Annotated in this window: 41 protein-coding genes (1 of these 41 only partly in view); 19 read left to right on the forward strand and 22 right to left on the reverse strand. The window is 62.4% G+C overall.

The annotated features are described in order from the left end of the window. On the reverse strand, window positions 1–1,258 hold the 5' portion of the coding sequence (locus ACI2JX_RS06850; RefSeq protein WP_404689711.1) for an EAL domain-containing protein. 323 nt of this gene lie to the left of the window's left edge; only the first 1,258 of its 1,581 coding nucleotides appear in the window; it begins with the start codon at window positions 1,256–1,258; the stop codon falls past the left edge of the window. Between the two features lie 305 nt (window positions 1,259–1,563). Here ACI2JX_RS06850 and hppD point away from each other — a divergent pair, with 305 nt between their 5' ends. Continuing rightward, a complete protein-coding gene (gene hppD / locus ACI2JX_RS06855) occupies window positions 1,564–2,640 on the forward strand; it encodes a 4-hydroxyphenylpyruvate dioxygenase (protein ID WP_186553439.1) in 1,077 nt (358 codons plus the stop codon). Here the strand turns inward: hppD and ACI2JX_RS06860 are convergent. Continuing rightward, complete coding sequence (locus tag ACI2JX_RS06860; protein WP_404689712.1) at window positions 2,637–3,464, reverse strand: CSS-motif domain-containing protein; 828 nt, start codon at window positions 3,462–3,464, stop codon at window positions 2,637–2,639. The genes hppD and ACI2JX_RS06860 overlap by 4 nt on opposite strands. A gap of 128 nt (window positions 3,465–3,592) precedes the next feature. Further along, on the reverse strand, window positions 3,593–4,282 hold the full coding sequence (locus ACI2JX_RS06865) for a type 1 glutamine amidotransferase domain-containing protein (protein ID WP_264234454.1): 690 nt from the start codon (window positions 4,280–4,282) through the stop codon (window positions 3,593–3,595). A 197-nt stretch (window positions 4,283–4,479) separates the two neighbouring features. On the opposite strand from ACI2JX_RS06865, the gene ACI2JX_RS06870 reads away from it, so the two are divergent. Then, the gene (locus ACI2JX_RS06870) at window positions 4,480–6,594 is read left to right on the forward strand and encodes an ATP-binding protein (protein ID WP_404689817.1); all 2,115 of its coding nucleotides are present in this window, start codon (window positions 4,480–4,482) and stop codon (window positions 6,592–6,594) included. Here the strand turns inward: ACI2JX_RS06870 and ACI2JX_RS06875 are convergent. The 3 genes from ACI2JX_RS06875 to ACI2JX_RS06885 form a co-directional block, all read right to left on the reverse strand. Beyond that, window positions 6,584–8,209 (reverse strand): ATP-binding protein, encoded by a 1,626-nt coding sequence (locus ACI2JX_RS06875; RefSeq protein WP_404689713.1) that lies wholly within the window; start codon window positions 8,207–8,209, stop codon window positions 6,584–6,586. The genes ACI2JX_RS06870 and ACI2JX_RS06875 overlap by 11 nt on opposite strands. Window positions 8,210–8,308: 99 nt before the next feature. After that, on the reverse strand, window positions 8,309–9,364 hold the full coding sequence (locus tag ACI2JX_RS06880; protein ID WP_264234456.1) for a tetratricopeptide repeat protein: 1,056 nt from the start codon (window positions 9,362–9,364) through the stop codon (window positions 8,309–8,311). A gap of 190 nt (window positions 9,365–9,554) precedes the next feature. After that, the gene (locus ACI2JX_RS06885; protein WP_404689714.1) at window positions 9,555–9,863 is read right to left on the reverse strand and encodes a hypothetical protein; all 309 of its coding nucleotides are present in this window, start codon (window positions 9,861–9,863) and stop codon (window positions 9,555–9,557) included. A gap of 108 nt (window positions 9,864–9,971) precedes the next feature. On the opposite strand from ACI2JX_RS06885, the gene ACI2JX_RS06890 reads away from it, so the two are divergent. Both ACI2JX_RS06890 and ACI2JX_RS06895 read left to right on the forward strand, forming a co-directional pair. Next, window positions 9,972–11,348 (forward strand): hypothetical protein, encoded by a 1,377-nt coding sequence (locus ACI2JX_RS06890; protein ID WP_404689715.1) that lies wholly within the window; start codon window positions 9,972–9,974, stop codon window positions 11,346–11,348. Continuing rightward, window positions 11,348–12,721: a PLP-dependent aminotransferase family protein gene (locus ACI2JX_RS06895; RefSeq protein WP_404689716.1), complete on the forward strand. Its 1,374-nt coding sequence runs from the start codon at window positions 11,348–11,350 to the stop codon at window positions 12,719–12,721. Before ACI2JX_RS06890 ends, ACI2JX_RS06895 begins: the two co-directional genes overlap by 1 nt. A gap of 96 nt (window positions 12,722–12,817) precedes the next feature. On the opposite strand, the gene ACI2JX_RS06900 is transcribed toward ACI2JX_RS06895, so the two are convergent. Genes ACI2JX_RS06900 through ACI2JX_RS06920 form a run of 5 tightly spaced genes read right to left on the reverse strand, consistent with a single transcriptional unit; the run spans window position 12,818 to window position 18,981 of the window. Continuing rightward, entirely contained in the window at window positions 12,818–14,557 is a 1,740-nt protein-coding gene (locus ACI2JX_RS06900; RefSeq protein WP_404689717.1) for an acetyl/propionyl/methylcrotonyl-CoA carboxylase subunit alpha, read from the reverse strand. Further along, entirely contained in the window at window positions 14,554–16,158 is a 1,605-nt protein-coding gene (locus ACI2JX_RS06905) for a 5-oxoprolinase/urea amidolyase family protein (RefSeq protein WP_404689718.1), read from the reverse strand. The genes ACI2JX_RS06900 and ACI2JX_RS06905 overlap by 4 nt, the downstream gene beginning before the upstream one ends. 9 nt (window positions 16,159–16,167) lie before the next feature. Beyond that, window positions 16,168–16,962: a putative hydro-lyase gene (locus ACI2JX_RS06910; RefSeq protein WP_264234462.1), complete on the reverse strand. Its 795-nt coding sequence runs from the start codon at window positions 16,960–16,962 to the stop codon at window positions 16,168–16,170. An 8-nt stretch (window positions 16,963–16,970) separates the two neighbouring features. Next, window positions 16,971–17,729, reverse strand: coding sequence for a LamB/YcsF family protein (locus tag ACI2JX_RS06915; RefSeq protein WP_264234463.1), 759 nt, complete (start codon window positions 17,727–17,729; stop codon window positions 16,971–16,973). Window positions 17,730–17,748: 19 nt separating this feature from the next. Next, entirely contained in the window at window positions 17,749–18,981 is a 1,233-nt protein-coding gene (locus ACI2JX_RS06920; RefSeq protein WP_264234464.1) for an NRAMP family divalent metal transporter, read from the reverse strand. A gap of 250 nt (window positions 18,982–19,231) precedes the next feature. On the opposite strand from ACI2JX_RS06920, the gene ACI2JX_RS06925 reads away from it, so the two are divergent. The 4 genes from ACI2JX_RS06925 to pgm all read left to right on the forward strand — a co-directional run bounded on the left by ACI2JX_RS06925 (window position 19,232) and on the right by pgm (window position 25,725). Beyond that, a complete protein-coding gene (locus ACI2JX_RS06925) occupies window positions 19,232–19,897 on the forward strand; it encodes a GntR family transcriptional regulator (RefSeq protein ID WP_264234465.1) in 666 nt (221 codons plus the stop codon). 193 nt (window positions 19,898–20,090) lie between these two features. Next, the gene (locus tag ACI2JX_RS06930; protein WP_404689719.1) at window positions 20,091–21,743 is read left to right on the forward strand and encodes a VRR-NUC domain-containing protein; all 1,653 of its coding nucleotides are present in this window, start codon (window positions 20,091–20,093) and stop codon (window positions 21,741–21,743) included. After that, window positions 21,740–23,998, forward strand: a complete 2,259-nt coding sequence (locus ACI2JX_RS06935) for an ATP-dependent DNA helicase (RefSeq protein WP_404689720.1) — start codon at window positions 21,740–21,742, stop codon at window positions 23,996–23,998. Before ACI2JX_RS06930 ends, ACI2JX_RS06935 begins: the two co-directional genes overlap by 4 nt. Window positions 23,999–24,087: 89 nt before the next feature. Then, complete coding sequence (pgm, locus tag ACI2JX_RS06940) at window positions 24,088–25,725, forward strand: phosphoglucomutase (alpha-D-glucose-1,6-bisphosphate-dependent) (RefSeq protein WP_404689721.1); 1,638 nt, start codon at window positions 24,088–24,090, stop codon at window positions 25,723–25,725. 67 nt (window positions 25,726–25,792) lie between these two features. On the opposite strand, the gene ACI2JX_RS06945 is transcribed toward pgm, so the two are convergent. Further along, window positions 25,793–27,562 (reverse strand): acyl-CoA dehydrogenase C-terminal domain-containing protein, encoded by a 1,770-nt coding sequence (locus tag ACI2JX_RS06945; protein ID WP_404689722.1) that lies wholly within the window; start codon window positions 27,560–27,562, stop codon window positions 25,793–25,795. Window positions 27,563–27,578: 16 nt separating this feature from the next. After that, on the reverse strand, window positions 27,579–29,201 hold the full coding sequence (locus ACI2JX_RS06950; protein ID WP_404689723.1) for an acyl-CoA synthetase: 1,623 nt from the start codon (window positions 29,199–29,201) through the stop codon (window positions 27,579–27,581). Window positions 29,202–29,394: 193 nt separating this feature from the next. Between ACI2JX_RS06950 and ACI2JX_RS06955 the strand changes: the two genes are divergently transcribed. The 6 genes from ACI2JX_RS06955 to ACI2JX_RS06980 all read left to right on the forward strand — a co-directional run bounded on the left by ACI2JX_RS06955 (window position 29,395) and on the right by ACI2JX_RS06980 (window position 35,590). After that, window positions 29,395–30,801 (forward strand): sensor histidine kinase, encoded by a 1,407-nt coding sequence (locus ACI2JX_RS06955; protein WP_404689724.1) that lies wholly within the window; start codon window positions 29,395–29,397, stop codon window positions 30,799–30,801. Between the two features lie 14 nt (window positions 30,802–30,815). After that, complete coding sequence (locus ACI2JX_RS06960; protein ID WP_404689725.1) at window positions 30,816–31,454, forward strand: response regulator transcription factor; 639 nt, start codon at window positions 30,816–30,818, stop codon at window positions 31,452–31,454. Between the two features lie 101 nt (window positions 31,455–31,555). Further along, the gene (locus ACI2JX_RS06965; RefSeq protein ID WP_368971218.1) at window positions 31,556–32,029 is read left to right on the forward strand and encodes a MarR family winged helix-turn-helix transcriptional regulator; all 474 of its coding nucleotides are present in this window, start codon (window positions 31,556–31,558) and stop codon (window positions 32,027–32,029) included. Window positions 32,030–32,059: 30 nt separating this feature from the next. Then, a complete protein-coding gene (locus ACI2JX_RS06970; protein WP_264234474.1) occupies window positions 32,060–33,253 on the forward strand; it encodes an HlyD family efflux transporter periplasmic adaptor subunit in 1,194 nt (397 codons plus the stop codon). Then, a complete protein-coding gene (locus ACI2JX_RS06975) occupies window positions 33,250–34,785 on the forward strand; it encodes a DHA2 family efflux MFS transporter permease subunit (RefSeq protein WP_404689726.1) in 1,536 nt (511 codons plus the stop codon). Before ACI2JX_RS06970 ends, ACI2JX_RS06975 begins: the two co-directional genes overlap by 4 nt. A gap of 58 nt (window positions 34,786–34,843) precedes the next feature. Beyond that, entirely contained in the window at window positions 34,844–35,590 is a 747-nt protein-coding gene (locus ACI2JX_RS06980) for an SDR family oxidoreductase (protein ID WP_404689727.1), read from the forward strand. Window positions 35,591–35,601: 11 nt separating this feature from the next. Here the strand turns inward: ACI2JX_RS06980 and ACI2JX_RS06985 are convergent, their stop codons facing one another. The 5 genes from ACI2JX_RS06985 to ACI2JX_RS07005 all read right to left on the reverse strand — a co-directional run bounded on the left by ACI2JX_RS06985 (window position 35,602) and on the right by ACI2JX_RS07005 (window position 42,698). After that, window positions 35,602–37,266 carry an ATP-binding protein gene (locus tag ACI2JX_RS06985; RefSeq protein WP_404689818.1) on the reverse strand — a complete coding sequence of 555 codons (1,665 nt, stop codon included), beginning with the start codon at window positions 37,264–37,266 and terminating at the stop codon, window positions 35,602–35,604. 91 nt (window positions 37,267–37,357) lie between these two features. Beyond that, the gene (locus tag ACI2JX_RS06990; RefSeq protein WP_404689728.1) at window positions 37,358–39,421 is read right to left on the reverse strand and encodes a PAS domain-containing protein; all 2,064 of its coding nucleotides are present in this window, start codon (window positions 39,419–39,421) and stop codon (window positions 37,358–37,360) included. A 57-nt stretch (window positions 39,422–39,478) separates the two neighbouring features. Next, window positions 39,479–40,888 (reverse strand): GntR family transcriptional regulator MpaR, encoded by a 1,410-nt coding sequence (mapR, locus tag ACI2JX_RS06995; RefSeq protein ID WP_264234479.1) that lies wholly within the window; start codon window positions 40,886–40,888, stop codon window positions 39,479–39,481. Window positions 40,889–40,928: 40 nt separating this feature from the next. Further along, window positions 40,929–42,338: a cytochrome c oxidase accessory protein CcoG gene (ccoG, locus tag ACI2JX_RS07000; protein WP_404689729.1), complete on the reverse strand. Its 1,410-nt coding sequence runs from the start codon at window positions 42,336–42,338 to the stop codon at window positions 40,929–40,931. A 120-nt stretch (window positions 42,339–42,458) separates the two neighbouring features. Beyond that, window positions 42,459–42,698 carry a DUF3203 family protein gene (locus ACI2JX_RS07005; RefSeq protein WP_264234481.1) on the reverse strand — a complete coding sequence of 80 codons (240 nt, stop codon included), beginning with the start codon at window positions 42,696–42,698 and terminating at the stop codon, window positions 42,459–42,461. Between the two features lie 141 nt (window positions 42,699–42,839). Between ACI2JX_RS07005 and ACI2JX_RS07010 the strand changes: the two genes are divergently transcribed. After that, on the forward strand, window positions 42,840–43,370 hold the full coding sequence (locus tag ACI2JX_RS07010; protein ID WP_404689730.1) for an MgtC/SapB family protein: 531 nt from the start codon (window positions 42,840–42,842) through the stop codon (window positions 43,368–43,370). 534 nt (window positions 43,371–43,904) lie between these two features. Here ACI2JX_RS07010 and ACI2JX_RS07015 read toward each other — a convergent pair. The 3 genes from ACI2JX_RS07015 to ACI2JX_RS07025 form a co-directional block, all read right to left on the reverse strand. Then, window positions 43,905–44,804 (reverse strand): hydroxymethylglutaryl-CoA lyase, encoded by a 900-nt coding sequence (locus tag ACI2JX_RS07015; RefSeq protein ID WP_404689731.1) that lies wholly within the window; start codon window positions 44,802–44,804, stop codon window positions 43,905–43,907. Between the two features lie 20 nt (window positions 44,805–44,824). Continuing rightward, window positions 44,825–45,229, reverse strand: coding sequence for a MerR family DNA-binding transcriptional regulator (locus ACI2JX_RS07020; protein ID WP_404689732.1), 405 nt, complete (start codon window positions 45,227–45,229; stop codon window positions 44,825–44,827). A 69-nt stretch (window positions 45,230–45,298) separates the two neighbouring features. Further along, window positions 45,299–46,177, reverse strand: a complete 879-nt coding sequence (locus ACI2JX_RS07025; protein ID WP_264234485.1) for a helix-turn-helix domain-containing protein — start codon at window positions 46,175–46,177, stop codon at window positions 45,299–45,301. Window positions 46,178–46,346: 169 nt separating this feature from the next. Between ACI2JX_RS07025 and pobA the strand changes: the two genes are divergently transcribed. The 4 genes from pobA to ACI2JX_RS07045 all read left to right on the forward strand — a co-directional run bounded on the left by pobA (window position 46,347) and on the right by ACI2JX_RS07045 (window position 53,415). Further along, the gene (gene pobA / locus ACI2JX_RS07030; RefSeq protein WP_404689733.1) at window positions 46,347–47,534 is read left to right on the forward strand and encodes a 4-hydroxybenzoate 3-monooxygenase; all 1,188 of its coding nucleotides are present in this window, start codon (window positions 46,347–46,349) and stop codon (window positions 47,532–47,534) included. Window positions 47,535–47,770: 236 nt separating this feature from the next. Further along, a complete protein-coding gene (locus tag ACI2JX_RS07035) occupies window positions 47,771–49,024 on the forward strand; it encodes a TolC family protein (protein WP_404689734.1) in 1,254 nt (417 codons plus the stop codon). A 29-nt stretch (window positions 49,025–49,053) separates the two neighbouring features. Next, entirely contained in the window at window positions 49,054–50,271 is a 1,218-nt protein-coding gene (locus ACI2JX_RS07040) for an efflux RND transporter periplasmic adaptor subunit (protein ID WP_404689735.1), read from the forward strand. Window positions 50,272–50,286: 15 nt separating this feature from the next. Continuing rightward, window positions 50,287–53,415 (forward strand): efflux RND transporter permease subunit, encoded by a 3,129-nt coding sequence (locus tag ACI2JX_RS07045; protein ID WP_404689736.1) that lies wholly within the window; start codon window positions 50,287–50,289, stop codon window positions 53,413–53,415. Window positions 53,416–53,502: 87 nt separating this feature from the next. Here ACI2JX_RS07045 and ACI2JX_RS07050 read toward each other — a convergent pair whose 3' ends face one another. Beyond that, window positions 53,503–54,828 carry an MFS transporter gene (locus ACI2JX_RS07050; protein WP_186553404.1) on the reverse strand — a complete coding sequence of 442 codons (1,326 nt, stop codon included), beginning with the start codon at window positions 54,826–54,828 and terminating at the stop codon, window positions 53,503–53,505. Window positions 54,829–55,080 lie beyond the last annotated feature (252 nt).

Raw genomic sequence — 55,080 nt, forward strand, 5'->3', positions numbered from 1 at the left:
GCCCGGTGCCAAAGTCATCCAGGGCAATCATCACGCCCATTTCGTGGAGTTTTTCGAATAACTCCAGGGTCACCGGTGTGGCTTCGATCAACTTGCGTTCGGTCAGCTCCAGGGTCAGCTTCACCCGACCTGGCTCGAAGTGCTGCAGGAAGGTCCGGCAGTCGTCGAGCAGGCGCAGGTCGCGGCAATGATCGGCAGTGATATTGATGCCGACATGGAAGCCGTCTTCGAGCAGCGCTGCGTAAGGCGCCAAGCCTTGGGCGGTATGCAGCATCAGTGCGCGGGTCATGGCGACGATCTGGCCGCTGTGCTCGGCATACGGGATGAACAAATCAGGGCGCACCAGGCCTTCGCGTGGGTGATTCCAGCGCATCAGCACTTCGGCGCCGGCCCAGCGATAGTCGCCTTTGCGTACCACTGGTTGGAAATAGGGCAGGAATTCATCTGCTTCCAGGGCGCGATCCAGCTCGCTGCGCGGCGACGAGGCGCGGCGGATCTGCCAGCGCACGACACTTCCGGCCACTACCCCCAGCAACAGCAACAGACTGAGCAGCGCAGGATAATGATCGCGCATCAGTTCGGCTTGTTTATGCGCGCCATAGCCGCCATGCACACTGAACGGATAGCGCGCTGAAGCTTGTACCACTGCTGCGGTCGCTGCCGTCGGCGGGGCACCGTGACGAACCACGCCGTCCTTGCCCATCCAACTATTGCCCACCTGGATCTGCAGGTCCTCGTCCCTACCGAGCATGCGTAGGACCGTGAGCAGGTGATCGCCGTCCACTGTGGTGATGGCGCCGCGAGCGCCTTCGCTGGCGCGATAGACCAGCAGCGGGTGGCCAGGTGTCACCGAATTGCCATCCATCAGCCACAACCGGCCTTCGGTGTAGTCAGCCGCGTTTACCGGCTCGTCAAATTCGCCAAACAGCGAGTTGCAATAGAGCGTGTTGCGTTTGAACAGATTGGTCGAACGTACGAACGCGTTGCGCGTCACTTGGCTGCGCAAGGCTACCTCGACTTCAGCGCAGGGCTTGCCGACCAAGGGAAACAGTGACCTGGCAGAATCCGACAAACTGTCCAGGATCTGCTCGATGTGCTGCAGCACCTGCTCGGTGATGGCCTGGCTGCTCTCGCGCAACTCTCGCTGCGCCTGCCAGTTCATCACCGCCGCCCCACACACTAGCGGCAGGGCGCCGACCACCCAGGGCAGCAGGGCGCGCCAGCTCCAGCGGGCGGGACGTTTAACTGAAAGGGGCATGCTGACCTAATCTTGAAGAAGGAGTACGCACAGGATAGCCGTTTGTCGGTTAGCTTGACGCACTTAAAACGCGACAAACCGATTTACGCCAGATAGAATCGGTTTACGAATACAACAATAAGGTTCTCCCTCCTGGAGGATCAAGCCCGCCGAGAATGGGTCCATATGACATATCATGGGTTCACGTTGATCATAGGTGGCTTCCTCGCCCGCAGCGTGCGGGGCATCCCCTGCTCACCACCACGTCTGTCCGACATCCCAAGCACCTGACCCACCGTTAATGCGCTGTAGATGAGGACACGAACATGGCTGATATCTTTGACAATCCAATGGGCCTGATGGGCTTTGAGTTCATCGAGCTCGCCTCGCCGACCCCGGGTGTGCTGGAACCTGTATTCCAGATCATGGGCTTCACCAAGGTGGCGTCGCACCGTTCCAAGGACGTGCACCTGTACCGCCAGGGCGGTATCAACCTGATTCTTAACAACGAACCCAAGAGCATCGCGTCCTACTTTGCCGCCGAGCATGGCCCGTCGGTGTGCGGCATGGCATTTCGCGTGCGCAATGCCCATGAAGCCTATGCCCGCGCGCTGGAACTGGGCGCCCAGCCGGTCGAGATCGAAACCGGCCCGATGGAGCTTCGCCTGCCTGCGATCAAGGGGATTGGCGGCGCGCCGCTGTACCTGATCGACCGCCATGAAGAAGGCAGCTCGATCTATGACATCGACTTCAAGTTCATCGACGGGGTCGATCGTAATCCGGTCGGCGCAGGTCTCAAGCTCATCGATCACCTGACTCATAATGTCTATCGCGGCCGGATGGCCTACTGGGCAGGCTTCTACGAGAAACTGTTCAACTTCCGCGAAATCCGCTATTTCGACATCAAGGGCGAATACACCGGCCTGACCTCCAAGGCCATGACCGCTCCCGACGGCATGATTCGCATCCCGCTCAATGAGGAGTCGTCCAAGGGGGCGGGGCAGATCGAAGAGTTCCTGATGCAGTTCAACGGCGAGGGCATCCAGCATGTCGCCTTCCTCACCGATGACTTGATCAAGACCTGGGACGCCCTCAAAGGCTTAGGCATGCGCTTCATGACCGCTCCGCCGCAAACCTACTACGAGATGCTTGAAGAGCGTCTGCCTGGTCATGGTGAGCCGGTCGATCAGCTGCAGGCCCGCGGTATCCTGCTCGATGGTGCTTCAGAGGCCGATGACAAGCGACTGCTGCTGCAGATCTTCTCGGAAACCTTGCTGGGGCCCGTGTTCTTCGAGTTCATCCAGCGCAAGGGCGATGATGGCTTTGGCGAGGGTAACTTCAAAGCCCTGTTCGAATCGATCGAGCGTGATCAGGTGCGTCGCGGTGTGCTTAGCACCGATTAACTGCTCGCACGCCCCCGTCTGGTGTTAAGGGCGGGGGTTGCCGTGGTTTTATGCCTTTTTCTGTGAATTCCCCAATAGGCCATGGCAGCGGTCAGCACGCCCACTAGCGACAGTGACGGGAGAGTTCCGAGTAGGGAATGGTGTATCTCCTGAGCAGTGTGACCGGTTGGATAGCCTGCTTTAAGCGTGTAGCCATGTTTGGCTGATCGCTCACTCTGGAAGAACTCCGATTGCGATGGCCGCGTCGGCTCCCGACTGTCGCCTCGGGCCCAGATGTACTTGTCATCGAACTCCAGCAGCATCACCAAGTCACCCTGGAAACCATACAATGCGTTGCGCAGCTCAAGGCCATAGGCGGTGGCGACAACGCCTGAGTTGCGGGCTGCTAACCGATACTCAACGACCACCCCATTGGGGGTGCTAGGAGAGGTTAAATTAAGCCTGACATTCGGGCCTTGGCTGTCAGAGTGGTGCAGCCTTGGATAGGGAGGCGGTAAAGTGCTGCAATAACCTTTGTTGTTGCGCGTCAACATCAGTGAACTAATTCGTGAGTCCTTGGCTGTGCGGGCTTTCAACGCACCGATCACGCGGTCGCACGGTCTACCGGCATATACCAAGGACTCGCTGGCGGCGCTAAGCAAGTTGTCCAGCACCTGATCGATGACTAGCACAGCTTCGCTGGCCGACACGCGAGCGTGCTCGTCTAGTTTGCGCTCCAGCTGATAGACCATCACTGTCAGTCCCGCAGCCACAGGCACCAACCCAACCCCTATAATCAGCAAAAGCTGCAACAGGCTTCGTGCTGCATACTTGAGTTTCGACATCGGCTTACCCTCCTTGTCAGAGCTGTCCATGGTTGGACAGATGCTGGGGAGGGTACGGGGGACATCCTCACTGAGCTGTAGGCTTGAGCCGGTTTAACTCTGGTAAATGTGGTCGCGCGCTGTGGGAGTCAGCTCTTCTTGCCGAGCGTTTCTACAACTTTTTCCGCCACCGACGCGCTAGAGGCTGGGTTTTGGCCGGTAATCAAGCGCCCATCGCACACAACGAACGGCTTCCACGGATCTTCATGTTTTTTGTATTTACCACCTCGAGCGCCTAGTTCGTTTTCAGTCAGATAGGGCACGACCTTATCCAGCTCAACCAGCTGTTCTTCGATATTGGAAAACCCGGTGACTTCACGGTCTTTGACCAACAGCGTGTTGTCGCTAAGTTTGATGTTCAACAAGCCTACCGCCCCATGGCAGACTGACGCGACCACGCCCCCTTTTTCATAGATGCGCCGCGCCAGCTCTTGCAGCGCCGTGTTATCCGGGAAATCCCAGATAACCCCATGGCCACCGGTGTAGTAAATCGCGCTGTAATCATCAGGTTTGACCTGGCCTGGGCTGAGGGTAGTGCCCAGACGGTTCATGAACTGCTTGTCGTCATACCACTGCCAATCCAGATCCTGCGCCATCTGCAGGCTGTGCGGGTCAATGGGAATGTACCCGCCGTTGGGGCTGACATAGTCAACGGCGTAGCCACTTTTTTCGACCACCTCGACAAAGTGGACCGCCTCGCCCAGCCACAGGCCGGTTGCGCGTTTAAGGGTTGGATATTTGGCGGTGTTGGTCAGTACGACTAGAATTTTCTTGCTCATGACCTCGCTCCATCGACAGGAAAGGGCCCGGTGACTCCGGGAACGCATGGCAAAGCCTAATCAGCATAGCTGGCACTGAGCGCGATGCCATCAGCGCAGTGATGGCAATGTGCTAGCCTTGCGGCATGCGCGATGAGCCGAGTTTTTCGGCTGAGTCAGTGGTTAACCAAATATTGCAGTACGCCTTGTCCGGGCAGATGATGCTGGGCAGCCAACCACGTCAAGGAATGAACAAATTGGTCGCGAAAGGTAGGTCATCCGAGCCTGGACTCCAGGTAATTAGCCTTACGCCAGCCGCCCCCCTTGCTGACAGCATGGACAAGTCGATCAGCCAGTTCGACTGGAGCACAACATCCTTGGGGGCTTTACCCCAATGGCCGCCAGCCCTGCGCATTGCCGTTGACATGATGCAGCATTCGCCGTTCCCCAGCGCACTGGCATGGGGTGCGGAGCTCACGGTGATCCATAACCAGGGGTACCGAGGCCTATTTCCGGCAAACCTGCAGACCTTGGGCTGTTCTTTCGATTCGTTGTGGAGCGACGAACACTGGCAAGTGATCGGCCCGTGTGTGTTCAAGGCGCTGCAAGGGCAGGCCAGTTTCGTTGAAGACACCCCTATTCGGATAGGCCCTGGCAACAGCATTGGCCAAGCCTGGTATGCCTTCAGCTACACCCCCATCAGGGATGACCAGGGTGCAGTGGCGGGCGTTCTGCACACGGTCATCGATACCACCTCGAGCATGGAAACCATAGGCCTGTGGCGAGAATTGGCGACAACCTTCGAAAAACAGATCGCTCGCTACATGGCTGACCGAGACCACATCTGGCAGCTTTCGCGCGATGCCATGGTCATGCTTAAGCGCGACATGCGCTTGCAGGCGGCCAATCCTGCGTGGCTGCAGATCTTGGGTTGGAGTGAGGATGAAGTGGCGGGCATGCCGATCCTTGAACTGGTGCATCCAGCCGATCGACCGCAAATCCGTAGTGCAGTCCTGGATGTTCTGCATGGCAACGGGGTTGAGCAGATCGAAACCCGGCTACGTCACAAAGAGGGGCATTACCGCTGGTTCAGCTGGAGCGGCAGGCTTGAGGGTAATGTGCTGACGGCGGTGGGGCGCGATATCAGCCAAGAGCGCGAAGACGCCATTCGCCAGAGCGAGATGCTCCTGCGCAACAGCCAGCGGATGCAAGCTGTAGGGCAGTTGGCGGGTGGTATGGCCCATGAGATGAATAACCTGTTGTCGGGTATCAGCGGCAGCCTCGAGCTGCTGCAACGGCGCTTGGCGCAAGGGCGATTAGAACGAATCGACAACTATGTGCTATTGGCCCGTGATTCAGTCCAGCGGGCCATGACCCTCACTCATCGATTGTTGGCATTTTCCAGAAGCCAGCCACTGTCACCGCGCAACTTGGATATCAACCGTTTGCTGGAAGCGGCTGAGCCGATCCTGTTGCAAGCACTGGGGCCGGAGATGCGTTTGCAGTGGCAATTGGATACGGCGTCATGGCCGGTCTATCTGGATGCCGCGCAATTGGAAAATGCATTGATCAACCTGTGCGCCAACTCCCGTGATGCCTGCCGGGACCGCGGCCAGCTGACGATTCGCAGCGTCAACCAGCGTCTGACGGGCTCGGAGGTAAATGATAGCGGTTTGCCCAACGGCGATTACGTGGCCATTCATGTCGAGGACAATGGCCATGGCATGTCGAGCGAAGACGTGACACGTGCGTTCGAACCGTTTTTCACCACCAAACCGGCTGGTCGAGGGGCGGGGCTTGGGTTGCCGATGGTCTACGGTTTTGTCAGGCAGTCTGGTGGCCACGCTTGGGTTGAATCGACCTTGGGTAAGGGCACCCGGGTGTCAATGATGTTTCCGCGTGGTGAGGCGTTGCCGGAACCAGAACAGACCCCTGCAGCGTTACCAGCAAGCACCGCACGTGGACGCGGCGAGCGCGTGCTGTTGATCGACGATGAGGCCAATCTACGCAATTTGATGAAAGAGGCATTGGCGGACTTTGGTTTTGATGTCAGCGTTGCTACCGATGCCAATTCTGCTTTGGGGCAGTACCGGCTCGCTGGCACATTTGATTTGGTCATCACCGACATTGGGCTTCCTGGAGGATTCAGTGGACGTCAGGTAGCCAAGGCCATGCGTCTGCTCAACCCCGAACAGAAAATTCTATTCATTACCGGATTTACCGAACAACCCATAGAACAGCAATTGCTCAGCCAGCCAGGAACTGCGCTGATGCTCAAGCCCTTCACCCTGGAGAGCTTGGTAGAGCAGGCCCAACGCATGATTAGTTGTTAGCGCCGCTTGAGCGTTTGCCCAGCATCCCGGCAACCCTCTGTTGCAGGTGGTTGAGTTCAAACGGCTTGCAGATCAATTGCATGCCTGGCCCAAGAAAGTCTTCCCTGGCCATCGCCGTTTCAGCGTAACCGGTGATGAACAGCACAGGCAGGTCCGGGCGCAACTGCTGGGCAATTTCGGCCAATTGCCTGCCGTTCATTCCGGGGAGCCCGACATCACTGATCAGCAAGGCCAAGGGGCGACGGGAGTGCAGCACGCGCAGCGCCTCGTTGGCGTTGCTCGCTACCTGACAATCCAAGCCATCTTCGGCAAGTGCCTGGCACACCAGCAGGCGCACATGTTCGTCGTCTTCGACTATCAGAACATGCTGATCGGCCTGGGCAGTGGGGGCGGGGGGGTGATTGGCCTTGGCTTGAGGCTGCACATTGCCTGGATCGCGTGGTAGATAGAGGTCAACTCTGCTGCCTCGGCCGATTTCACTGTGCAGCGCTACATGGCCATGCGACTGCTTACTGAAGCCATAGACCATCGACAAACCCATGCCGATGCCCTGGCCAACCGGTTTGGTGCTGAAAAACGGCTCAAAAGCCCGCTCCAGGGTGCTTTGCGACATCCCTTGGCCGTTGTCGCTGATGCTGATGCGCAGATAATCACCGCTGGCCAAGCCTTCATGGGCCAAGCGTGCCTTGTCAACGCGCAGGTTGCTCGCCTCGATGGTCATTTCGCCGCCGCTGGGCATCGCCTCCGAGGCGTTGGTCAGCAGGTTGTCCAGCGCTTCGCGTAGCTGCTGATCATCCGCCTGTACTCGCCAGAGGTTCTCCGGCAGGCGTAAGTGCACGCGGATTGCGCCGCCCAAGTCAGTCAATGGCATCGACTCGAGCAAGGCGCTCAGGTCGACACTGCGGTTGTCCAGTGATTGCCGGGAGGAAAACGCCAATAACCGATGGGTCAGGCGGGCGGCACGCGTAACGGCTTCCTGGCCCATGCGCAACACCCCGCCAAGCTTGTCGGTGCGGCCCTGTTGCAGGTACCGGTCAATTAACTCGAAGCTTCCGCCGATGCTGGTCAACAGATTATTGAAGTCGTGGGCAACGCCGCCGGCCAATTGACCTACGGCTTCCATCTTGCGCGTTTGGTGCAGTGCCTGGACTTCTTTTTGCCGCTGCTGCGCCTGATCGTGCAATTGCTGCTGCAACTCAAGCAGCTGGTCGCGAGCAAGGTACTGACGGCGTCGGGCCCGAAGGGCCGATTGGCTAAGATTCAGTAGCTGGCAATCATCGAAAGGAAGCTGCAGCAACAGCAGGTTACCCAAGCGTTCTCGCGGTGGGCCGGTGGTTGGCGAGTGGATATCTGCCAGCAACACAATGGGCAGGTCGGACCATTCAGGTTGGCCATCTATAAATTGCTGCAACGGTGATTTCTGATCGTCGGATAGGCTCTCTTCAGCGACGATCGCCAGGCCAACGCCCTCGGATAACCAGCCACACAAGCGCGCCAGATCGGTTGTACGTTGGCAGCCGATTCCTGCGGCCGCAAGCATTCTGCTGGTCTTCGCCCCCAGACGTGCTGGAGCCAGGATCAGTGCACGCTCGTCCAGCGACAACGAAGCGGCCAAGGCTGCTCTCCCTAAACAGTTGGCGGGTCGCAAGTGACCCTGCCGATATCCACTGGACCATGGCGTCGGGAGCGGGGTTCAAACTGTTTAAGGATTTCTCTAAAGGCCTTGCTGGAGTATTGGATCATCCGGGTTTAGCCGCTCAAGTTCGGCCAATAGCACCTGAACGTTTTGCAACTGCCCGGTCTCTTTCCAGTATTGGATTAGCAATACCCGCGCCTTGCGATTGGCCGGCTGTCGATTCAATACCGTCTCCAACTGTTTTTGCGCGGCCTCAACCTGCTCCAACTGGTGCAGAGTCAGCGCCAGCGCGTAGCGATAGTCGGGATCGTCAGGTTGCAGTTCCACTGCGCGGGAGAACGCCAATAGCGCGTATTCGTGCTGATCGTGGCGCGTCAGCCAGAGGCCTAGTTGGTGCTGCAAAAAAGCAGAGTCTGGCTGCAAGGCCAGGGCCTTGCCCAGCACCTGCCGAGATGCATCGTGCTGACCCTGGCGCTCCAACAAACGAACTTGGATAGCTAATGCCTCGAGACTCTCCGGTGACGCTTTCAGGCTGCGTTGCAGGGCTGCATTAGCGCGCTGGTAGTCGTGTTCGTGCAAATACAGGCGTGCCAGGTGGATTTGCGCGGCGGGATCTTGCGGTTGCGCTTCAAGTGCTTGCTGGAATTGGTCAAGGGCCTGTTGCAGTGGACCGAAGTACAGGCCAATCGCATCGGGATCCAGGCCCAGCAACGCGTCCACTGCGGCAAAGCGAACACTCTGGTCATCGTCATCAAGCAGTGGCCCTAGCACCAGGCTGCGCTGCGTCGCGGGCAATAGCTGGCGAATGCTGGCAATGGCGGCGCGGCGCACCAACGGTTCGTCGTGCTGCAGATCAAGCTTGGCCAGCTCCAGCGCTTTAGGTGAAGGGTAGTTGGCCAGTTCGGCATACAACGCCGCGCGACGAATCGGCGCCAGGTCGTTGCGCTGCAATTGCTGATAGAGCACGCGGGCGGCGCCTGGTTGGCCGTTATGGGCCATGCGCAGGGCTTTGGCGTAGCTATGTGGCGGCAGGGCGGGCGCGGTGGGCGCTTCGCTGCGCGACAAATAGCCGATCACCACCGATACCAAAATCAGCAACAGCACAGCGATCAGGTAGTGACGGTGTCGGGGCATCGGCGAGTCCGTTGAGGCAGAGGGGGTGAGCTTGGGCGAGCTTGAAGTGAATTGCAATCTTGGGGGGGGTGTGTTGCGTGAAGGGCTGTAGCGCGAATGGCTATCTGCAGCGGCTGGGTCGCTTAACCGACCCCGACACGAACGCTAAGTGATCAAGTATCCGCAGATGCATGTTTTTTTCGGATGTTTCCTACAGGTTTTGAAGTAACAGATGACGGTGGTTTATGTTTTCGTAAGTTGCAAGTCCACTTTTTCTATTTGTTCTTTTGTTTTGTTTGGTCAATTTTATGGGCAGATCCTGGGTGGTTCCTTGCTGAATGGTTTTTTTACCGAGATCTGTATCTTTTATTCGTTGGGCAAGGATTGATAATGGCCCGATGATAGTCAGCTCCGGGAGCGCTGAATGAATATGCACGTTGATATGCAGCAGGGTAGAGCGCAGTCGGGGGCGATGGTGGTGCGATTTTCTTTCAATGGTTTGGCGGCAGTAAGTTGTCACTTGGCTGGTTCCTAAATAGATGTAAGAAACGTCCGATAAGCGAGAAGCTAACTTGATTTTGCGCACTATTTAGTGGTGAGCAGAAGTCCTCGAGAGGAAGGGGTGCCCATGAGTGATATTCATGACCAAGCCATGCAGTACATTTATCAGCAAGTGCTGGAGCGCTTGTTGAAACATATGTCCCAAGCCCAGCGCGCATCTATGCAGTTATTGATCCAGCGACTGCTGGTGGCGGCTGGGGGCGTTGAGTACATTGGCCAGTTTCAGTTGCTAGTGGTGCATGGGGAAGACCGACGAAGCGCACATTTGCTAGCCTGCTTGCGTGCTGCGCAGTTGACCATCGCCTTGCGTGCCCCTGCCACCTTCCGACTGCGCGTGGTGGTCGCCGCGCTGCCGGCCATCAGTCACAAGACCCTGGTCAACCATGAGCGCAGCTTCGGCAAACTGTTTATGCAGGATGATGCGCGGGTGGAGTTGCTGATGATCGAAGGGCAATCGGTGGTGCCCTTTGGCGTGCGGCCAACGATGTCGATCGAGCCTTGGGCGCAATCGCGCCAAGCGTTGTTGCTTTTTGGCCACCTGACCGCGGGCCAGCCTGAAGCCATGTTCGGTAGCCGTCTGCACCTGCAACTGGCCAATGCTTTTTGCCTGGTACTGGACAATAGCCATGGTGCGAGCGCCCTGATCACGCTCATCCCTGAGCGCCAGCGCCTGCTCTATCTGGCGTGGAGTCGGCGCTGCCTGCGTTTGACGGGCGAGTTGGGTCTGCAGGGTACCTACCTGAATTTGGCGACGCTGGCCGAGGCGCTTGGCTGGCTGCAAGCATTGGCGGACGCACCTTTGGATGCTCCCAAGAATCCAGCGGCCGCGGCAAATCCAGACAGCCCACTGCGGGTGATCGCGGTGGACGACTTGCTGCAGGACAGGCTCGACGACAGCCAGTTGCAGCAGATGCTCGGCGTGCACCTCGAACCTACCAGGTCCCAGGCACCCCTGATGGCTTATTTTGATCTTGACGCGTTGCTGCACTTGCGCCAGTTGCGCGGCCGTCAGCAGCGCAAGGGGCACAAAGAAGGGCGCTTGGGGCTGGCGGTGCGCGATCGAGCTCATTCCACGCAGGCGTGTGACTCGGCCCAGGCGCGCTTTCTGAACCTGGCGGGGTTGACCGAGCAGCAGTTGATTTGCCTGATTCATGCCCCGTTCGCCGATCATGGGCGCGGGCTTGAGGGTTTCGTTGAGTATTGCCATCCCGGTATGCGGGTCGCCTTGCCCTATCTGCATCGGGCCTTGCAGGGCAAACCCTGCCCTGAGCCGGTGCAGCAGTGGTTGATGGATGTCAGCGGTCTGAGTTTGGCGCAGCTCAAGGCGATCTATGCCCGGCGCATGGGCCAGCCGGCCAGACGCGTAGTGGCCAATCTGGCGCGGCGTGACTTGGCCCTGCGTCTGCACGTTAGCGCTAGAGCGGTGCCTCAGGTCGCGACCTGATGAGCCGGTCGGCCCGCGGCGAGTTCGCCTACCAGACGGTTTATCGCTACCTGGAGCGCTTGATTGGCGAAGCGGACCGCAACGGTGAGGGGCGTTTGCCCTCGCTACGCGATCTGGCACGTCGTCTGCGCGTGTCGCTGGCGACGGTGCAAAGTGCCTACAGCCTGCTCGAGCATGAGGGGCGGGTGCGTTCAGTGCCCAAGTCGGGTTACTTCGTGCGTGCTTGTTTGACGGACGAAGCTCAGGCCGCTAACCCACGCTCGCAGCGGTTGTCGGCATTGCATGTGCCGCTGTCTTCATCAGCCGCGCTGGAGCGCGCGTTGCTCCGGCAGGAGCGTCGCTTGTCGCGCCAGAGCGCGTGCCAGAGTGGGCCACGGCGGGCGGTGGGGGGCGCGTTACTGCGTAACGCACTGGCGGCGCGCTATACCCGCTCTTCGCGTCAATGCTGGAGCGCCGAGGATGTGCACCTGGCAACCGACGTCCAAGCACTGCTGCAAACCCTGCTCTGCGCCTTGCACCTGCGCGGCGCCACAGCGCTGGTCGCATCGCCCTGTTGCTGGCGACTGCTGCGCGGGTTGCAGTTGGCCGGCCTGCGTGTGCTGGAGGTTCCGCTGGATGCCGAGTGCGGCTTGGACCTGGATGTTTTTGCGCGGCTGTTGGCGCGTGAACCGGTGCGTCTGGTGGTCATGCCGGCGTGCCTGAGCTTGCCGACCGGGCGGCTGCTGACCGAGCTTGAACAACACAAGATTGCCGCGTTGCTGGCTGAGCATCCGGCCTGGTTGCTGGAGAACGACCTGGACAGTGAGCTGAGCTTCGCGGCGCCCGCGAACCGACGTCTGCGCGACTGGCTAGAGCCTAAAGGCGTGCTGGTGCTGGGTTCGTTGGAGGCTGAAGTGGGGGCCGAAGCGCCCTATGCCTTTGTCTTGTGTCGTCATGCAGGCGTCGCTGAAAAGTTTGCCCAGCGAGGTTTTTTGCTGCCGCCGCTGCGCCAACAGGCGCTGGCCCAGTTGTACGTGAAAGGCGAGGTGGATTGCCATCTGGCGCCCTTGCGCAGGGAACGCGAGGCGCGCATGCAGTTGCTCTGTCAGCAGGTCCAGCTGCATTTGGGTGAATGGGTGGTTTTTTGTATGCCGCAGGGAGGCCAGGCACTGTGGGTACGCCTGCACCAGCCGTTGGCCAGCAATCGCGCAGTCGAGGTAGTGGCGGGCAGTGACCTGCTGATTGTCCCAGGTGATCGGTTCAGTTTGCAGGGGCGCTTTCATCAGTGCCTGTTGTTGGTCTGGGAGGGCACCAACGAGCAAAACCTGCAGCATGGGTTACGTCTGCTCAGCCAGGCGTTGCAAGAGCAGGTGCCTCCAGAGGATCAACGGTGAACGTCAGGCAGGCGCGCAATGGTATTCACTTGAATGCGCGCGGTAACCGGGCGAACACCCAATTACCACGCACGTTACGCAGATTCAGCCCTGGCCTCAGTCTGGCGTTTGGATACGGCCGATCACCGACCTGGCTTCAAAGTAGGCGCCAGGCTGCTGGCCAATCTGCAACTGACCTGCACAGGGTGCGAGGATGGACGTCTCCATTTTCATCGCTTCCATCACCGCCACCACTTGCCCGGCCTGCACCGCTTCACCGTTGGCAACGACCCAAGTATGCAGGTTGCCCGCGACCGGGGTGACTATCGCTTGTGGGTCTAAGGGGTCCACCTGGGCTTGGCCGATAGTGCTCTGTGCGGCCGAGTTCAGGCTCAAACCGCCCAGAAGCGCCGCTGGCAAGCCCAGTTGGTGGCGCTTGCCGTCAATCTCGACAAAGCTGCGCAGCACGCCAGGGTCGGCAGCATTGGCACTGCGCGGGGCGATTGCTATCTGATCGGCGAAGTCGGTCTCGATCCAACGGGTGTGCACCGCGAAGGTATCGGCGGCGGTGAAATCGGCATGCGCCATCACCGCCTGATGGAACGGCAACACAGTGGCAACGCCATCGACCTGGAATTCGGCCAAGGCGCGCCGGGCACGGGCGATGGCTTGCTCGCGGGTCGCGCCAGTCACGATCAGCTTGGCGATCATTGAGTCGAAATTGGGCGAAACCCGCGAGCCCTCGACCACCCCGCTGTCCAAACGCACGCCAGGTCCGGTGGGCGGCTGGAAGCGGGTGATGGCGCCGGGCGTTGGCAAGAAGCCGTTGCCGGCATCTTCAGCGTTGATGCGAAACTCAAAGCTGTGGCCGCGCGGAACTGGCGTATCGCTGAACGACAACGCCAGCCCTTGGGCAACGCGCAGCTGCTCGATGACCAGATCGATACCACTGGTTTCTTCGCTGACCGGGTGCTCCACCTGCAAACGCGTGTTGACCTCCAGGAACGACAGCGTGCCATCGTCACTGAGCAGGAACTCCACCGTCCCGGCGCCGACATAACCGGCCTCGGCGCAGATGTCGCGTGCTGAGGCATGGATGCGCTGGCGCAGCTCATCGGTCAGATACGGCGCAGGTGCTTCTTCGATCAGCTTCTGGTTGCGCCGCTGTAGCGAGCAGTCACGGGTGCCGACCACCACCACCCGGCCGTGGCGATCGGCGATGATCTGCGCCTCGATGTGCCGAGGGCGATCGAGGAAGCGTTCGACGAAGCACTCGCCACGACCGAAGGCGGCAACCGCCTCGCGCACCGCCGACTCATACAGCTCGCTGACTTCTTCGAGCTTCCAGGCCACCTTGAGGCCACGCCCACCACCGCCGAACGCGGCCTTGATGGCAATCGGCAGGCCGTGCTGCTGGGCGAACGCGACAACTTCGCTGGCATCCTTGACCGGGTCTTCAGTGCCGGCCACCAGGGGCGCGCCTACTTTCAGGGCGATGCGCCGAGCCTGCACCTTGTCGCCCAGTGCATCGATGGTGCTGGGGTCTGGGCCGATCCAGGTCAGGCCCGCGGCGATCACCGCACGGGCGAAGTCGGCGCGTTCAGAGAGAAACCCATAACCAGGGTGCACGGCGTCAGCGCCGGCACGTGCCGCCACCGCCAGCAGCTTGTCGATGTTCAGGTAGCTGTCGGCGGGCCGTTGGCCCTCCAGCGCATAAGCCTCGTCGGCCTGACGGACATGCAGCGCATCGATATCGGCATCGGCGTACACCGCTACCGATGCCACCCCATAGTCGCGGCAAGCGCGGGCGATACGGACGGCGATTTCGCCGCGGTTGGCAATCAGAACCTTTTTCATCGCTGTTGGATCTCGTCAGAAAGGGCAGGGCACACGGGCTCGAATGCGCCCAGCGGGTTGAAGCGAATACGTGCGTTGACTGGAATTTGCCCGGCCAGGTCCAGGTGATAGGGCGCAACCACGCCGATTACCGGGTAGCCGCCGGTCAACGGATGGTCAGCCAAGAACAGCACCGGCTGGCCACTGGGCGGCACCTGGATGGCGCCGACGCAGGTGCCTTCGCTGGGCAGCTCGCCATCGACGGCGCGCGCCAAGGGCTGCGCGCCGGCCAGGCGGATACCGATCCGGTTCGATTGCGGCGTGACCTGCCACAGCTGTTCGGCCAGCAGCGTCTGCGCGTGGGGCGTGAACCAATCGCTGCGCGGGCCCATCAGCACATCCAGGGTGATTACCTGATCGGCGCGCGGCATGGCGAACGCCGCTTGCTCGCTGAGCGACACTGCGGCACCGCCACTGCGGTGCTGGAAGCCTAGGCGAGTCCCCGCCGCCAGTGGCGCGGGGCCAACCTGGGCGAGGGTGTCGGTCGACAGGCTGCCCAGCACTGGCGGGTGATCGAAACCGCCGCGAATGGCCAGGTAATTGCGCAGGCCAGCCGTAGGCGCGTCGATGCTCAGTTGATCGCCATCGTGCAAGGCAAAGGGCATGTACAGCTGCGGTTGCAGCAGTTGGCCGTCAGCTGTGCGCACTTGCAGCGCCGCTGTGGCGCCGGTAACTGCGACCACTGCCTGGCCATGGCAAATGAGCTTCAGGCCGCCCATGAGAATTTCCAGGCAGGCGCTCGCCGCAGCGTTGCCCACGGCCTGGTTGGCGGCGCGCAAGGCGCCCCTGTCCATCGCCCCCGAGGCCGATACGCCTTGTCCGGCCAGGCCTGGGCGGCCAAGGTCTTGCAACAGCGTTTGCAGCCCAGGCGAGACAATCTCCAGGGCCTGGCCCACGGTGGGCGCTGTTGCTTGAGGGTTGGCTAGGGCAACCGAGACCCGCGTCCCTGGCAGGGGGCCTGCATCGTGAAAGCGCACGCGATAGCCCGGCTGGAGCAAAGCCGGCTGCTCGCGCTGCAAATCCCACATCTTTTGCTCAGTGATGCCGATGATCTGCCAGCCACCGGGGCTGGCTTGCGGATAAACACCACTGAAGCCGCCAGCCAGGGCTACGGCTCCGGCAGGAATGCGGGTGCGAGGGGTGCTGCGCCGGGGCACGACGAATTCGGCGCCGCCGCTGAGGTAGGCAAAGCCTGGGGCGAAGCCGCAGAAGGCGACGTGGTAATCGCTGCCGGTATGACGGCGTATTACCTCCTGGACGCTGATATCCAGCGCCCGCGCCACCTCTTCGAGGTCTTCGCCATTGTAGTGCACGGCAATCTCGACCAGCTTGCCGGCCGCGCGCGCCTGGCCGTGCAGCTGGCGCGAAGCAATTCGTGCGGCCAGCGCCTCGCGGCGGAGGGTCAAGGGGCAAAAGTGCACGAGCAGGGTGCGCGCTGCCGGAATGATCTCGCTCACGCCGACGATGGGCTCATGCTGGAGCGAGTCGAACAAGACCAGGGTCTCGTCCAGGTTCGCCAATTCAACCAGGAGCGCGTCCAGGCTGACCGGATAGAAACGCATGCTCCACTCCTATACGTGGTAGTAGCTGTCGGCAATGTCGGTAATGAACATGTGCCCGGGTGCATGGGAGATGGCAAATGGCACCTTGGAGGCCATCACCACCGCCTGCGGTGTTACCCCACACGCCCAGAACACCGGGATCTCGCCGGGTTTGAGGGTGACCGCGTCGCCAAAGTCGGGACGCCCCAGATCCTCGATGCCGAGCAGAGCCGGTTCGCCCACATGCACCGGTGCGCCATGCACACCTGGGTAACGCGCGGTGATCCTGGCCGCATCCGCCACGCGCTCGGCAGCGATCGGGCGCATCGACACCACCATTTCGCCATGCAGGCGCCCGGCCGGGCGGCACAGCTTGTTGGTGCGGTACATCGGCACGTTGCAGCCTTGGCTGATGTGGCGCACGTCGATGCCGGCGTTGATCAGGTCGGCCTCGAAGGTGAAGCTGCAACCGATCAGGAAGCTGACCAGATCGTCGTGTTGCGCCCAGTGCTCGCGGACATCGCTGACTTCCTCGGTCAGCTGGCCGTCGCGCCAGACTCGGTAGGCGGGCAGGTCGGTACGCAGGTCGGCGCCCTCGGCCAGAAACGTGCTGTAGCTGCCAGGCTCGGTGACGTCTAGGACGGGACACGCCTGCGGGTTGCGTTGGGCGAACAATAAAAAGTCGTAGGCCCATTCGCGGGGCAGGGTAATCATGTTGGCCTGGGTCAACCCAGGCGCCTGGCCGGCACTCGGTGCTACCAGCCCTGCGCGATAACGGGCGCGGGCGTCGACGGCGGCTTGGCGGGCCTGCTGCAATGGTGTCATGGTCAACCTCAGGAAAATGCGCGGAGTGTGACGCCTGCCTCGAGCAGGCGGGTTTTCAGGTCGCGGGCGATGCTGACCGCATCGGGGCTGTCGCCATGCACACAGATCGACTCGGCTTGCAGGCTGATCACCTGGCCGTCCTCGGCTTCGATCACGCCTTCACGCACCAGGCGCAGCATGCGCTGGGCGATCAGCTCAGGGTCGTGCAGCACAGCGCCCGGCCGCGAGCGTGAAACCAGCGTGCCCTGGGCGGTGTAGGCGCGGTCGGCGAAAGCCTCGGCAATACACGAAAGGCCCGCCTCGCCGGCCCAGTCCAGCAGCGGCGAGTTGGCCAGGCACACCAGTTTCAGTTGCGGATCGATCCGCAGTACCGCCTGGATCACCGCGTCTGCCTGGGTGCGGTCATGGGCGATGGTGTTGTACAGCGCACCATGCGGTTTGACATAGCTGACCCGGGTGCCGGCGCTGCGCGCCAGGCCCATGAGCGCGCCGATCTGGTAGATGACATCGGCGCGCAGTTGCTCGGCAGGGATATCCATGTTGCGCCGGCCAAAACCGACCAGGTCCGGGTAGGCCACGTGGGCGCCAATGGCTACGCCTCGCGCCGCGGCGGTCTCCAGCGTGTGCAGGATGCCCAGCGGGTCGCCAGCATGAAAGCCACAGGCGACGTTGGCGCTGCTGACCACTTCGAGGATCGCCGCATCGTCGCCCATGCTCCAGGCGCCGAAGCTCTCCCCCAAGTCGCTGTTCAGATCAATGGAACGCATGTTGAAGTCTCCGCGGTAATCAGGCTGCGTTGATAAAGGCAAAGATGGCACCTGCCGACTTGAATGCCATGAACCACGACAACAGGCAGGTCACCACGCCCAGCACCAGCAGCCAGCGAGGGTAGTGATAGCCTTCCATCAGGTCGGCGCGACGCCAGCCAACGTACATGAAAATGCTCAGGCCCAGCGGCAGGATCAAGCCATTGAAGCCGCCGGCGAACACCAGCAGCGCCGCAGGTGGCTTGCCCAGCATCATGTACAGGACCAAGGCGATCAGGATGAACACCACCGTGCTCAGGTTGCGTACGCGTTCATCGATACGCTTGGAGAACACCGTGATGAACGACATCGAGGTGTACGAGGCGCCGATCACGCTGCTGATCCCGGCCGCCCACAGCACTAAGCCGAAGGCCATCATGCCGATGTCGCCGGCAGCGGCTTTGAACGCTTGCGCAGCCGGGTTGGCGCCTTGGCCGGAAACGTCGATGACCACGCCGCTGGCGACCACCCCAAGCACGGCCAAGAACAGTACGTAACGGGCAATGCCGGTGACCAGAATGCCGGTCAGCGCAGCCTTGGACACCACCTCGATGTTCTTTACCCCGACCACGCCGCGATCGAGCAGGCGGTGTGCACCGGCATAGGTGATGTAGCCACCGACGGTGCCACCAACGATGGTGGTGATCGAGGCGAAGTCGATGAAGTCAGGCCAGACCGCCTGGCGCAGGGCCTCGCCCAACGGCGGGTGGGTGGCGAAGGCGGCGAACACGATCAGGCCGACTTTCAGCGTGCCGAGCACCATCATGATGCGGTCCATGGCAACCCCTGCGCGGTGCGAGGAGAAGATCGCAATGGCCACCAGCGCGCTGAACGCGCCACCCCATTTGGGATCGAGGCCCGTCAGGGCATTCAGGCCCAGGCCGGCGCCGGCGATGTTGCCCAGGCTGAACACCAAGCCACCGAACACCACCAGTACCGTGAGCAGATAACCGCTGCCGGGAATGGCGGTATTGGCCAGTTCCGCGGCGCGCATGCGGGTCAGGGTCACGATGCGCCAGACGTTCAGCTGCACGACGAAATCGATCAGGATCGAGGCCAGGATACCAAAGGCAAACGCAGCACCCAGGGTGGCGGTAAAGGTGGTGGTCTGGGTGAGAAAGCCTGGCCCGATGGCGGAAGTCGCCATCATGAAGATCGCGGCGATCAGCGAAGACCGTCGCGCCTTGGTGAAGTCATGAGCGAGCTGTGTCACGGCATCATTCCTACAATGAGAGGTGCTTGGGTAGAGCAATGTGCATGCCAAGCTCAAATAAAACCGCTGCAATGTAGGTATATTGGTAATGGATTGTTCAACAATGTTTTGTTTTTGGATGAGCAATGTGCACCAGATTGTAACAATTGTCGGTAGCGGTATTACCTAATGGAGCAGCCGTGACGCTGCGTCTTGCCAAGCACAAGGTGCTGATGGAACATCTGCACGGTTATCTCCTTCTGGATTGCTTATGAACGACGCTGCTTGTTCCCTGCCACGCACGCTGGGCGAGTCCATCACCCAGGAAGTCCGCAGAATGCTGGTGGAAGGCGAGCTGGTACCCGGCCAGCGCCTGTCCGAAGCAGCGCTGGCCGAGAGCCTGCAGATTTCCCGCAATACCTTGCGTGAGGCCTTCCGGGTGCTGACCCGCGAGGGCCTGCTCAAGCACGAGCCCAACCGTGGCGTAACCGTGGCAGAGCCAGACATGGCGTCGATCATCGACATCTATCGGGTGCGCCGTTTCATTGAATGCAAGGCCATTGCCCAGGGCTTTCCCATGCACCCAGGCACCCTGCAGATGCGCGAGGCGGTCGAGGCCGGCATGCGTGCGCGCGAGGCCAAGGACTGGGTAGCTGTCGGCACCGCCAACATGATGTTCCACAAGGGCATCGTCGAGCTGGCTGATAGCCCGCGGATGGTGGTGTTCTATGGCCAGATCGCCGCTGAGTTGCGCCTGGCCTTTGGCGTGCTCAATGATCCGGAGTTTCTCCACCTGCCTTATGTCGATATGAATGCGTCGATCTTGCGTTGTGTCGAGGAAGGCCGGCCCGATGAGGCCACGGCAATGCTCGATGCCTACCTGGTGCAGTCGGAACGTATCGTGCTGGCGGCTTACGAGCGCAGCCGAAATCGCTAGCCCCTGGCCCGGATAATCTGCGCCACTCGTCGGCTGTTGCCAGTGCCAGTCGACGAGTAGCAAAGGCGTGCAGCACAGGCAGGGCGGGCTTTTGCCGCTGCTCGATGGCGCTAGGTGGCCGGGCGCAGCGCTTGCCAGGTGCCGATATCTGTATGTATAACCAGTGTTCGTTGCCGCTGCCCGACCTTTTGCCGTGATCGCTCATTCTGTCGATGACCCCCTCTACTATCTGCATAACTTCCGTCAGGTCCTGGCGTGGGTAGCTGTGCGCTATGCCGATCTGCTCGACGACCACGAGCAGGCGTTCATCAGTGCGTTCGAGCAGTTGCAGCAACCTGCCCAGGCGCTGTTGGTGCGCATGGTCATGCGCAAGGGCGAGCTGTTTCGCAGCGACAAACTCGACTATGTCGAGATCGGTGACAGTCACTGCGCCTTACAGCCGCTGACGGTGTTGGGCTGGGTCAGCATGCAGACCCCCTTGTCGCTGGAGCAACTGTTCAGCGTGCTGCGCAAGGAGGAGCTGGTGCAGTGCTTCGCGGCGCAACTGAGCCGCCCGCGTGCGGCCAAGCCGGACCTGCTGGCGCAGTTGCAGGCCTTGTCATTACCCCCCAGGCCTTTCGCACAGTGGTTTGCCGACAGCCCCGTGCAGATCATCCATTGGCGCCTGCAACCCTTGTGCGACCGCTTGCGCTTGTTGTTCTTCGGTAATCTCTATCAGGACTGGTCGGATTTCGTCCTGGCCGACCTGGGCATGCTGCGTTTTGAAAAGGTCCCGTTGAGCGATGACAGCCGAGCGCTGCGCCAACGCGCCGAGATCGACCTGGCCATGGCCTTGCACCAGTGTGCCGAGCGTCTGGAGCAGGGCGAGGCGCCGGCGCTGCTGCTGGCCACGCTTGAGGGCCTGCACAGCGACAACCCCTGGCTGGCGCGGCGCCGCTCGCGGGTGCTGTTCAGCATCGGTCAGCAGTGCGAACGCCTGGCCGAATGGGACTTGGCGCTGAAGGTCTATGGCCAAAGCCGCCACCCTGAGGCGCGGATTCGCCAGGTGCGGGTACTGGAGCGCAGCGAGCAGTGGGCGCAGGCCAAGACACTGGCCGAGCAGATGGCCGCGGCGCCCGGCAACGCCCACGAGGTTCAGGCATTGGCGCGCATGCTGCCGCGCCTGACGCGCAAGTTGGGCGGGCCACCCGTGGCCAGGCGCCGTGCGTCCGTGGTCACGCCGATCGAGCTGCAACTGCCCGTAGAGATGGCCGAACTTGGGGTCGAGGAGGCCGTGCGCGTGCATTTGGCGCAGCAAGGTGGACAGGTCCATTACGTGGAGAACACGCTGCTCAACAGCTTGTTCGGCCTGCTGTGCTGGGAGGCGATCTTCGCCCCGGTGCCGGGGGCATTCTTTCACCCGTTCCAAATGGCCCCTCAGGACCTGCACGACGAAGATTTTCAGCAGCGGCGCAGTGCCCTGTTCGAGGCCTGCCTGGCGCGCCTGGATGATGGCAGCCATGCCCAGGCCATCCTGGCCTGCTTTGCCGCCAAGCAGGGGCTGCAGTCACCGTTCGTGTTCTGGCAGATGCTCACCCCGCAGTTGCTGGAACAGGCGCTGGCCTGTGTGCCTGCCGCGCACCTCAAGCAGTGCTTCATGCGCTTGTTGCAGGACATCCGCAGCAACCGCGCCGGCATGCCGGATCTGATTCAGTTCTGGCCTGAGCAGGGGCGTTACCTGATGGTCGAGGTCAAGGGGCCGGGGGATCGCTTGCAGGACAACCAGCTGCGCTGGCTTGAGTTCTGTCGTGAGCACGGTCTGCCGGTCGCCGTGTGCCACGTGCGTTGGTGTGAGGCGCTGGCATGAGCTACAGCGTGGCGGTGCGTGCATTATGCGAGTTCAGCGCCAAGGTCGGTGATCTGGACTTGCGCTTCACCCCGTCGCCCACCGCCCAGGAAGGCATCGCCGGGCATCGGCGAGTGGTGGCGCGGCGTGCTGGCGATTACCAGGCCGAAGTCGCCCTTGAAGGGCACTATGAATGCTTGCGCGTGCGCGGGCGTGCCGATGGCTATGACCCGCAGCTCAATCGCCTGGAAGAGATCAAGACCCACCGCGGTGACCTGGCCCGGCAACCCGACAACCACCGCCAACTGCACTGGGCCCAGGCCAAGGTCTATGCCTGGCTGCTGTGTCAGGCGCGGCAACTCGCAGAGGTCGAGGTAGCGCTGGTCTACCTGGATGTCGACAGCGATCGGCAAACCGTGATCAGCGAGCAGCACACAGCGGCAGAGTTGCAGCGCTTCTTTGCGCTTCAGTGCCAACGTTTTCTGGCCTGGGCGCAGATGCAGGAACAGCGCCTCGCCGAGCGTGACCAGGGCTTGCAGGCGCTGAGCTTCCCCTATCCGCAGTTCCGCCAGGGCCAACGCCAATTGGCCGAGACCCTGTACAAGGCGGTGAGTACCGGCCGCTGCCTGATGGCCCAGGCCAGTACCGGCATCGGCAAGACCCTGGGCACGCTGTTCCCGCTCCTCAAGGCGATGGTGCCGCAGCGCCTCGACAAGCTGTATTTCCTGACGGCCAAGACGCCCGGCCGGGCACTGGCACTCGATGCCCTGCGCCAGATCGACCAGGCCACGCCCCAGCCAGCCTTGCGTACGCTGGAGTTGATCGCCCGCGACAAGGCCTGCGAACACCCCGGCAGCGCCTGCCATGGCGAATCCTGCCCGTTGGCCAAGGGTTTCTACGACCGCCTGCCTGCGGCGCGCGAGGCGGCCGGGGCGCGGCCACTGCTCGATCGCCAGGCGCTGCGTGAGGTGGCCCTGGAACATCACGTGTGCCCTTACTACCTGGGCCAGGAGATGGCGCGCTGGGCTGATGTACTGATCGCCGACTACAACTACTACTTCGATGCGCACGCCTTGCTGTTTGGCCTGGCCCAAGCCAACCAGTGGCGGGTATCGGTGCTGGTGGACGAGGCGCATAACCTGGTCGAGCGGGGGCGAGGCATGTACAGCGCCAGCCTGGATCAAGGGCAACTGCAGGCGTTGCGCCAGAGCAAGCCCGAAGGGTTGGTCAGTGCGCTGGATCGGCTGAACCGCCAATGGAACGCCCTGTACAAGGACCAGCATGCGCAGTACCAGGCCAGCGAGCGATTGCCCGACGGCTTGCTCAGCGCGTTGCAGCAGTGCATTGGCTTGATTCAAGAGCGCCTGAACCAGGCGCCTGCGCAAGTCGACCCGCTGCTCTTGCAGTTCTTCTATCAGGCCTTGCAGTTCAGCCGGGTGGCGGAGCTGTTCGATGAGCATTTCATCTTCGACATCAGCCTGCGCAATGGCCCGCGCAAGCGGCGCCTGGCCACCTTGTGCCTGCGCAATGTAGTGCCGGCGCGCTTGCTGGGCCCGCGCATGAGTGCCGCGCGCAGTGTCACGTTGTTTTCCGCCACCCTCAGCCCACGGCATTTCTATGCCGACCTGCTGGGCATGCCTGGCGATACTGCTTGGCTTGAGGTCGCGGCGCCGTTCAAGGCAGAGCAACTGGATGTGCGCATTGTCAGCCAGGTGTCGACCCGCTTTCAGCACAGGCAGGCTTCGCTGGCGCCGATCGTCGAACTGATTGCCGAGCAGTATCGCAACCGGCCGGGTAACTACCTGGCGTTTTTCAGCAGCTTTGAATACCTGCAGCAGGTCGCCGGACTGCTGGCCGAACGTTACCCGCAACTGCCACGCTGGGAGCAGGCTGCGGGTATGGATGAAGCGGCGCGCGAGGCGTTTCTTGCGCGCTTTGTGCCAGACGGGCAGGGCATCGGCTTTGCCGTCCTGGGCGGGGCATTCGGCGAAGGGGTGGATTTGCCGGGTACGCGCCTGATCGGCGCCTTTGTCGCTACCCTCGGCCTACCTCAGGTCAACCCGATCAATGAGCAGTTCAAACAGCGCCTGGGTCGCCAGTTTGGCGCGGGGTTCGACTATGCCTACCTGTACCCCGGCGTGCGCAAGGTAATCCAGGCCGCCGGGCGGGTTATCCGCGGTGATGACGACCGTGGCGTGCTGCTGCTGATCGACGAGCGCTTCGCCGAGCCACGGGTGCAGCAGATGTTTCCCGCTTGGTGGCAGACGGCCAGTTAATAATCCCCGCTCGCCCCATCGCACGGCATTGCAACTCCCAGTACACTGCGCGTTCCAACACCTACATTCGTTGAACTCGAGGTTCTTGCATGACGCTCAGTCCTTTGGCAGGCAAGCTGGCTCCGGCCAGCGTTCTGGTTGATATTCCCCGCCTGCTGACCGCCTACTACACCGGCCGCCCTGATGCGTCCGTGGTGGCCCAGCGGGTTGCCTTCGGCACCTCCGGGCACCGGGGGACCTCCCTTGAGCTGAGCTTCAACGAGGACCACGTGCTGGCCATCACCCAGGCGATCTGCCTGTATCGCCTGGCCCAGGGCATCGATGGCCCGCTGTTCATCGGCGCCGACACCCACGCACTGTCGGCACCGGCCGCGGCCAGCGCCCTGCAAGTGCTGGCGGCCAATGGCGTGCAGGTGATGCTGTCCAAGGATGACGAGTACACCCCGACCCCGGCGGTGTCCCACGCCATCCTCTGCTACAACCGTGGCCGCCAGACTGGCCTGGCCGATGGCATCGTCATCACCCCCTCGCACAACCCGCCACAAAGCGGCGGCTTCAAGTACAACCCACCCAACGGCGGCCCTGCGGACAGCGACGTGACCAAGTGGGTCGAGGCCAAGGCCAACGAACTGCTGGCCGCAGGTCTGGCCGGGGTCAAGCGCATGGACTACGCCCAGGCCCTCAAGGCGCCGACCACCCAGCGTCATGACTATGTCGGCAACTATGTCGCGGACCTGGCCAACGTCATCGACTTCGACGTCATCCGCGCCGCCAACCTGCGCCTGGGCGTCGACCCGCTGGGCGGTGCCGGGGTGCGTTACTGGCAGGCGATCGCCGAGCACTACCAGTTGAACCTGGAAGTGGTCAACACCGAGGTCGATCCGACCTTCCGCTTCATGACCGTCGACTGGGACGGGCAGATTCGCATGGACCCATCCTCGCCTTACGCCATGCAGGGTTTGATCGGCCTGCGTGAGCGCTTCGACGTGGCCTTCGCCTGTGACCCGGACCACGATCGCCATGGCATCGTCACCGCCGATGGCTTGTTGGCGCCGAACAACTACCTGGCGGTGACCATCGACTACCTGTTCCGCAACCGCCCGCAGTGGCGCAGTGATGCGGCAGTGGGCAAGACCGTGGTCAGCAGCGGCTTGATCGACCGCGTCACCGCGCGGCTGGGGCGCACCCTGTACGAAGTGCCAGTGGGCTTCAAGTATTTTGCCCAGGGGCTGTTCGACGGCTCGCTGGGCTTTGGCGGCGAGGAGAGCGCCGGTGCGTCGTTCTTGCGTCGGGATGGCTCGGTGTGGGCTACCGACAAGGACGGGCTGATCCCCGCGTTGCTGGCGGCGGAGATGACCGCGCGCACCGGGCGTAACCCGAGCCAGGCCTACGCTGACCTGACCGAGGCCCTGGGCAAGCCCTTTGCCACGCGGGTCGAGGCCAAGGCCGATGCGCGGCAGAAAGCCCTGCTGAGCAAGTTGGCGCCCGAGCAGGTCAAGTCGACCGAGCTTGCCGGTGAGCCGATCGAGCAGGTCTTGAGCCATGCCCCGGGCAATGGCCAGGCCATCGGTGGGCTGAAGGTGATGACCCGCAACGGCTGGTTTGCGGCGCGGCCATCGGGCACCGAGGACATCTACAAGATCTACGCCGAGAGTTTTGTCGACGAGGCGCACCTGCAGCGGCTGGTTGAAGAAGCTCAGGCGTTGGTGGATGCGGCCATTGCCTGATTGAGCGGTTTGTCGATTCCGGCCCTATCGCTGCCACGTGTCACGCGATAGGGCCGGATGATTCAACCTAGAACTGGCCTGCCTCCATCCCATACAAACTCGAACTCCCCGCCCGCACACTGGCCTCCAGCGCCAACCCCCGTGGCAAGATTCGTTCGAAAAAGAACGCCGCACAGGCAAGCTTGGCCCCACAGAACTCGGCATCTTCAGCCAATTTGGCCTGGGCTACCGCGGCCATCCGCGCCCACATGTAGGCATAGGCCGTCAGCCCAAACAGATGCAGGTATTCCACCGCCGTGGCACTGATCAGGTTGGCGTCGCTGGCCACCCCGGCCAGCAACCAGCGGGTGGTGTTTTCCAGTCGCACCAAGGCCTCGAGCAGCGCTTCGCGATGCACGGGCGCATCGACCGCGAACGCGCGAATTTCGGCGGCAAAGGCTGCTAGCCCCTGGCCGCCATCGGCCACCACCTTGCGCCCCAGCAGATCCAGCGCCTGGATACCATTGGTGCCTTCATAGATCTGGGCGATGCGCACATCGCGCACCAACTGCTCCTGACCCCACTCGCGAATGTAGCCATGGCCGCCGAACACCTGCTGGCCGAGCACGCAGCTCTCCAGGCCGTTGTCGGTGAAGAAGGCCTTGGCCACTGGCGTCAGCAGGGCGACCAGGCGCTGGGCATGCTCACGCTCACCGGCATCCTCGGCATAGCGCGCCAGGTCCAGCTGCTGGCCCACGTAAGTGGCAAAGGCGCGACCGCCTTCGGTGAGGCTGCGCATGGTCAACAGCATGCGCCGCACATCGCCATGGGCGATGATCGGGTCGGCGATCCGCTGCTGGGCTTGCGCGCCGCTGGCGGCGCGGCTTTGCAGGCGCTCATTGGCGTAGCGTGCGGCGTTCTGGTAGGACGCCTCGGCGCAGCCAATGCCCTGGATGCCGATCGACAGGCGCTCGTAGTTCATCATGGTGAACATCGCGGCCAGGCCCTTGTTCGGCTCGCCTACCAGAAAGCCGGTGGCGGCATCGAAGTTCATCACGCAGGTGGCCGACGCCTTGATGCCCATCTTGTGTTCGATCGAGCCGCAGTGAGCGCCATTGCGTGCACCCAGGCTGCCATCGGCCTCGGGCAGGAACTTAGGCACCAGAAACAGTGAGATACCTTTGGCGCCTGCGGGGGCATCGGGCAATTTCGCCAGGACCAGATGGACGATGTTCTCGGTCAGGTCCTGTTCGCCGCCGGTGATGAAGATCTTGCTGCCGCTGATCTGGTAGCTGCCATCGGCTTGCGGTTCGGCGCGGGTGCGGATCAGGCCCAGGTCGGTGCCGGCGTGGGGTTCGGTCAGGCACATGGTGCCGGCCCATTGGCCGCTGTACAGCTTTGGCAGGTAAGCGGCCTTGAGCGCTTCGCTGGCATGCGCATCGATCGCCAAACAGCTCCCGGCACTCAACGCCGAATACAGGCTGAAGCTGCTGTCGGCGGCGTACATCATCTCTTCGAACAGCACCCCGAGCATCTTTGGCATGCCCATGCCGTCATATTCAGGATTACCGCCCAAGCCGACCCAGCCGCCTTCGCGGTAGGTGTGCCAACTCTCGCGAAAGCCCTCTGGGGTGCTGACCTGCCCCGCGTCGAAGCGCACGCCTTGCTCATCGCCGTTGCGGCTGAGCGGGGCGATCAATTGGCCGGTTATTTTCGCCGCCTCTTCGAGGATGGCGTCGGCGGTGTCGGCATCGACCCGTTCGGCCAGGGCCGGCAGGCGCGCCCACAGGGCAGGGCCTTGGAACACGTCATGGAGAACGAAGCGCATGTCGCGCAGTGGAGCGTTGTAGTCGGTCATATCGAAGCTCGTCGGTTCAGAGGGCCTTGGCCCGGTCGCGCAGCAGGTATTTCTGGATCTTGCCGGTGGAGGTCTTTGGCAGGTCGCCGAACAGCACGGTCTTGGGCACTTTGAAGGCCGCTAGGTGCTCGCGGCACCAGGCGATGATCTCAGCTTCGCGGGTGGCGCCATGGCCCTGCTTGAGGGTGACGAAGGCGCACGGCGTCTCGCCCCATTTCTCATCAGGGCGGGCGACCACTGCGGCTTCGAGCACGGCAGGGTGCTTGTACAGGGTGTCTTCGACTTCGATGGTGGAGATGTTCTCGCCACCGGAGATGATGATGTCCTTGAGGCGGTCTTTGATCTCGACGTAACCGTCGGCATGCCACACCGCCAGGTCGCCGGTGTGGAACCAGCCGCCGCGGAAGGCTTCGGCGGTGGCTTCGGGGTTTTTCAGGTAGCCCTTCATCACCGTGTTGCCGCGCATGAAGATCTCGCCCAGGGTGTTGCCGTCGCGCGGTACTGGCTGCAGGGTCTGCGAGTCGGCCACCATCAAGCCTTCCAGGGTTGGATAACGCACGCCCTGGCGCGACTTGATGCGTGCACGCTCCGCTAGCGGCTGCTGGTCCCATTCGGCATGCCAGGCGCACACCGTGACCGGGCCATAGACCTCGGTCAGGCCGTAGACGTGGGTGACCGCGATGCCCATCTCCTCGACCGCGCCGATCACCTTGGCCGGTGGTGCAGCGCCGGCCACCATCGCCTGCACCGGGTGCTCGATGGCGGCCTTGGCGGTATCCGGCATGTTCACCAGCGCGTTGAGCACGATCGGCGCACCGCACAGGTGGCTGACGCGGTGTTCGCGGATCAGGGTGAGGATCTTTTGCGGATCGACCCGGCGCAGGAACACATGGGTGCCGGCCAAGGCGGTGACGGTCCACGGGTAGCACCAGCCGTTGCAGTGGAACATCGGCAAGGTCCACAGATACACCGGATGGTTACCCATCGCCCAGGTCATCTGGTTGCCGATGGCGTTGAGGTAGGCGCCGCGGTGGTGGTAGACCACGCCTTTCGGGTTACCGGTGGTGCCGGAGGTGTAGTTCAGCGAAATGGCCTGCCATTCGTCTTCAGGCCACTGCCAGGCGAACTCAGGGTCACCCTCGGCCAGCAGCGCTTCATAGTCCAGGTCACTGACCGGCTGGCCTTCGCCGTATTCCGGATCGTCGACGTCGACCACCAGGGGTGGCTGGGCCAGCAGCGCGAGGGCGCCCTGGATCACCGCGTGAAACTCGCGGTCAGCGATCAGCACCTTGGCTTCGCCATGTTCCAGCATGAAGGCAATGGCTTCGGCGTCCAGGCGCACGTTGAGGGTGTTGAGCACCGCGCCGAGCATGGGCACGGCAAAATGCGCTTCGAGCATCGCCGGGATGTTCGGCAGCATCACTGCAACGGTGTCGCCCTGGCCGATGCCGCGCTCGGCCAGGGCGCTGGCCAGGCGTCGGCAGCGTTGATAGGTCTGCTGCCAGTTGCGCCGGATAGCGCCGTGGATCACGGCCGGGTATTGGCCGTAGACCGAGGCGGTGCGCTCGATGAAGCTCAGCGGGGTGAGGGGAACATGATTGACAGCAGCGGGCATCAGGCCCTGGGAGAATATCGACATGCGGTGGTCCTGTGTGGGAGGCAGGCGCAGCCTGTGCGCTGGGCTCCCGGTGGCTGATTGTTAGCTCTGATCAGGGAAGGGGCAGCGAAAAATGGCTCGCTTGCCCTGTCGCATTTTTACGCGAACCGCTATGTTAGCTGGAAGATCGACTATAGCAATATGGTAGAAATACTATAAAAAGTGAGCTCAAGCCGTGGATCACACCTCATCACCGTTGCTAGCCAAAGACCCGCAGCCCAGCGCGCTGCTAGCGGCCGACGCTCAATTGATCAGCGCCAATCGCGCCTTGCAGGCGATGATTGCCCAAGGGCCGGCGCTGGCGCAGTGGCTGCCGGCCAATTGTGCAGCGCTGGTTCGCGCTTGCCTGCGCCAAGACCGCGCGATTGCCGAGGTCGAGGCGCAGGTTGGCCAGCGGATCTTGCTCTGGACCTTCGTCCCCGATGCTCGTGGCCAGCAGGTCCTGGCGCGCTGTCGCGATGCCAGCGACGAGCGCCACGCCGCGCGCGAAGCCAATCAATCGCGCCGGCTGTACCGCCTGATTACCGAGAACACCACCGACCTGATCTCCCGGCACAGCCCGGACGGGCGCTTTCTCGATGCCACGCCAGCGGCCTTTCGCCTGCTTGGGGTGTGGCCAGAGCAGTTGCGCGGCACTCCGGTGCGCAACTTGCTGCACCCGCACGAGCGTCGCCAGGCGCTGCGTCAGGCGGCTGCGGCGTTGGATGCGGATGGCTATCACCTCATGACCTGCCGCGTGCGTCACGCCGATGGCGGCTATCGCTGGTTCGAGATCGCCAGCCGGGCGATACGCGAAACCTATACCGGGGCGGTGGTGGAGATCGTCAGTGTCTCTCGCGACATCAGCCTGCGCATCGAGGCCCAGCAGAACCTGGCGCACAGTGCCCGGCTGGCGACCCTGGGCGAGTTGGCCTCAGGCATTGCCCACGAAATCAATCAGCCGCTCGCGGCAGTGGTCAATTACGCCAACGCCAGCCAGCGTTACCTGCACGCTGTTGAGCATGACTCACAGGCGCGGGATCGGGTCGGCCAGGGCTTGCAACGCATCGTTGAACAGGCGACCCACGCCGCCGAGGTGATCCGCCGCCTGCGCGCTTTTTTGCGCAAGGGGCCACGTCGCCTACAGGCGCTGGCGATCGCCGATGTCGCCGGCGAAGCGGTGCGTCTATGCGCCTGGGAGGCGGACCGCGATCAGGTCGAGATCGAGCTGCGCCTGCCCAGCACCTTGCCCCAGGTATACGCCGACCGGGTGCTGCTGGAGCAGGTACTGCTCAACCTGCTGCGCAACGCCATCGACGCCAATCGTGACCAGCACAGGGGCCAGCCGTCGCGTATCGTCCTGGCTGCACGCCGCGAGGGGGACTGGCTACAGGTCGAGGTCAGCGATCAAGGGCCGGGCGTTGCCTGCGAGCGGCTGGATGATATTTTTACCCCGTTCACCACCAGCAAGGCAGACGGTCTCGGCCTGGGCCTGAGCATGAGCCGCAGCCTTATCGAAGGCTTTGGCGGCAGCTTGCAGGCGCGCTTGGGGGAGGCGGGCGGCTTGGTGCTGTGCTGCCGCTTGGCGGCGATCAAACTTTGAAGGGCAGGGCAGTGATGCAGGCGAAGGTTTATGTGGTCGATGATGATCTAGGCATGCTCGATTCGACCGTCTGGTTGCTCGAGTCGGTGGGGTTGCAGGCGTTGCCATTCAGCAGTGGCCAGGCGTTTCTGGATGCCTGTGCAGGCGATGAGCCGGCCTGCGTCCTGCTCGATGTGCGCATGCCTGGCCTGGGCGGCCTGGCGGTCCAGCAGGCGTTGCGTGATCGCGGGGTACTGCTGCCGGTGATCTTTGTCAGCGGCCATGCCGATGTACCGATCGTGGTACGGGGGTTCAAGGCAGGGGCCTGCGACTTCATCGAAAAGCCCTACAACGAGCAGCTGTTGCTCGACAGCGTCCAAGCGGCATTGAGCCACGCGCGTCAGGCGCAGCAGGGCAGTCTTGAGTTGGCCGCCATTCAGGCCCGTATCGACGGCATGACGCCACGTGAGCGCGATGTGTTCATCCCGCTGGTGCAAGGCCTGAGCAATCGGCAAGTCGCCGAGCAATTGGGGGTCAGCGTGAAGACCGTCGATCTGTATCGAGGACGGGTGATGAAACGCATGCAGGCCAGCAGCCTGGCGCAGTTGGTAGGGATGGCGATTGCCTGTGGTCAGGTGCAGGCGCTGGGGCTGGGTGCGATTGAAGTGAACTAACTGGCAGTCATGAAGGCTAATTTACATAGCCCGCTAATCAAAGCTTTGACATTCACTGCCTAGGCAGTAATATTTTCACACAATTGTCCGAGCAGCTGTCGATGTCTCATTTCAACCCGGAAAATTTCCAGACCTGCGCCATCGGCATGCTGCTGGGCCGCGCCGCGATCCTCAAGGACCGCATCCTCGACTGGCACCTGGAGAGCGAGGGGGTTACCGCCGCGCAATTCAAGGTGCTGATCATCGTCACCCAGTATCAGGTCGACACCCCAGCCGAGCTGTGCCGCTACCTGGGCCTGGATAGCGGTTCGATGACGCGCATGCTCGATCGCCTCGAACACAAAGGCCTGATCCTGCGCAACCGCTGCCCAGATGATCGGCGCCAAGTGCGCCTGGCCTTGACCGCTGATGGTCAACGTCTGGCCGACCGCCTGCCGGAGATCGGCGCGGCGGCAATGAACGAGCTGGTCGGTGTACTTCAGCCCGAAGAACTCAAGACCCTCGAAGGCCTGTTGGCCAAGGTGCTGCTCGGCGCTGGCGACCCCCTGACGATCCGCCGCTTTGGCGATCGTTGATCCCTGTTACGCATTATCCAAGGTATTGTCATGGCCACTCCCACGGACACCTCTCCATCCACCTCTGCAGCCCAGGGCTCAGGCAAGCGCAAGGCGTGGCTGCTCGCTTTGCTGCTGTTGGTGATCCTTGCCGGTGCTGGCACCTGGGCCTGGTACAGCCTGGTCGGGCGCTGGCACGAAAGCACCGATGACGCCTATGTCAACGGCAACGTGGTGGAAATCACCCCATTGGTCACCGGCACGGTGATCAGCATCGGCGCCGATGACGGCGACCTGGTGCATGCCGGCCAGGTACTGCTGCAGTTCGACCCCGCCGACAGCGAGGTGGCCTTGCAGGCCGCTGAAGCCAAACTGGCGCGCACAGTGCGCGAGGTGCGCGGGCTGTACAGTAATGTCGACGCGCTCAAGGCCCAGTTACAGAGCCGTACGGCCGAGCTGAAGAAAGCCCGTGACAACTACAACCGGCGCAAGGTACTGGCTGACAGTGGCGCGATTGCCGCCGAGGAAATCTCCCATGCCCACGATGACCTGACCTCGGCGCAAAGCGCGCTGGACAACGCCCGTCAGCAGCTCAATACCAGCACTGCGCTGATCGACGACACGGTGGTTTCCTCGCACCCAGAGGTGATGGCGGCAGCGGCTGACCTGCGTCAGGCCTATCTGGACCACGCCCGCACCACCCTGGTGGCGCCGGTCACCGGCTACGTGGCCAAGCGCACCGTGCAATTGGGCCAACGCCTGCAACCGGGCACGGCGACCATGGCCGTGATTCCGCTGGATCAGGTGTGGATCGATGCCAACTTCAAGGAAACCCAGCTGCGCCAGATGCGCATTGGCCAACCCGTGGAAATCAGCGCCGACTTGTACGGCAGCGAGGTCAAGTACACCGGCACCATCGACAGTCTCGGCGCCGGCACCGGCAGTGCCTTTGCCTTGTTGCCGGCGCAGAACGCCACCGGCAACTGGATCAAGATCGTCCAGCGGGTGCCGGTGCGTATTCACCTCAACCCCGAGCAGCTCAAGGAGCATCCGCTGCGTATCGGCCTGTCCACCCTGGTCGAGGTCGACCTGCACGACCAGAGCGGCCCGGCCCTGGCCCAGCAGCCACCGCAGCAGGCCAGCTACACCACCCAGGTGTACGACCGCCAGCTGGTCGAGGCCGACCACCTGATCGCCCGGCTGATCCATGACAATAGCGCCAGTGGCAAGACGGCCCAGCGATGAGCAACACAGCGCCCGCGCAGTTCACCCCGCCGAGCCTGCTGTTGACCACCATCGGCCTGTCGCTGGCGACCTTCATGCAGGTGCTCGACACCACCATCGCCAACGTTGCCTTGCCGACCATCTCGGGCAACCTGGGGGTCAGTTACGAGCAGGGCACCTGGGTCATCACCTCGTTTGCCGTGAGCAACGCCATCGCCTTGCCGCTGACCGGCTGGCTGAGCCGGCGTTTTGGTGAAGTGAAGCTGTTCATCTGGGCCACGCTGCTGTTCGTGGTGGCGTCGTTCCTGTGTGGCATTGCCCAGTCGATGCCGGAGTTGGTGGGCTTTCGTGTGCTTCAGGGGGTGGTCGCCGGCCCCCTGTACCCGATGACCCAGACCCTGCTGATTGCGGTTTATCCGCCTGCCAAACGGGGGATGGCCTTGGCGTTATTGGCCATGGTCACGGTGGTCGCGCCGATTGCCGGGCCGATTCTCGGCGGTTGGATCACCGACAGCTATAGCTGGCCATGGATCTTCTTCATCAATGTGCCAATCGGCCTGTTCGCCGCCGCCGTGGTGCGTCAGCAGATGCGTAGTCGGCCCGTGGTGACCAGCCGCCAGCCGATGGACTACATCGGCCTGATCACCTTGATCATCGGCGTTGGTGCATTGCAGGTGGTGCTGGACAAGGGCAACGACCTGGACTGGTTCGAGTCGTCGTTCATCATCGTCGGCAGCCTGATTTCGCTGGTGTTCCTGGCGATCTTCGTCATCTGGGAGCTGACCGACCGCCATCCGGTGGTCAACCTGCGGTTGTTCGCGCACCGCAATTTCCGCATCGGCACCCTGGTGCTGGTCGGCGGTTATGCAGGCTTTTTCGGCATCAACCTGATCTTGCCGCAGTGGCTACAGACGCAGATGGGTTACACCGCCACCTGGGCCGGGCTGGCCGTGGCGCCGATTGGCTTGCTGCCGGTGGTGATGTCGCCGTTTGTCGGCAAATACGCGCACCGCTTCGACTTGCGCGTCCTGGCTGGCCTGGCGTTCCTGGCCATCGGCACCAGCTGCTACATGCGCGCAGGCTTCACCAACGAGGTGGACTTCCAGCATATCGCCCTGGTGCAGCTGTTCATGGGTATTGGTGTGGCGCTGTTCTTCATGCCGACCTTGAGCATCCTGTTGTCGGACCTGCCGCCCCATCAAATTGCCGATGGCTCGGGCCTGGCCACCTTCCTGCGGACCTTGGGCGGCAGCTTCGCCGCATCGCTGACCACCTGGATCTGGATTCGCCGCGCCGACCAGCACCACGCCTACTTGAGCGAGCACATCAGCCAGTATGACCCGGCCACCCGGCATACTTTGGAGCAACTGGGCGGCGCTAGCCCGCAGAGCTATGCGCAGCTTGAGCAGATCCTCAATGGCCAGGCCTACATGATGTCGACGGTCGACTACTTCACCCTGATGACCTGGATATTTGCCGGGTTGATCCTGCTGGTGTGGTTCGCCAAACCGCCGTTCACCGCCAAGGCGGCGCCGGCTTCGGCAGGGCACTAGTTGTCAATCCAGTGAGGCAGGCGTTAGCCTTGTGCCATCAATTTCCAAGGGGGAATGGATGGACAAGGTAATCGTCATCACCGGTGCCAGCCGTGGCATCGGTGCCGCCACCGCACTGCTGGCTGCGCAACAGGGCTATCGCATCTGCATCAACTACCATGCGGACGACCAGGCTGCCGAGCGCATCCTGGCCCAGGTCCGCGAGCTGGGCGCCGAGGCGATCGCCGTGCGCGCCGATGCCAGCGTCGAGGACGAGGTAGTGCAGCTGTTCCACCGCGTCGATCAGGAGCTGGGGCCCGTCAGCGCATTGGTCAACAATGCCGGCACTATCGGTCAGCAGAGCCGGGTCGAGGAAATGTCCGAGTTTCGTCTGCTCAAAGTGATGAAGACCAACGTGGTCGGGCCGATACTGTGCGCCAAACATGCGCTGCTGCGCATGGCCCTCCGGCATGGCGGTCAGGGTGGGGCGATCGTCAACGTGTCATCGATGGCCGCGCGCCTGGGCTCGCCCAACGAGTACGTTGACTACGCCGCCTCCAAGGGCGCCCTGGACAGTTTCACCATTGGCCTGGCCAAGGAAGTGGCGGGCGAGGGCGTGCGGGTCAATGGCGTGCGCCCGGGCTACATCCACACCGGCTTTCATGCCCTGAGCGGCGATCCTGAACGGGTCAGCAAGCTCGAACCTGGGCTGCCGATGGGGCGCGGTGGCCAACCGCAAGAGGTGGCCGAGGCGATCCTTTGGCTGCTGTCGGACAAAGCTTCCTATTCCACTGGCAGCTTTATCGACCTCAGCGGCGGGCGCTGACGCACGCTGTCTCACTGCTCGAGCATCTGGCCGATCCGTTCGGCCAGGGCTTGGAGGGTGAATGGCTTGGTCAGTACGCTCATGCCAGGCTCCAGTTCGCCATTGCTCAACACGGCGGTTTCATCGTAGCCCGTGACGAACAGCACTTTCAGCCCTGGGTAGCGCGCCCGCAGTGCGTCCGCTACCTGGCGGCCGTTGAGCCCACCCGGCAGGCCGACGTCAGTGACCAGCAAATCAGGGCCCGCTGCGTCGTGCAGGCCACTGAGTGCGATCGGCCCATCCTCGAACATCTCAACCTGATGCCCCAGTTCTTCCAGCACTTCGGCCATGACCAGGCGCATCGCCGCTTCGTCCTCTACCACAACCACCCGGCAACCTGCAGCAGGTGGCTTTGTCGTGCTCAAGACCCGTTCAGGTTGCACTGCAAGCGACCCTGCCGTCGGTACATGACGCGGTATGAACAGCTTCACCACGGTGCCCTGGGCAAGCCTGGAGTCGATGTGCATTTGACCGCCCGATTGACGTACGAAGCCATACACCATCGATAGGCCCAGCCCGGTCCCGCGACCCAGCGCCTTGGTAGTGAAAAAGGGTTCGACTGCACGCGCCACGACCTGGGCCGACATCCCTCGGCCGCTGTCTTCCACGCTCAGGCAAAGATAAGCCCCGGCAGCTAGATCGAGTGGTTTGGCCTGGGCCTCAAGCAGCTCGACATTGTTGCAGCGAATAACGATAGCGCCACCTTCAGGCATGGCATCGCGAGCATTGATACAGAGGTTGAGCAGGGCGCTTTCCAATTGCGGTGGATCGATGCGTACCGGCCATAGGTCAGTGGCGCAGTGGTTGTGCAGACGGATATGCGGACCCACGCTACGACCAATCAGCTCGTGCATGCCGGCGACCAATTCTGCGACAGAAGTCAGCCTGGGCATCAGCGTCTGCCTGCGGGAGAACGCCAGCAGCCGATGGACCAGGGCGGCGGCGCGATGGGCCGCGCCATGGGCACTGTGCAGTAGCGCTGGGAGGGCATCAGGGCGCTCGTCCGCCAGCCGCGCTTGGGCCAGCTCCAGTGCGCCGAGGATACCGCCAAGCAGGTTGTTGAAGTCATGGGCCACGCCTCCGGTGAGTTGGCCGACAGCCTCCATTTTTTGTGCCTGGCGCAAGGCCTCCTCAGCTTTTATGCGCTCGGCCATTGCTTGGTTGACGCGTTGCTCAAGCTGCTCGTTGAGCCTCTGCAGGGCATTTTCGGCACGTTTGCGCGCAGTCACATCGCGAAAGATCACCGCAACCATTCGTTGCTCGGCGGGCTCCAGGCGCAGCGCGCTGAGGGCCAGGCAGCGATCAGTGGCGTACAGGTCATGCTCGAAGTAGACCGGCTCACCGCTACGCGCTGCATCACCGAAGCGCTTCAGCCAGACCTCGGCTTCGTCCGGGATGACCTGGCGCAAGGTCCGCCCCACCACATCAGGCAGGCCGGCGTGACGCGAATAGGCCGCGTTGGCCATCAGGTGCACGTAGTCGCTCATCGGGCCATTGGGGCCGTCGATGAACTGGATGACGCAAAAACCTTCTTCCATGGTCTCGAACAGGAAGCGGTAACGTTCGGCTTCTTGTATGCGCTCGTGGAATAGCGCAGCTTCGCGGGTGAGGCGTGCATTGTCGCGCTGCAAGGCCATCACCTGTTGGCGCAGGTGGTTCAGTTCGCTAGACGTCTGTGTCGACATCCGTGTCTCCATCCCTATGTTGGTCGAGCTGGGCAGAGCTGAATCAGCCCTGCAACAGTTGGCTTACCCGTTCGGCGAGTGTGGCAAGCTCGAAAGGCTTGAGCAGCATTTGCGCGTCAGCTGGCGGCGTGCCGCCGGTCAATGTGCTCGGCTCATAGCCTGTGATGAACAGGATAGCGGTATCCGGGCACGTGTCCCTGCAGGCGTTTGCCACCTGGTAACCGCTGATTCCACCGGGCAGGCCTATGTCACTGATCAGCAGATCTGGGCGGATACCCTGGGCAAGTGCTTCGATAGCGGCCGTGCCTGACTCGAACACATGCACATGATGACCAAGTTCCTCAAGCACATCGCACAGCACCATGCGCATGGTGGCCTGGTCTTCGACCAGCATGATCTGCTGCCCAACCTGCGCCGGGGCAGGGCGTGCGCCACTGCTGACGGTCGAGGGCAAGGGGGGGATCTCGGCAACATGTCGGGGCAGGAACAGGCGTATACAGGTGCCTTGCTCAGCCTGCGAGTTGATCCGCAACTGGCCACCCGATTGGCGCACGAAACCGTAAACCATCGACAGCCCCAGGCCCGACCCCTGGCCCAGCGGTTTGGTGGTGAAAAACGGGTCAATGGCCCGCTGCGCTACTTCGGCTGACATGCCGTGGCCGTTGTCTTCGACTGCCAGGCACAGATAATCACCAGCGTTCAGATCAAGTTGGCGTGCTCGATCATGATCAAGCGCGATGTTCTCACCTCGCACAGTGATCAGGCCACCCATGGGCAGCGCGTCGCGGGCATTGATGCAGAGATTGAGCAAGGCACTTTCCAGCTGTGGCGGATCAATGAAGGTGGGCCACAGCTCTTGACTGAAACAGCTGCGCAATTCGATGCCCGGACCGATGCTGCGACGCAGTAATTCCTCGATGCCATCGATCAACCGGCCCACCTCGGTAGGCTGAGGTTGCAAGGTTTGCTTGCGTGAGAAGGCCAGCAGGCGATGGACCAGGGCGCAGGCGCGCTCGGCGGAGCCGTTGGCAGTCTCCAGCAAGCGTGCCAGATCGTCGTAGTTGCCCTTGTCCAGGCGCTGTTGTATCAATTCGTGAGCGCCGAGAATGCCTCCCAGCAGATTGTTGAAGTCATGGGCAATGCCACCACTGAGTTGGCCCACAGCTTCCATTTTTTGCGCTTGGCGCAGGGCTTGCTCGGCCTGTAGCAAGCGTTGCTGGTCTTCCATGCGTCCAGTGATGTCGTAGGCAAACAGGTACGCGCCTTGTACAGTACCGGCCTGATCGCGCAGTGCATGGAAATGCAGTTCGAAATACCGTCGCAGGGATCCCTCACCGAAGGCCTCGATTGCAGTGAAACGCTCACCCGACAGCGCACGCAGCCACATAGGCAGGATCAATTGACTATCGATGGCGTGTTTACGCATGACATCCGGCATGTAGTCGCCCACTTGCGGGACGTGACCATACAATTGATGAATTTCGAGCCTGGCCGTGCGGTTGATGGCGATCCAACGCAAATCCATGTCGATCACATGGACATTGGCAATGCTGTGATCGACCAGTTCGGCAAACAGCCGTCGTTCGGCCAGCGCCGTGCTGGAGCGATGCTCGAGCTGTGCGTTCAACGCTTGCAGGGCATGTTCGGCGCGCCGACGTTCGGTGACATCCTTGAACAACACCGCCACTTGGCGTTTGTGTGCAGGTTCGATGCGAAATGTGGTTACTGAAAGCACACGACCGGTGGCGATCAGTTCCTGTTCGAAATGCAATGGCTGGCCACTGCGTAAGACCTCACCATAGCGTTCCACCCAATGATCGGCTTCCTCGGGCACCATCTCGCGAAGCTTCTGCCCGACCACGTTGGCGATTCCGGCGTGCTTGGCATACGCAGCGTTAGCCATGATGTGAACGTAGTCGCTCAACGGCCCGTGCGGGCCATCGAAGAACTCGATGATGCAAAAGCCCTCGTCCATGGTGTCGAACAAAAAGCGGTACAGGCCATCGTCGAGGTTCTGGCCGAGCGCCAGTTGTGCTTCGAGCTCGCTATTGCGACGCTCAAGAGCATCAATCTGCTGGCGCAAGGCGTGCAGTTCGGAGTCGGGCATGCGGGCATCCTGCGCAAGGCATCACGGCGCAACTGTAGCCTGCTCGACCCCCTTAAGCTAGAACGACCTTACGATACGCCCGAGGGTTTCCATAGCCTGTTCCGAACTGTCCGTCCATGGGCTGCCATAGTTCAGGCGGATGCAATTGGCAAAGCGCCCGGTAGGCGAGAAGATCGGGCCTGGGGCGATGCTGATGCCTTGGGCCAGGGCCAGGTGGAACAGCTTGAGCGCGTCCATCTGTTCGGGCAGTTCCAACCACAGGAAATAACCCCCGGATGGCTGGCTGACGCGCGTCTGCGCCGGAAAGTGTCGGGCGATTGCCGCCAGCATGCTCGCCTGCTGGCCTTCCAGGGCGTAGCGCAGCTTACGCAGATGCCGATCATAGCCGCCATGCTGCAAGTAGTCGGCAATGGCTGCCTGGGCTGGCATCGAGGCGCACAGTGAGGTCATTAGCTTGAGTCGCTCGATCTTCTGCGCGAAGCGCCCGGCCGCGACCCAGCCGATGCGGTAGCCGGGGGCCAGGCTTTTGGCGAACGAGCCGCAGTGCATCACCAGCCCCTCGGTGTCGTAGGCCTTGGCCGGCTTCGGCGCTTGTTGCGCGTAATACAGCTCGGCGTAGACGTCGTCCTCGATCAGCGGCACCTGGTGGCGGCGCAGCAGTTCGACCAGCTCCTGTTTCTTGGCATCAGGCATGCTCGCGCCCACCGGGTTCTGGAAGTTGGTCATGCACCACACGGCCTTTACCGGGTGCTTGTCCAAGGTCTGCGCCAGCACGCCCAGGTCCATGCCTTCGCGTGGGTGTACCGGGATCTCCACCGCCTTGAGCTTGAGCCGTTCCAGCACCTGCAAGCAGGCATAGAACGCTGGCGCCTCGATTGCCACCAGGTCGCCGGGTTCGGTCACCGCCTGCAAGCACAAGTTCAGCGCCTCCAGGGCACCATTGGTGATCAGCAGCTCTTCCATCGGCAGCATCAGGCCGCCGACCATGTAGCGCAGGGCAATCTGCCGGCGCAGCTGCGGGTTGCCCGGCGACAGGTCGGTGACCACCATGCGTGGGTCCATGGCGCGGCTGGCGCTGGCCAGCGAACGGGCCAGGCGTTGTAGCGGAAACAGGGTGGGGCTGGGGAAAGCCGAGCCGAACGGGATGGTGTGCGGATCCTTGATCGAATCGAGAATGGAAAACACCAGGCCGCTGACGTCGACATCGGTCGATTCGCTGACCGGCTGCAACGCTTGCGGCTCGCTGAACTGGCGCGGGGCATGGGCGTTGACGAAATACCCTGAGCGCGGCCGGGCGCGGATCAGCCCGCGGCGTTCCAGCAGATAGTACGCCTGGAACACCGTGGAGGGGCTGACGCCGTGGGTCTGGCTGGCGTAGCGCACCGAGGGCACCCGTTGGCCGGGGCCGAGCACCCCGGAGCGGATCAGTTCGGCAATGTCATCGGCGAATCGTTCGTAACGTTTCATTGTGTTTTTGGCAGGCAAGGTAATGGCTCAGTGTAAGGGATCAGCGGTTCAACGGCGCGACGAAACGGCTGCGCGCGGTACTGCGGACCTCAGCTTGGTCGCTGTCCTGGACCTGGAATACCAGGTCTTGTGAGCTGCTGGTTGGGCGCTCGGCAAGCAGGGCCACTGAAACCGGCATCTCACTCATTTCGCCAGCAGCGATGGTGAACTCGGTCTTGCCGTGCAGCTCAAAGCCGTCGGCATCCACCAGGCGCAGGTGGTAGCGCTGGGCTTGTTGGGTCTTGTTGATGACCTTGAGCAGGTAGATGTTCTCGATCTGCCCCTGGGCGTTTTCGCGGAACAGGCCGCGGTCCTTGATCACGTCCAACGAGACCATCGGGCGCCACTGCAAGGCCAGTATTAGCGCGCCGATCATCACCACCAGCGCGCAGGCATAGCCGAGCAGGCGCGGGCGCAGCCAATGGGTGACACCCCCTTGCAGGGTGTGCTCGGACTTGTAGCCGATCAGGCCGCGGGCGTAGCCCATCTTGTCCATCACCCCGTCACAGGCATCGATACAGGCGGCGCAACCAATGCAGGCCATCTGCAGCCCTTCGCGGATGTCGATACCAGTGGGACAGACTTGCACACACAGGGTGCAGTCGATGCAGTCACCGAGGTTCTGCGCGCGCGGGTCGCTGCCTTTCTTGCGTGGGCCACGCGACTCGCCCCGGGCCGGATCGTAGGCTACGGCCAACGTGTCTTTATCGAACATCACCGCCTGGAAGCGGGCGTACGGACACATGTGCATGCACACCGCTTCGCGCAGAAAACCTGCGTTGAGATAGGTGGCCCCGGTGAAGAACAACACCCAGAACAGCGCGACGCCGCCCAACTGCAAGGTGAACAGCTCTGCGGCCAATGGCCGGATCGGTGTGAAGTAGCCGACGAAGGTCAACCCGGTCATCACCGCAATAGCCAGCCACAGCGTGTGTTTGAGCGTGCGTCGGGAGACTTTCTCCAGGCTCCACGGCGCGGCCGCCAACTTGATCCGTTGGTTGCGATCACCCTCGCTGATCTTTTCACACCACATGTACAGCCAGGTCCAGGTGCTTTGCGGGCAGCTGTAGCCGCACCAGACGCGCCCGGCGAACACGGTGATGGCGAACAGGCCGAAGGCGCAGATGATCAGCAGCGCCGACAGCAGGATGAAGTCCTGCGGCCAGAAGGTGGTGCCAAAGATGTGGAACTTGCTTTCAGCCAAGTCCCACAGCACCGCCTGGCGACCGTTCCAGTTCAGCCAGGCTGTGCCAAAGAACAGGGCGAACAGCAAGCCGGCAAAACCGATACGCAGGTTGCGGTACAGGCCGGTGAAGCTGCGGGTGTGGATAGCGCCGTCGCTGTGGCTTTTGCTCTTGTCGACGGCGGGCGGGGTCACTTCGATAACTCGGTAGGCAATTTTCTCGCTCATGTCGCGTTGCTCATCAGGCTTCATCGGACCTGGGCACTATGGCCCTCGGTCTGTTTTCAGCACAGACTCAGCTAGCGTGATAAAAACCGTATCAGATTATCGGCAGTAGCCCTCCAGCCCTTAGATTACCGAGCCTGGCTCGCTGGCTTTCAGATGCCTGCGGCTATCCACCGCACCTACCACCGTCAACGCATCGGCCTCCGCTTCGGTGATCGGCACGCGCTCTCCGGCGAGCACCGCGACCGACATGCGCAGCTGCTCATCCGTGAAGATCTCAACTTCCGGCCCTGTGCCTTCAATGCGCACATGATCGCCAATCAGGGTGCAATGGCCAGTACTTTCGTTCACTTCGACAGGCATGGTGCGTTCCTCCAGGTGGGGTCATTGGTTGTGACCGCAGCGGCACGCCGGTTGCTGCATCGTTCCGTCCAGCGGAGCGCATTGCACTTAATCAGGTGCGCGCTGGTCAACCTTTTAGTGGATTGGCAGCGGAGCGTGTCGATGGACAGTGGCTGGGAAAAGATCTGGCAAACCGTGCAGGCCGAGTTCGCCGATGTCACCAACGAAGAAGAAGTGACGCGGATCCTCCTGCGCTTGCTGATGGCGGCGATGCTCGGCGCGGTGCTGGGTTTCGAGCGTGAGCACAAGGGCAAGTCGGCTGGGGTACGTACGCACATGCTGGTGTCGATGGGCGCGGCGTTGTTCGTGCTGGCGCCGAGCATGGCCGGGGCTGATGAACAGGCCTTGAGCCGGGTGATTCAGGGCATCGTTGCGGGGATTGGGTTTCTTGGCGCGGGGACCATTCTCAAGGGCAATGGCAAGGACCCCAGCCATGTCAAAGGGCTGACCACCGCAGCGGGTTTATGGATGACCGCAGCGATTGGCACGGCGGCCGGGATGGGGCGTGAAGCGACGGCGCTGATTAGCACGGTGCTGGCGCTGCTGGTGTTGGCGACGATGCCGATGTTGGTAGACAAGGTCGAGGGCGAGAACGACGAGAAGCAGCAGGAGGAGGGCAGTGAGAAGCACTGAGGGGAGCCGAAGCTCCCCTCAAATCGTTGCTGCCTGCTCTTTTTTTATTATTGGAGACTGACTTTTTGTTGTTTTTGTAAGCCTGTCTTGGTGTTGCGAGCCGACCCCCATCCGGGGTCAAGAGCAAACGTATTTTTTTGAGCGCTGACCTGCTTTCATCATGACTGATCCGATCCTGACCGTTGCTACCTGAAGGTAGTTTTATTGTTCTGTGTCAGGCCGCGGGGCAACCCCCTGGAAGGCACGTCTACTCCAAAAAAATCTGCTTGCTACGCCTCTGCCGTGTTGTTCTTGTTATGTCAGAGCCGTTACCTGTTGTTTTTATTGGGTGTCACGTTTTTGTTCTTGTTATGCCAGAGATAAAGCAGGTGCCGTGCCAACTTTGTAAAACCCTTTAAAATCAATGGCTTGATGTTTTTGGTGATGAGCGGCGCTCGGGAAAATCTGTCGAAATGTTTCCCTGTTACCCGATTTATTGCTGGCAAGTGTGGGGGCGGTAACACCAGGCCCACACATTGATGACATTAGTGTGACTCATTGTGCGCTGCGTGCCCGGGCCACCCGCGAGCCGTTGGCACGGCCCAGCACCTGGCTGATGCGTTGACCGGCGGCGATCAGCTTGTCCAGGTCGATACCGGTTTCGATGCCCAGGCCCTGCAGCAGGTACAACACGTCTTCAGTGGCGATGTTGCCGGTCGCGCCCTTGGCATAAGGGCAGCCGCCAAGGCCGGCCACGGAGCTGTCGAACACCCCGATGCCTTCGAGCAGGCTGGCGTAGACGTTGGCCAGGGCTTGGCCGTAGGTGTCATGGAAGTGTCCGGCCAGTTGCTCACGCGGCACCTGGGCGGCGACCACTTCGAACAGACGCCGAGTGTCACCGGCGGTGCCGGTACCGATGGTGTCACCCAGCGACACCTCATAGCAGCCCATGTCGTGCAGTGCCTTGGCCACCGGAGCGACCTGTTCGGCGCTGACCTTGCCTTCATAAGGGCAGCCAAGTACGCAGGAAACATAGCCGCGCACGCGCACGCCGTGGCTGCGCGCTGCCTCCATGATCGGTTCGAAACGCTGCAGGCTTGCGCTGATCGAGCAGTTGATGTTGCGTTGAGAGAACGCCTCGGAAGCGGCGGCAAACACCGCTACCTCTTTCACGCCAGCCGCCAGCGCATCTTCAAAACCGCGCAAGTTCGGCGCCAGGGCCGCGTAGGTGACACCTGGATGCTGGCGGATGGCGGCGAACACCTCGGCCGAACCTGCCATTTGCGGCACCCATTTGGGCGAGACGAAACTGCCCACTTCAATGTAGCGAAGGCCAGCCTCGGTCAAGTCATCGACCAGGCGTACCTTGTCGGCGACGCTGATCGGCTGGGCTTCGTTTTGCAGGCCGTCACGCGGGCCGACTTCGACCAGGCGGACGTTCTTGGGCAATGACATGGCAAGGTTCCTGTGGCGGATCAACGGTTGGCGTTGTGCGGGTTATTGAGGGTGGCGGCCAGGGCCTGTTCGCAGCGCTCTTGAGCGGTGTCCAGCTCAAGGTGCATCTGCTGGATGTCGAGCATCTGCTGCTCAAGCTGGGCGCGCCGTTCGGCGATTTTGGCGAGCATGCTGTTGAGCTGTTTGAAGTTGCCGCCGCTGGGGTCGTACAGCTCGATCAGTTCGCGACACTCGGCCAGGGAGAAGCCGATGCGCTTGCCACGCAGGATGAGCTTGAGGGTGACCTTGTCGCGCGTCGTGTAGATGCGCTCGAGGCCACGACGCTCGGGGCTGAGCAGACCCTGCTCCTCGTAGAAGCGGATGGCGCGGGTGGTGATGTCCAGCTCGCGGGACAGGTCGGAGATGCTGTAGGTCTGGCTGCTCATGCTCGGGCTCGGAAGAGGAATAGCGGTAAGCTAAAGGCAGGTTGACGTTTACGTCAAGCCATCACCCATTCAGTGGCCCTGCAACGAGCGTCTGTAGCCATTAGGCGTTTCCCCGCTCAAGCGCTTGAAGAACCGCGCAAAGTAGGTTGGATCACTGAACCCCAGGCTGTCCGACAGCTGGCCAATGCTCATGCGCGTGTACACCAGACTGCGCCGCGCCTCGAGCAGCAGGCGTTGATGAATCACTTGCAAGGCGCTCTGGCCAGTAAGCTCGCGACACAGCTGATTGAGCTGCAGGCTGGTAATGCCCATGCGCGTGGCAAACGTCTCCACCGACAAATGCTCGCGATAATGCGCTTCGACCAGGCGCAGATACCGGCCGAGCAACTGCTGATCACGCTCGTCACGATTGCGTGGTACCTGGCCCAGTTGCTGGCGGCGGCTGATCCACACCATCAGCGCGGTGACCAGCGCCTGCAACATCGCCCCGCGGGCCGGCGCAGTGCCCTGGTACTCCTGTTGCAGCGTGGAGATCAGCGCGTGCACGTGATGACGGTCCCTGCCCAGCGGGTAGCACCCGGCCGCGGTCAGTACGGCCAGTGGCGCCCCCAGGCGCAGTTCCACATCTGCCACCAGGGCCGGGCCAAAGGTCAGCACGTGCCCTTGGATATCGGCACTGAAGCGAAAGCCATGCACGGTCAGTGGCGGCACCACTTGCAGCGCCGCCTCGCTGATCTGGCGGCGCTGGCCTTCGATCTCGACCTGCGCCTGACCACGCTGGACATACAGCAACTGAAACAGGTCGGCATGCCGGTGCGGCTTGATTTCCCAATGGTGCAGGCGGCTACGCGCGGGAATCGACTCGCAGTGCAAAAGGTCCGTGCCGGGCCAGGCCTGGTTTTCGCCATAGAGCTGAAACAGCGGCACGCCGCCAAGGCTGGATTTCATCGAAATGCCTGTCCGATAATCGAACGAATTTTGTAAAAGTGCAGGTTATTCACTGGATATCACGCTTTTTACCCGTTTCTAGCGAGTAAAAATGCAGGGGCACACCCTAACAGCAGATGCGCGATCCCTGCCACTAGCGGTTCGGCATCGTTATCATGAGATAAAAACAATGAAAACTCAGGTTGCAATCATCGGCGCAGGTCCGTCTGGCTTGCTGCTCGGTCAGTTGCTGCACAACGCTGGCATCGATACCCTGATCGTCGAGCGCCAGACTCCGCAATACGTGCTCGGGCGGATTCGCGCAGGCGTACTGGAACAGGGCACCGTCGACTTGCTGCGCGAGGCCGGTGTCGCCGAGCGCATGGATCGCGAGGGGCTGGTGCACGATGGCGTCGAACTACTGGTGGGCGGTCGCCGCCAGCGCCTGGACCTCAAGGCGCTGACCGGCGGCAAGACGGTCATGGTCTATGGCCAGACCGAAGTCACCCGTGACCTGATGCAAGCGCGGCAAGACTGCGGCGCGCCGATCATCTATTGCGCCAACAATGTACAACCCCATGAGCTCAAGGGCGAAAAGCCTTACCTGACCTTCGAGAAGGACGGCCAGGTGCAGCGCATCGACTGCGACTACATTGCCGGGTGCGACGGCTTTCACGGCGTCTCGCGCCAGAGCATTCCGCAGGAGGTCATCAAACAGTACGAGCGGGTCTATCCGTTCGGCTGGCTGGGGCTGTTGTCGGACACCCCGCCGGTCAATCATGAACTGATCTACGCCCACCACGAACGGGGGTTCGCCTTGTGCAGCCAGCGCTCGGCAACCCGCAGCCGCTATTACCTGCAGGTGCCGCTGGATGAGCGTGTCGAAGCGTGGAGCGATCAGCGCTTCTGGAACGAGCTCAAGGCGCGCCTGCCGCAGGATGTTGCAGATCGGCTAGTCACTGGCCCTGCCCTGGAAAAAAGCATCGCGCCGCTGCGCAGTCTGGTGGTTGAGCCCATGCAGTATGGGCACTTGTTCCTGGTCGGCGATGCCGCGCACATCGTCCCGCCGACTGGCGCCAAAGGCCTCAACCTGGCCGCCTCGGACGTCAATTACCTGTACCGGATTCTGCTCAAGGTGTACCGCGAGGGGCGTACCGATCTGCTGGAACAATACTCGCCGCTGGCGTTACGGCGGGTATGGAAGGGCGAGCGCTTCAGCTGGTTCATGACCCAACTGCTGCATGATTTTGGCGAGCACAAGGATGATTGGGATCGCAAGATGCAGGAGGCGGACCGCGAGTACTTCCTCAACTCGCCGGCGGGGTTGGTAAACATTGCCGAGAACTATGTGGGATTGCCGTTTGAGGCGGTGGAGTAATACTGCTGCCTGAATTGTCAGTGTTGGGCCGCTTTGCGGTCCTTCACGGCGCATCGGCGTCCCGGCAGGTCCACTTGCGCAGCGCTAAGGATCGTTCGTTGTCAGCTGCGCTGCGTCGATGACGCCAATACCCGGATAAAACACCGCATTACAAAATTGTAATGTTGCCGCCACCGCTCCGATAACCGCGCCTCCCTACAGTCCCTCGCCACTGCTTGCCGACGAGGACCTGTACCGTGCCGTGGATCCGTGCCACCCCCCACAAGCGCCTTTTGCTCTGCCTGCTGCTGAGCGGCTTTGCCGCCACGGCGGTACAGGCGCAGAGCCTGAGCCTGTCGCAGGCGCTCGATGCTGCCTTCGCGCAGAACCCGGATTTAGCTGCCGCTGGGCGCGAGATCGGCATCGCCGAGGGTGAGCGCCGCCAGGCCGGCTTGCTGCCCAACCCGGAACTGTCCTGGGAAGTCGAGGACACCCGTCGCGACACCCGCACCACCACCGTCACCCTCAGCCAGCCCCTGGAATTGGGCGGCAAGCGCGGCGCGCGCATCGATGTCGCCAGCGCCGGGCAAAACCTTGCCCAACTGGAGCTCGAACGCCAGCGCAACGGCTTGCGCGCCGATGTGGTGCAGGCGTTTCATGCGGCCCTGCGGGCGCAGACAGCGCTGGAGTTGGCGCAGCAATCGCAGCGCCTGACCGAGCGTGGCCTGCGGGTAGTCGAGGGGCGCGTCAAGGCGGGCCAGTCATCGCCGGTCGAAGCCACCCGCGCACAGGTTCAGCTCGCCCAGGCGCAGGCCCAGGTACGCCGCGCCGAGTCCGACCAGCGGGTGGCCTACCAGTCGCTGGCGCGGTTGATCGGCAGCCCGCTGGCCAACTTCGATGAGCTCGATGCCGCGAGCCTATCGCCGGGGCCCGCACCCCAGGCCGAAGCCTTGCTCGCAAAACTCGAGCAAACCGCCGAATGGCGCCAGGCCCAGGCCCAAATCAGTCGCGGTGATGCCGCGCTCGGCTCGGAAAAGGCCCAGCGCATTCCCAACCTCACCGTCAGCGTCGGCAGCCAATACAGCCGCGAGGACCGCGAGCGGGTCAACGTGGTGGGGCTGTCGATGCCGCTGCCATTGTTCGACCGCAACCAAGGCAATGTCCTCGCCGCGGCACGCCGTGCCGACCAAGCCCGCGACCTACGCAACGCCACCGAGCTGCGCCTGCGCAGCGATACGCGTAACGCGCTGAGCCAGTGGGCCACCGCCATGCATGAGGTGCAGGCCTACGACCGCACCATCCTGCCCTCGGCCCAACAAGCGGTAGACACCGCGACCCGGGGCTTTGAGATGGGCAAGTTCGCCTTCCTCGATGTGCTCGATGCCCAGCGCACGCTGATCGAAGCGCGCGGCTTGTACCTGGATGCGCTGGCGGCGGCGACCGATGCGCGGGCCCAGGTCGAGCGCATCTATGGCGACCTCGATGCGCTTGGCCGATCGGCACAGCCCTGAACGATTGAATCAATGCCTTGGGAGTGACAATGGACAATTCACGCAAGATCGCCATCCTGGTCGCCACCGTTGCTGTGCTCGGCATCGGCGGCCTGGCCTGGACCGGTAACCTCAGCCCGGCAGCCAACAGCCAGGCTGGCCACGATGAGCATGGCGAACAGGGCCATGCCCACGAGGAAGAGGCGGGCCATGCCCACGGCGAGGAAGGCGGCGAAGGGCATGAGCAGGAGGGCACGTTGCACCTCAGCGCGGCGCAGATCAGCGCAGCCGGCGTGCAATTGGTTGACGCCGGCCCACGCGCGCTGGGCACGGCGATCAGCTTCCCCGGAGAGATTCGCTTCGATGAAGATCGTACTGCCCACGTGGTACCCAGGGTGGCGGGGGTGGTGGAGTCGGTGCATGCCAATCTGGGCCAGGCAGTCAAGCGTGGCCAGGTCTTGGCGGTGATCGCCAGCCAGCAGATTTCCGAACTGCGTAGCGAACAGCAAGCCGCACAACGCCGACTGGAGCTGGCGCAGCTGACTTTCAAGCGTGAGCAGCAGCTGTGGCAGGAACGCATCAGTGCCGAGCAGGACTACCTGCAAGCGCGTCAAGCGCTGCAAGAGGCGCAGATTGCCCTGGCCAATGCCCGGCAGAAAGTCGCCGCAGTGGCCCCGGCCGGCGCCGGTAATCGGTATGAACTGCGCGCACCCTTCGATGCGATGGTGGTGGAAAAGCACCTGACCATGGGTGAGGTGGTCGACGAGACCAGCAATGCTTTCACCCTGTCCGACCTGAGCCGCGTCTGGGCCACCTTTGCCGTGGCGCCGCGTGATCTGGACAAGGTCGTCAGCGGCCGCACGGTCACGGTCAGCGCGCCTGACCTGGGCGCCCAGGTCGAAGGCACGGTCAATTACGTGGGCAGCCTGCTCGGCGAGCAGAACCGCGCCGCCACTGTCCGCGCCACCCTGGCCAACCCCAATGGCGCCTGGCGCCCAGGGTTGTTCGTCAACATCGCGGTCAACGTCGAGCGCTTCGATGCAGCCGTGGTGGTTCCGGACAGCGCCTTGCAAACCTGGGAGGAGCAGACCGTAGTGTTTGCCCGCACTGAAGAAGGCTTCGAGGCCCGCCCGGTGAAGACCGGCCGACGCGACGCCGGCCAGGTGGAAATCACCGAGGGGCTGAGCGCAGGGACCCAAGTGGCCGCCGCTGGCAGCTTCGTTCTGAAGTCCGAACTCGGCAAGGGTTCGGCCGAGCACAGCCATTGATTCGGGGACGCCAGCATGTTTGAACGCATCATCCAATTCGCCATCGAGCAGCGCTTGGTGGTGATGCTCGCCGTGCTGCTGATGGCGGCGGTAGGCATCCACAGCTACCAGAAGCTGCCGATCGACGCTGTACCCGATATCACCAACGTCCAGGTGCAGATCAATACCGCTGCCCCCGGTTATTCGCCGCTGGAAACCGAGCAGCGCATCACCTTTGCCATCGAGACGGCCATGGCCGGCTTGCCGGGGCTCAAGCAAACCCGTTCGCTGTCGCGCTCGGGCCTGTCGCAGGTGACGGTGATCTTCGCTGACAACACCGATATCTTCTTCGCCCGGCAATTGGTCAACGAGCGCCTGCAAGTGGCTCGCGCACAGTTGCCCGAGGGCATCGAGGCAGCCATGGGCCCAATCTCCACCGGCTTAGGCGAGATCTTCCTGTGGACGGTCGAGGTTCAGGAGGGCGCGCTCAAGGACGACGGTACGCCTTACAGCGCCACCGACCTGCGGGTGATCCAGGATTGGATCATCAAGCCGCAATTGCGCAACGTGCCAGGGGTGGCCGAGGTCAACAGTATTGGTGGGCATGCCAAGCAGTACCTGATTGCCCCGGACCTCAAGCGCCTGGCCACCTACAAGCTGACCCTCAATGACCTGATCGGTGCCCTGGAGCGCAACAATGCCAACGTCGGTGCAGGCTACATCGAGCGCAACGGTGAGCAACTGCTGATTCGTGCGCCGGGGCAAGTGGCCTCGGCCGAGGACATCGCCAATGTGGTGATCTCCAGCGCCGATGGCGCGCCCATCCGCGTCAGCCACGTCGCCGAAGTTGGCGTGGGCCAGGAGCTGCGCTCAGGCGCGGCTACCGAGAATGGCCGCGAAGTGGTGCTGGGCATGGTGTTCATGCTGATCGGCGAAAACAGCCGGGCGGTGTCCCAGGCCGTGGCAGCCAAGCTGGTAGAGATCAACCGCAGCCTGCCCAAGGGCGTGGTCGCAGTGACGGTCTACGATCGCACCAACCTGGTCGAGAAGGCTATCGCCACGGTCAAGAAAAACCTGGTCGAAGGCGCGATCCTGGTGATCGCCGTGCTGTTCCTGTTCCTGGGCAACATCCGCGCCGCGCTGATCACCGCCATGGTCATCCCGCTGTCGATGCTGTTCACCTTCACTGGCATGTTCAGCAATAAGGTCAGTGCCAACCTGATGAGCCTGGGCGCGCTGGACTTCGGCATCATCGTCGATGGCGCCGTGGTGATCGTCGAGAACGCCATTCGCCGCCTGGCCCATGCCCAGCAGCGCCATGGCCGCATGCTGAGCCGCAGCGAGCGCTTCCATGAAGTGTTTGCCGCCGCCCGCGAGGCGCGTCGGCCGCTGATCTTCGGCCAGTTGATCATCATGGTGGTGTACCTGCCGATCTTTGCCCTGACCGGGGTCGAGGGCAAGATGTTCCACCCCATGGCGTTCACTGTGGTATTGGCGCTGCTCGGGGCGATGATCCTCTCGGTGACCTTCGTGCCGGCGGCCATCGCGCTGTTCGTCACCGGCAAGGTCAAGGAAGAAGAGGGCGTGCTGATGCGCACTGCGCGCTTGCGCTATGCCCCGGTGCTGAGTTGGGTACTGGGCCATCGCAACCTGGCGTTTGCGGGCGCTGCGACCTTGGTGCTGCTGTCGGGGGTGATGGCTGGCCGCATGGGCAGCGAGTTCATCCCCAGCCTTAGCGAAGGCGACTTCGCCCTGCAAGCCCTGCGCGTGCCGGGAACTAGCTTGAGCGAGTCGGTGCAGATGCAGCAGCGTCTAGAGAAAGCCATCATCCAGCAGGTGCCAGAGGTCGAGCGTGTGTTCGCCCGTACCGGTACCGCCGAAATTGCCTCCGACCCGATGCCGCCGAACATCTCCGATGCCTATGTGATGCTCAAGCCGCGTGAGCAGTGGGCCGACCCTGGCAAGCCGCGAGATGAACTGATCGCCCAAGTACAACGTGCCGCTGCCGGTATCCCTGGCAGTAACTACGAGTTGTCCCAGCCCATCCAGCTGCGCTTCAACGAGCTGATCTCCGGGGTGCGCAGCGATGTCGCGGTCAAGGTCTACGGCGACGACATGGACACCCTCAACCGTACCGCCGCACAGATTGCCGCGACCCTGCAACAGGTGCCCGGCGCATCGGAAGTGAAGACCGAGCAGACCACCGGCTTGCCGGTGCTGACCATCGCTATCGACCGCGACAAGGCCGCACGTTATGGCTTGAACGTAGGCGATGTGCAGGACGCCATCGCCATCGCCGTGGGTGGGCGTACGGCCGGCACGTTGTATGAAGGCGACCGCCGTTTCGACATGGTGGTGCGCTTAGCGGAAACCTTGCGCACCGATGTCGATGGCCTGCAGGACCTGCTTATTCCGGTGCCGGCGAGCGCGGCGGCGGGGCAGATTGGCTTCATTGCGCTGTCGCAGGTGGCGAGCCTGAACCTGGAACTGGGACCGAACCAGATCAGCCGCGAAGATGGCAAGCGGGTGGTGGTAGTCAGCGCCAATGTGCGTGGGCGTGACCTGGGCTCGTTCGTCGAGCAAGCCCAGCAGACCCTGATCGACAAGGTGCAGATTCCGCCCGGCTACTGGACCCGCTGGGGCGGGCAGTTCGAGCAGTTGCAGTCGGCTGCCGAGCGGTTGCAAGTGGTGGTGCCAGTGGCGCTGCTGCTGGTGATGGCACTGCTGCTGATGATGTTCAGCAACCTCAAGGACGGCCTGATCGTGTTCACCGGGATTCCGTTTGCCTTGACCGGTGGGGTGTTGGCGCTGTGGCTTAGGGATATCCCGCTGTCGATCTCGGCTGGGGTCGGTTTTATCGCCCTGTCTGGGGTGGCAGTGCTCAATGGCCTGGTGATGATTGCCTTCATCCGCAGCTTGCGCGAGGAAGGCCGCCCCCTGCGCGTGGCCATCGAAGAGGGCGCGCTGACCCGCTTGCGGCCAGTGTTGATGACCGCGCTGGTGGCGTCGCTGGGGTTCATTCCGATGGCCTTGGCGACCGGCACGGGTGCCGAGGTGCAGCGACCGCTGGCGACCGTGGTGATTGGCGGGATCCTGTCGTCCACCGCGTTGACCCTGCTGGTGTTGCCAGCGCTGTATCAGTGGGTGCATCGACGCGAAGAGTAAGACTGTCTGTTTGTGCTGTTTGATCTGGCCTCATCGCGGGACACGTCGCTGCTACGTGTCCTGCGATGAGGCCACAGCATTTTGCAACTACAGCGCAGGGCTGGGCTGTGCGCACGGTACTTCATCATGCAACGAGATGCGTGATGTTTCCGGCAACGCCAACCCGCCTAGCAACGCAATCAAGGCAATAACCACCAAGTAGAAGGCTGGCGCCAGGCTGCTGCCGGTCTGGCCGATCAGCCAGGTTGCCACCAGGGGTGCGGTCCCGCCGAACAAGGTGTAGGCCACGTTGTAGGTGATCGCCGAGGCGGTATAGCGCGTGCGAGTGGGGAAGCTCTCGGACAGCAGTGCGGCGGTCACCACGCCGCTCATCAGCGCGCCGATGGCCAGTAGAATCACCCCAAGCAACGCCCCCGTCATCGACCCGGAACTGGCCAGCCAGTAGGCCGGGAACACCGCAATCATCACCCACAGGCAGGTAAAGCCGATGGTCTTGCGCCGCCCCACGCGGTCGGAGAAGGCACCAGCCAGCGGGCATCCGGCAGCGGCGAACAGCAACGCGACGGTGGACACCAGCAGCGACTGGGCGCGGGTCAGGTTGCCAACCATCTGCAGGTAGGTGGCAAAGTAGGTGGTGAACATGTAGAACGACAGCGCCGTCAGCGAGATGAACGCGCCGAGGTTGCGAATGGCCCGGCCATGATTGCGCAGCGTCTGTTTGAGTGGCGAATGGGCGTGCTCCTTACCCTCGGCCATGGCCGCGCGAAAGGCTGGGGTTTCTTCCATGCGCCAGCGCAGGTAGAGGCCGACCAGGCCCAGCGGCGCGGCCACCAGAAACGGCACACGCCAACCCCAGGCATTCATCGCTTCTGCGCTCAGGCTGGCTTCCAGGGAGTAGGCGATCACGGCGGCGCAAGCAAATGCGGAGAAGGTCGAAACCGGCACGAAGCTGCCATAGAAGGCGCGTTTGTCGTTGGGTGCGTGCTCCATCAGGTAGGCGCAGGCACCGGCATATTCACCGCCCGCTGAGAAGCCTTGCAGGCAGCGCGCCAGGGTCAGCAAGATCGGCGCCGCCAGGCCAATGCTGGCGTAGGTGGGTAACAGGCCGATCAGGGTGGTGGAGCCGGCCATCAGCAAAATGGTCATCGACAATACGCGCTTGCGGCCTAGTCGGTCACCCAGTGCGCCGAACACGATGCCGCCTAGTGGCCGCAGGGCAAATGCCACGGCGAACACGGCAAAGGTCTTGAGTAGGCCGGCGCTGGGGTCGGAGCTGTCGAAGAACTGGCTGGCGATGAGGGTGGCGAGAAAGCCATAGACGGCGAAGTCGAACCACTCGACGAAATTGCCGACGGCCGATGCGGCGATTACCCGGCGCAAGGTGGCGGGGGAGACCTCATGGGGTGTGGACATACCGATACGCTCCGGTTTCCATTGGCAGCCTGGATGAGAGTGCCGCGGTCGCGCCGCGTCATCGTTATTGTGGCTGCCAGTAGACCGAGAGGTGGCTCGGTGCGCTTGGTTGTGGGCGACATTGAGATATCTATTTCCACCATTGCTGCTCTGGCGACAGCACCGGCCTCTTCGCGGGCAAGCCCGCTCCCACAGGGTTAGCGGTGATCTTAGGCATTTGTGTATTCAGAGCCATGCGCCATAGGCCTTGGC

It is taken from the genome of Pseudomonas sp. NPDC088890, assembly GCF_044900155.1.
Taxonomy (GTDB): Bacteria; Pseudomonadota; Gammaproteobacteria; order Pseudomonadales; family Pseudomonadaceae; genus Aquipseudomonas; species Aquipseudomonas urmiensis.

Bases quoted from the DNA above. Each gene is read 5' to 3' on its own strand.
- hppD (WP_186553439.1), top strand. From the start codon at position 1,564: ATGGCTGATATCTTTGACAATCCAATGGGCCTGATGGGCTTTGAGTTC.
- ACI2JX_RS06860 (WP_404689712.1), bottom strand. From the start codon at position 3,464: ATGTCGAAACTCAAGTATGCAGCACGAAGCCTGTTGCAGCTTTTGCTG.
- ACI2JX_RS06865 (WP_264234454.1), bottom strand. From the start codon at position 4,282: ATGAGCAAGAAAATTCTAGTCGTACTGACCAACACCGCCAAATATCCA.
- ACI2JX_RS06870 (WP_404689817.1), top strand. From the start codon at position 4,480: ATGATGCTGGGCAGCCAACCACGTCAAGGAATGAACAAATTGGTCGCG.
- ACI2JX_RS06880 (WP_264234456.1), bottom strand. From the start codon at position 9,364: ATGCCCCGACACCGTCACTACCTGATCGCTGTGCTGTTGCTGATTTTG.
- ACI2JX_RS06890 (WP_404689715.1), top strand. From the start codon at position 9,972: ATGAGTGATATTCATGACCAAGCCATGCAGTACATTTATCAGCAAGTG.
- ACI2JX_RS06895 (WP_404689716.1), top strand. From the start codon at position 11,348: ATGAGCCGGTCGGCCCGCGGCGAGTTCGCCTACCAGACGGTTTATCGC.
- ACI2JX_RS06900 (WP_404689717.1), bottom strand. From the start codon at position 14,557: ATGAAAAAGGTTCTGATTGCCAACCGCGGCGAAATCGCCGTCCGTATC.
- ACI2JX_RS06905 (WP_404689718.1), bottom strand. From the start codon at position 16,158: ATGCGTTTCTATCCGGTCAGCCTGGACGCGCTCCTGGTTGAATTGGCG.
- ACI2JX_RS06910 (WP_264234462.1), bottom strand. From the start codon at position 16,962: ATGACACCATTGCAGCAGGCCCGCCAAGCCGCCGTCGACGCCCGCGCC.
- ACI2JX_RS06915 (WP_264234463.1), bottom strand. From the start codon at position 17,729: ATGCGTTCCATTGATCTGAACAGCGACTTGGGGGAGAGCTTCGGCGCC.
- ACI2JX_RS06925 (WP_264234465.1), top strand. From the start codon at position 19,232: ATGAACGACGCTGCTTGTTCCCTGCCACGCACGCTGGGCGAGTCCATC.
- ACI2JX_RS06935 (WP_404689720.1), top strand. From the start codon at position 21,740: ATGAGCTACAGCGTGGCGGTGCGTGCATTATGCGAGTTCAGCGCCAAG.
- pgm (WP_404689721.1), top strand. From the start codon at position 24,088: ATGACGCTCAGTCCTTTGGCAGGCAAGCTGGCTCCGGCCAGCGTTCTG.
- ACI2JX_RS06945 (WP_404689722.1), bottom strand. From the start codon at position 27,562: ATGACCGACTACAACGCTCCACTGCGCGACATGCGCTTCGTTCTCCAT.
- ACI2JX_RS06950 (WP_404689723.1), bottom strand. From the start codon at position 29,201: ATGTCGATATTCTCCCAGGGCCTGATGCCCGCTGCTGTCAATCATGTT.
- ACI2JX_RS06960 (WP_404689725.1), top strand. From the start codon at position 30,816: ATGCAGGCGAAGGTTTATGTGGTCGATGATGATCTAGGCATGCTCGAT.
- ACI2JX_RS06965 (WP_368971218.1), top strand. From the start codon at position 31,556: ATGTCTCATTTCAACCCGGAAAATTTCCAGACCTGCGCCATCGGCATG.
- ACI2JX_RS06970 (WP_264234474.1), top strand. From the start codon at position 32,060: ATGGCCACTCCCACGGACACCTCTCCATCCACCTCTGCAGCCCAGGGC.
- ACI2JX_RS06975 (WP_404689726.1), top strand. From the start codon at position 33,250: ATGAGCAACACAGCGCCCGCGCAGTTCACCCCGCCGAGCCTGCTGTTG.
- ACI2JX_RS06980 (WP_404689727.1), top strand. From the start codon at position 34,844: ATGGACAAGGTAATCGTCATCACCGGTGCCAGCCGTGGCATCGGTGCC.
- ACI2JX_RS06985 (WP_404689818.1), bottom strand. From the start codon at position 37,266: ATGGCCTTGCAGCGCGACAATGCACGCCTCACCCGCGAAGCTGCGCTA.
- ACI2JX_RS06990 (WP_404689728.1), bottom strand. From the start codon at position 39,421: ATGCCCGACTCCGAACTGCACGCCTTGCGCCAGCAGATTGATGCTCTT.
- mapR (WP_264234479.1), bottom strand. From the start codon at position 40,888: ATGAAACGTTACGAACGATTCGCCGATGACATTGCCGAACTGATCCGC.
- ccoG (WP_404689729.1), bottom strand. From the start codon at position 42,338: ATGAGCGAGAAAATTGCCTACCGAGTTATCGAAGTGACCCCGCCCGCC.
- ACI2JX_RS07005 (WP_264234481.1), bottom strand. From the start codon at position 42,698: ATGCCTGTCGAAGTGAACGAAAGTACTGGCCATTGCACCCTGATTGGC.
- ACI2JX_RS07010 (WP_404689730.1), top strand. From the start codon at position 42,840: ATGGACAGTGGCTGGGAAAAGATCTGGCAAACCGTGCAGGCCGAGTTC.
- ACI2JX_RS07015 (WP_404689731.1), bottom strand. From the start codon at position 44,804: ATGTCATTGCCCAAGAACGTCCGCCTGGTCGAAGTCGGCCCGCGTGAC.
- ACI2JX_RS07020 (WP_404689732.1), bottom strand. From the start codon at position 45,229: ATGAGCAGCCAGACCTACAGCATCTCCGACCTGTCCCGCGAGCTGGAC.
- ACI2JX_RS07025 (WP_264234485.1), bottom strand. From the start codon at position 46,177: ATGAAATCCAGCCTTGGCGGCGTGCCGCTGTTTCAGCTCTATGGCGAA.
- pobA (WP_404689733.1), top strand. From the start codon at position 46,347: ATGAAAACTCAGGTTGCAATCATCGGCGCAGGTCCGTCTGGCTTGCTG.
- ACI2JX_RS07040 (WP_404689735.1), top strand. From the start codon at position 49,054: ATGGACAATTCACGCAAGATCGCCATCCTGGTCGCCACCGTTGCTGTG.
- ACI2JX_RS07045 (WP_404689736.1), top strand. From the start codon at position 50,287: ATGTTTGAACGCATCATCCAATTCGCCATCGAGCAGCGCTTGGTGGTG.
- ACI2JX_RS07050 (WP_186553404.1), bottom strand. From the start codon at position 54,828: ATGTCCACACCCCATGAGGTCTCCCCCGCCACCTTGCGCCGGGTAATC.